Annotated in this window: 41 protein-coding genes and 1 other RNA gene (1 of these 42 cut by a window edge); 18 read left to right on the top strand and 24 right to left on the bottom strand. The window is 69.9% G+C overall.

The features are described from left to right. The 4 genes from GXW71_RS21380 to GXW71_RS21365 all read left to right on the top strand — a co-directional run. On the top strand, positions 1-193 hold a 193-nt coding region (locus tag GXW71_RS21380; protein ID WP_211854707.1), incomplete at its 5' end, for a hypothetical protein. A 6-nt stretch (positions 194-199) separates the two neighbouring features. After that, positions 200-1,306 (top strand): chorismate synthase, encoded by a 1,107-nt coding sequence (gene aroC / locus GXW71_RS21375; protein ID WP_211854706.1) that lies wholly within the window; start codon positions 200-202, stop codon positions 1,304-1,306. A 338-nt stretch (positions 1,307-1,644) separates the two neighbouring features. Continuing rightward, positions 1,645-2,847 carry a hypothetical protein gene (locus tag GXW71_RS21370; protein WP_211854705.1) on the top strand — a complete coding sequence of 401 codons (1,203 nt, stop codon included), beginning with the start codon at positions 1,645-1,647 and terminating at the stop codon, positions 2,845-2,847. Between the two features lie 109 nt (positions 2,848-2,956). After that, positions 2,957-3,115, top strand: coding sequence for a peptide chain release factor 1 (locus tag GXW71_RS21365; protein WP_246526754.1), 159 nt, complete (start codon positions 2,957-2,959; stop codon positions 3,113-3,115). Between the two features lie 217 nt (positions 3,116-3,332). On the opposite strand, the gene GXW71_RS21360 is transcribed toward GXW71_RS21365, so the two are convergent. Next, complete coding sequence (locus GXW71_RS21360; RefSeq protein ID WP_211854704.1) at positions 3,333-4,073, bottom strand: TlyA family RNA methyltransferase; 741 nt, start codon at positions 4,071-4,073, stop codon at positions 3,333-3,335. Positions 4,074-4,075: 2 nt separating this feature from the next. Beyond that, complete coding sequence (gene puuE, locus GXW71_RS21355) at positions 4,076-5,014, bottom strand: allantoinase PuuE (protein ID WP_211854703.1); 939 nt, start codon at positions 5,012-5,014, stop codon at positions 4,076-4,078. 98 nt (positions 5,015-5,112) lie between these two features. Between puuE and GXW71_RS21350 the strand changes: the two genes are divergently transcribed. Beyond that, entirely contained in the window at positions 5,113-5,649 is a 537-nt protein-coding gene (locus tag GXW71_RS21350; protein ID WP_211854702.1) for a hypothetical protein, read from the top strand. A 15-nt stretch (positions 5,650-5,664) separates the two neighbouring features. On the opposite strand, the gene GXW71_RS21345 is transcribed toward GXW71_RS21350, so the two are convergent. Continuing rightward, complete coding sequence (locus GXW71_RS21345; RefSeq protein ID WP_211854701.1) at positions 5,665-7,008, bottom strand: tetratricopeptide repeat protein; 1,344 nt, start codon at positions 7,006-7,008, stop codon at positions 5,665-5,667. Between the two features lie 199 nt (positions 7,009-7,207). On the opposite strand from GXW71_RS21345, the gene GXW71_RS21340 reads away from it, so the two are divergent. Continuing rightward, entirely contained in the window at positions 7,208-7,837 is a 630-nt protein-coding gene (locus GXW71_RS21340; RefSeq protein ID WP_211854700.1) for a TetR/AcrR family transcriptional regulator, read from the top strand. On the opposite strand, the gene GXW71_RS21335 is transcribed toward GXW71_RS21340, so the two are convergent. The 5 genes from GXW71_RS21335 to miaA form a co-directional block, all read right to left on the bottom strand. Beyond that, positions 7,809-8,420, bottom strand: a complete 612-nt coding sequence (locus tag GXW71_RS21335; protein WP_211854699.1) for a hypothetical protein — start codon at positions 8,418-8,420, stop codon at positions 7,809-7,811. The two genes, GXW71_RS21340 and GXW71_RS21335, sit on opposite strands and share 29 nt — an antisense overlap. 11 nt (positions 8,421-8,431) lie before the next feature. After that, positions 8,432-9,448, bottom strand: coding sequence for a ketol-acid reductoisomerase (gene ilvC, locus GXW71_RS21330; RefSeq protein WP_211854698.1), 1,017 nt, complete (start codon positions 9,446-9,448; stop codon positions 8,432-8,434). Positions 9,449-9,484: 36 nt separating this feature from the next. Continuing rightward, on the bottom strand, positions 9,485-10,000 hold the full coding sequence (gene ilvN, locus GXW71_RS21325; RefSeq protein WP_211854697.1) for an acetolactate synthase small subunit: 516 nt from the start codon (positions 9,998-10,000) through the stop codon (positions 9,485-9,487). A 16-nt stretch (positions 10,001-10,016) separates the two neighbouring features. After that, positions 10,017-11,813, bottom strand: a complete 1,797-nt coding sequence (locus GXW71_RS21320; RefSeq protein ID WP_211854696.1) for an acetolactate synthase 3 large subunit — start codon at positions 11,811-11,813, stop codon at positions 10,017-10,019. A gap of 67 nt (positions 11,814-11,880) precedes the next feature. After that, positions 11,881-12,846, bottom strand: a complete 966-nt coding sequence (gene miaA / locus GXW71_RS21315; RefSeq protein WP_211854695.1) for a tRNA (adenosine(37)-N6)-dimethylallyltransferase MiaA — start codon at positions 12,844-12,846, stop codon at positions 11,881-11,883. Between the two features lie 23 nt (positions 12,847-12,869). Here miaA and serB point away from each other — a divergent pair, with 23 nt between their 5' ends. The 4 genes from serB to GXW71_RS21295 all read left to right on the top strand — a co-directional run bounded on the left by serB (position 12,870) and on the right by GXW71_RS21295 (position 17,101). Further along, the gene (gene serB / locus GXW71_RS21310; protein ID WP_211854694.1) at positions 12,870-13,763 is read left to right on the top strand and encodes a phosphoserine phosphatase SerB; all 894 of its coding nucleotides are present in this window, start codon (positions 12,870-12,872) and stop codon (positions 13,761-13,763) included. A gap of 72 nt (positions 13,764-13,835) precedes the next feature. Then, a complete protein-coding gene (locus GXW71_RS21305) occupies positions 13,836-14,339 on the top strand; it encodes a hypothetical protein (protein WP_211854693.1) in 504 nt (167 codons plus the stop codon). A gap of 39 nt (positions 14,340-14,378) precedes the next feature. Then, positions 14,379-15,671, top strand: coding sequence for an imelysin family protein (locus GXW71_RS21300; RefSeq protein WP_211854692.1), 1,293 nt, complete (start codon positions 14,379-14,381; stop codon positions 15,669-15,671). Continuing rightward, positions 15,668-17,101 carry a di-heme oxidoreductase family protein gene (locus GXW71_RS21295; protein WP_211854691.1) on the top strand — a complete coding sequence of 478 codons (1,434 nt, stop codon included), beginning with the start codon at positions 15,668-15,670 and terminating at the stop codon, positions 17,099-17,101. The genes GXW71_RS21300 and GXW71_RS21295 overlap by 4 nt, the downstream gene beginning before the upstream one ends. Positions 17,102-17,337: 236 nt before the next feature. Here GXW71_RS21295 and GXW71_RS21290 read toward each other — a convergent pair whose 3' ends face one another. The 7 genes from GXW71_RS21290 to hflK form a co-directional block, all read right to left on the bottom strand. Continuing rightward, positions 17,338-18,663, bottom strand: coding sequence for an alpha,alpha-trehalose-phosphate synthase (UDP-forming) (locus GXW71_RS21290; protein WP_211854690.1), 1,326 nt, complete (start codon positions 18,661-18,663; stop codon positions 17,338-17,340). After that, entirely contained in the window at positions 18,648-20,441 is a 1,794-nt protein-coding gene (locus tag GXW71_RS21285; RefSeq protein WP_211854689.1) for a glycoside hydrolase family 15 protein, read from the bottom strand. The genes GXW71_RS21290 and GXW71_RS21285 overlap by 16 nt, the downstream gene beginning before the upstream one ends. A gap of 1 nt (position 20,442) precedes the next feature. Continuing rightward, positions 20,443-21,174: a trehalose-phosphatase gene (gene otsB, locus GXW71_RS21280; RefSeq protein ID WP_211854688.1), complete on the bottom strand. Its 732-nt coding sequence runs from the start codon at positions 21,172-21,174 to the stop codon at positions 20,443-20,445. A gap of 130 nt (positions 21,175-21,304) precedes the next feature. Further along, on the bottom strand, positions 21,305-22,807 hold the full coding sequence (locus GXW71_RS21275) for a DegQ family serine endoprotease (RefSeq protein ID WP_211854687.1): 1,503 nt from the start codon (positions 22,805-22,807) through the stop codon (positions 21,305-21,307). A gap of 127 nt (positions 22,808-22,934) precedes the next feature. Beyond that, the gene (locus GXW71_RS21270) at positions 22,935-23,129 is read right to left on the bottom strand and encodes a DUF2065 domain-containing protein (protein WP_211854686.1); all 195 of its coding nucleotides are present in this window, start codon (positions 23,127-23,129) and stop codon (positions 22,935-22,937) included. Next, positions 23,126-24,064, bottom strand: a complete 939-nt coding sequence (hflC, locus tag GXW71_RS21265; RefSeq protein WP_211854685.1) for a protease modulator HflC — start codon at positions 24,062-24,064, stop codon at positions 23,126-23,128. Before hflC ends, GXW71_RS21270 begins: the two co-directional genes overlap by 4 nt. Then, positions 24,061-25,269: an FtsH protease activity modulator HflK gene (gene hflK, locus GXW71_RS21260; protein WP_211854684.1), complete on the bottom strand. Its 1,209-nt coding sequence runs from the start codon at positions 25,267-25,269 to the stop codon at positions 24,061-24,063. The genes hflC and hflK overlap by 4 nt, the downstream gene beginning before the upstream one ends. A 246-nt stretch (positions 25,270-25,515) precedes the next feature. Between hflK and GXW71_RS21255 the strand changes: the two genes are divergently transcribed. Beyond that, positions 25,516-26,622 carry an Mrp/NBP35 family ATP-binding protein gene (locus tag GXW71_RS21255; RefSeq protein WP_211854683.1) on the top strand — a complete coding sequence of 369 codons (1,107 nt, stop codon included), beginning with the start codon at positions 25,516-25,518 and terminating at the stop codon, positions 26,620-26,622. A gap of 388 nt (positions 26,623-27,010) precedes the next feature. Here the strand turns inward: GXW71_RS21255 and thyX are convergent, their stop codons facing one another. Beyond that, positions 27,011-27,949, bottom strand: a complete 939-nt coding sequence (gene thyX / locus GXW71_RS21250) for an FAD-dependent thymidylate synthase (RefSeq protein WP_211854682.1) — start codon at positions 27,947-27,949, stop codon at positions 27,011-27,013. Between the two features lie 57 nt (positions 27,950-28,006). Here thyX and ssrA point away from each other — a divergent pair. Beyond that, positions 28,007-28,330: a transfer-messenger RNA gene (gene ssrA, locus GXW71_RS21245) on the top strand. 93 nt (positions 28,331-28,423) lie between these two features. Then, positions 28,424-28,921, top strand: a complete 498-nt coding sequence (locus GXW71_RS21240) for an SspB family protein (RefSeq protein ID WP_211854681.1) — start codon at positions 28,424-28,426, stop codon at positions 28,919-28,921. Positions 28,922-28,937: 16 nt separating this feature from the next. Here GXW71_RS21240 and GXW71_RS21235 read toward each other — a convergent pair whose 3' ends face one another. Further along, a complete protein-coding gene (locus tag GXW71_RS21235) occupies positions 28,938-29,690 on the bottom strand; it encodes a hypothetical protein (RefSeq protein WP_211854680.1) in 753 nt (250 codons plus the stop codon). A gap of 259 nt (positions 29,691-29,949) precedes the next feature. Here GXW71_RS21235 and GXW71_RS21230 point away from each other — a divergent pair, with 259 nt between their 5' ends. The 5 genes from GXW71_RS21230 (at position 29,950) to GXW71_RS21210 (ending at position 33,015) form a co-directional block, all read left to right on the top strand. After that, positions 29,950-31,617, top strand: a complete 1,668-nt coding sequence (locus GXW71_RS21230; RefSeq protein ID WP_281417390.1) for a fumarate hydratase — start codon at positions 29,950-29,952, stop codon at positions 31,615-31,617. A 28-nt stretch (positions 31,618-31,645) separates the two neighbouring features. Continuing rightward, positions 31,646-31,921, top strand: coding sequence for a hypothetical protein (locus GXW71_RS21225; RefSeq protein WP_211854679.1), 276 nt, complete (start codon positions 31,646-31,648; stop codon positions 31,919-31,921). 39 nt (positions 31,922-31,960) lie between these two features. Beyond that, the gene (locus tag GXW71_RS21220) at positions 31,961-32,212 is read left to right on the top strand and encodes a DUF1272 domain-containing protein (protein ID WP_211854678.1); all 252 of its coding nucleotides are present in this window, start codon (positions 31,961-31,963) and stop codon (positions 32,210-32,212) included. Beyond that, positions 32,209-32,592 (top strand): RidA family protein, encoded by a 384-nt coding sequence (locus tag GXW71_RS21215; RefSeq protein WP_211854677.1) that lies wholly within the window; start codon positions 32,209-32,211, stop codon positions 32,590-32,592. The genes GXW71_RS21220 and GXW71_RS21215 overlap by 4 nt, the downstream gene beginning before the upstream one ends. 108 nt (positions 32,593-32,700) lie before the next feature. Next, on the top strand, positions 32,701-33,015 hold the full coding sequence (locus GXW71_RS21210) for a YXWGXW repeat-containing protein (RefSeq protein WP_211854676.1): 315 nt from the start codon (positions 32,701-32,703) through the stop codon (positions 33,013-33,015). 74 nt (positions 33,016-33,089) lie between these two features. On the opposite strand, the gene GXW71_RS21205 is transcribed toward GXW71_RS21210, so the two are convergent. The 7 genes from GXW71_RS21205 to GXW71_RS21175 form a co-directional block, all read right to left on the bottom strand. Further along, entirely contained in the window at positions 33,090-33,881 is a 792-nt protein-coding gene (locus tag GXW71_RS21205; RefSeq protein WP_211854675.1) for an FAD binding domain-containing protein, read from the bottom strand. 71 nt (positions 33,882-33,952) lie between these two features. Next, positions 33,953-36,343, bottom strand: coding sequence for a xanthine dehydrogenase family protein molybdopterin-binding subunit (locus tag GXW71_RS21200; protein WP_211854674.1), 2,391 nt, complete (start codon positions 36,341-36,343; stop codon positions 33,953-33,955). A gap of 54 nt (positions 36,344-36,397) precedes the next feature. Then, positions 36,398-36,901, bottom strand: a complete 504-nt coding sequence (locus GXW71_RS21195; protein ID WP_211854673.1) for a (2Fe-2S)-binding protein — start codon at positions 36,899-36,901, stop codon at positions 36,398-36,400. Positions 36,902-37,155: 254 nt separating this feature from the next. Beyond that, positions 37,156-38,187 (bottom strand): ABC transporter ATP-binding protein, encoded by a 1,032-nt coding sequence (locus GXW71_RS21190; RefSeq protein WP_211854672.1) that lies wholly within the window; start codon positions 38,185-38,187, stop codon positions 37,156-37,158. Continuing rightward, complete coding sequence (locus GXW71_RS21185) at positions 38,184-39,179, bottom strand: ABC transporter ATP-binding protein (RefSeq protein ID WP_211854671.1); 996 nt, start codon at positions 39,177-39,179, stop codon at positions 38,184-38,186. Before GXW71_RS21185 ends, GXW71_RS21190 begins: the two co-directional genes overlap by 4 nt. 6 nt (positions 39,180-39,185) lie before the next feature. Next, positions 39,186-40,103 carry an ABC transporter permease gene (locus tag GXW71_RS21180; RefSeq protein ID WP_211854670.1) on the bottom strand — a complete coding sequence of 306 codons (918 nt, stop codon included), beginning with the start codon at positions 40,101-40,103 and terminating at the stop codon, positions 39,186-39,188. Then, positions 40,103-40,891: the 3' portion of an ABC transporter permease gene (locus GXW71_RS21175; RefSeq protein WP_211854669.1), read on the bottom strand. It continues 153 nt past the right edge of the window; only the last 789 of its 942 coding nucleotides appear in the window; the start codon falls outside the window, past its right edge; it ends in the stop codon at positions 40,103-40,105. Before GXW71_RS21175 ends, GXW71_RS21180 begins: the two co-directional genes overlap by 1 nt.

Below are 40,891 nucleotides of genomic sequence, written 5' to 3'. Positions count from 1 at the left end.
CCACGCCGTGCTCGCCGCCATCGCGGCGGCACCCGGCCGCCGGGCGCCCGATCTCGCCGCGCGGCTCGGCTGGCCGGCCGCCCCCTTCAAGATTGCGGTCCGGCACCTGAAGGCACTCGGGCTGACGGAGAGCCTCGATGTGGGGTATCGCTTGTCGGCGCGCGGCCGCGCATTCCTTTCGCACCCCGGTTAGGCTCCCGTGTCCCATAACAGCTTCGGCCATCTCTTCCGTGTCACCACCTGGGGCGAGAGCCATGGCCCGGCGATCGGCTGCGTCGTCGACGGCGTGCCGCCGCGGCTCGCGCTGACGGAAGCCGATATCCAGCCCTTCCTCGACCGCCGCCGTCCCGGGCAGTCGAAATTCGTCACCCAACGGCAAGAGCCCGATCAGGTCCGCATCCTCTCGGGCGTCTTCGAGGGGCTGACCACCGGCACCCCGATCGCGCTGGTGATCGAGAACCAGGACCAGAGGAGCAAGGATTACGGCGAGATCAAGGACCGCTTCCGCCCCGGCCATGCCGACCTGACCTATGAGCTGAAATACGGCATCCGCGACTACCGCGGCGGCGGCCGGTCGAGCGCGCGGGAGACCGCGATGCGGGTCGCGGCCGGCGCCATCGCCCGCCGGATGCTGGGCACCGAGGTCACGCTCCGCGGCGCGCTCGTGAACATCGGCGGCGATGCCGTGGACCGCGCCGCCTGGGACTGGGCGGAGGTCGAGCGCAACGAATTCTGGTGCCCTGATCCCGCCGCCGCCGCCCGCTGGGAAGCGAAGCTGCTGGAGGCGCGCAAGGCCGGCTCCTCGCTCGGCGCGGTCATCGAGATCGTCGCGGAAGGCGCGCCGCCCGGCCTCGGCGCGCCGGTCTACGGCAAGCTCGACGCCGAGCTCGCCGGCGCGCTGATGAGCATCAACGCGGTAAAGGGTGTCGAGATCGGCGAGGGCTTCTCGGCCGCCGCCCTCTCCGGCGAGGGCAATGCCGACGAGATGCGGATGGAGCCGGATGGTCGCGTCCGGTTCCTGTCGAACCATGCCGGCGGCATCCTCGGCGGCATCTCCACGGGACAGCCGATCGTCGCGCGATTCGCGGTGAAGCCCACCTCCTCCATTCTGGCGCCGCGGCGTGCGGTCGATAAGCACGGGCAGGAGGTGGAGGTGATGACCAAGGGCCGGCACGACCCCTGCGTCGGCATCCGCGCCGTGCCGGTGGGCGAGGCGATGGTCGCCTGCGTGCTGGCCGACCACCTGCTGCGCCACCGCGCCCAGAACCCGGATGCCCCCAGCCAGGCGCGCCTGCCCCGCAACTGAGGGGGCTGCGGGGCTTCTCCACCTCTGCCGCGCCAGCTTCCTCGCCGATGCCACCAGCATCGGCTGCGTCAGCCGACACGCCAGGGACGAAAATCCCTCGCCAGCCCTCCGACCGGCCATTCCGGCCCGGCACTGAGCAGGTGCAGCAGAGCGGCTTGACGCGATCCCGTTACGGCGGGAACATCCTTTCGCGACCCGGCGCCCCGCCCCGTCGCACCCGGCCCGATTCCTGGGCCCGGACAGTGCATCCACAGGTTGAACCGGCTTCGCCGCCGGAGTGGTCGGCCCCTGGCAGGGATCGGCACCCCGCCTGACGTGGCCTGACAGGATCGCGCGCCATGCCTTTCGACGATGCCACCTCCGACGTGGAGGGACTCGCCGGCTTTCTGGAGCTTTGCGAGCCCGGCGCCTTCACCGGTCGCATCGCGGAACTCACCCGCCGTGCCCAATCTGGCGCCCTGCAAGGGCGCGCGGCGCAGCAGCGGCATGCGCTGGAATTCGCGCTCGCCCGCCTGGCCGATCCCGCCGGCCAAGCCCGCGCGACCCCGCTCGAGCGCCGGATCGGCGGCCTGGCCCGCGACCTCGCGACGCTCGCCGAAAGCTTGCCGTCCCCGGTGCGGCAACGGCTGCGGGACCGGGTGGCCGCGGCGCTGGATGGGGAGGCGACGCTGGTGCCGGTCTTCCACCTGATGCGGACCGCTGCCCGGCACCGGGCCCGCGGCTTCGAGGTGCGCTTCGACGGGCTGGTGGACCGGACGCCGCATGACCTGACCATCAGCCGCGGCGATGTCGAGGCGGAAGTCGCCTGCGAGACCGCCTCCGCCGAGGATGGAAGGCCGCTGCACCGGGGCGACTGGTACGCGCTGGTCGACCGCATCAATCCGGAGTTGCAGACCTGGCTTGCCGCGCATCCGGGCCGCTATCTGCTGAAGATGACGCTGCCCGACGGCGTCGCCTCCCCGGACCAGCTCGCCGGGCTGCATCGGCGCATCAGTGCGCTGCTGAAGGATTCCCGGCGCCAGGACTCGAGCGCCGATGCGGTGTTGAAGCTCGATCCGCTGATCCTGGCGGGCGTCCAGGCGGCGGGCGCCGGGTTGCCGGCGCGGCTCCGCGCCCAGTTCGGGCCGGAGGCGCATCTGGCGGTGACGGCCGATGCCGGCGGTAAGGGCGTCTTCGTCATGGCGGCGCGCGCCGGCCAGGCCGACGAGGTCTCGGCGGCGCTCTGCCGGCGCATGGCTGCCGCGGTGCCCGAACGGCTCTCCGGCCGCAAGCCCGGCATCCTCGCGATGTTCCTCGACGACGTGGACCGCACGGAGTGGCGGACGTTGCGGGAGACGCTGGAGCTGGAAGGCGCGGCGCGGCGCTTCCTGACGGAGGCCGTCGCGAAGCCGGTCGTCGCCATCTCCTGCGCATCGCGCATGGAACTCTATGGTATGGCGGCGCCCGATGCCGCGCCGGAGGGCGAGCTGCGCTTCCGCAATCCGTTGCATCCGGCGGCAAAGAGCGCCGCGCTGGCGCCGGCAATCACGTCATCCGTGTGACCGGCCTCCCACAAAATCGTCAAGCAACCGGCACGCTCAAGCCATGTTCTCGGCGTGAACTCAGATCGTCGCCGAATCCCGGCACACCGCGTTGGAGGACTTCCCGGTCATGAGCCCGATGCTTTCGGAGCGCGAGCGTGAGTCGAAGCTCGCGGAGCTGGATCGCCTGCTGAACGACCCCGAAACCCATATGGACCCGCACCGCGTCTGGGCCCTGCTCGCCGAGGTCTCGACAACCAGACAGACCACCACGATCCGTCAGGCCTGAATGAAAATGAACACGGATCGGTCGTTTTGACCGATCCGAGGCCGTGAAGGCGGCCCGCCGCTGGAGCATGATCGCTCCAAGCCGGAGCGACCATGCTCCAGCCACTTTGTTCGACCGCGTGATTCACGCTTATCGGCGCTTCCACCTAAAGCGATCACGCTTTAGGGCGGCGAAGCCAAGGATGGCGGATGCCGTCCGCCCGGCGTCTGAGGGCCGGTCAAGTGCGTTCCGCGCCGATCAGGAATTCGCGATTGCCCTCGGGCCCGGTGATCGGGCTCTCGGTGATGCCGAGGACCCGCCATCCGGGAAGGCCAGACCACCAGTCGCGGATCATGGCGCAGACCGCGTCGTGCACGGCGGGATCGCGCACCACGCCGCCCTTGCCCACCTGACCCGGCCCCGCTTCGAATTGCGGCTTGATCAGCGCGCAGGCGAAGGCGCCGGGCGCCGCGAAGCCGAGCACCGCCGGCAGCACGGTGCGCAGCCCGATGAAGCTCGCGTCGCAGACCACGGCGCCGACCGGCTCCGGGACCTGCGTCGCGTCCAGGCGCCGCGCATTGACCCGTTCCAGCACCACCACGCGCGGATCGTTGCGCAGCTTCCAGGCGAGCTGCCCATGCCCGACATCGACCGCATAGACCCGCGCCGCGCCGTGGTGCAGCAACACATCGGTGAAGCCGCCGGTCGAGGCGCCGATGTCGAGCGCGACAACCCCCTCGGCCCGGAAGCCGAAATGCGCCAAGCCGTGGTCGAGCTTCAGCCCGCCGCGCGACACCCAGGGGTGCGGCTGTCCGCGCACCTCCAGCGCCAGGCCTTCGGGCAACGGCTGGCCCGGCTTGTCGATGCGCATCTCGCCGGAGAAGACCTTGCCGGCCAGGATCAGCGCCTGGGCGCGGGTGCGGCTCTCGGCGAGGCCACGCTCCACCAGCACCTGATCGGCGCGCTGCTTCGCGGCCATGCTCAAGCAATCGGCGGATGGGTCGCGAGCCAGTGCCGCGCGATATCGGCGCGGCGGCAGACCCAGACATCCGGATGCCGCGCGACATGGGCCAGGAAGCGCTTGAGCGCCGCGGCACGGCCGGGCCGCCCGACGATGCGGCAGTGCAGCCCGACCGACATCATCTTCGGCGCCCCGGCCCGCCCCTCGGCGAGCAGCGTGTCGAAGGCATCCGTCAGGTAGCGCTCGAACCCGTCGGGCGAGGAGAAGCCTGGCGGCACCGCATACTTCATGTCGTTGGCATCGAGCGTATAGGGGATGACGAGATGCGGCTTCCCCGCGGCGGTCACGTAGTGCGGCAGGTCGTCGTCATAGGCGTCGCTGTCGTAGAGGAAGCCGCCATGCTCGGCGACCAGGCGCCGGGTGCGCGGGCTGATGCGGCCGGTGTACCAGCCGACCGGGCGGCTGCCGGTCAGGCGCTCGATGGTCTCGACGCAGCGCGCGATCTCGGCGCGCTCCGTCGCTTCGTCGGTGTCGTGATAGTCGATCCAGCGCCAGGCATGGGAGGCGACCTCATGCCCGGCGGCCGCAAAGGCCCGTGCGACGGTCGGGTTCAGCTCCAGCGCGCGGCCGACGGCATAGATCGTCAGCGGAAAGCGGTGCTCCGCGAAGGTGCGCAGCACGCGCCAGACGCCGGCGCGGGCGCCATAGTCGAACTGGCTCTCGACCGTGCGGTTGCGCTCGCCGAGCACCGGGGCGCCGCCGGGGACCTCGTGCAGATAGAGCTCGCTGCCGGCATCGCCGTTCAGCACCGTATTCTCGCCGCCCTCCTCGTAATTCAGCACGCAGGAGAGGGCGAGCCTGGCGCCGTTCGGCCAGCGCGGGTCGGGCGGCGTCTCGCCATAGCCCAGGAAGTCGCGGGGGTAATCGGTGTCGCCGGCAAGGCGGTGGGGTTCGGTCATCCGAATCGGCGCCTCCTCAGCGCTCCGCATGGGCCGCGGCGGTTGCTGTCATCTGGCCGCGCTTTCCTTTCATCCCGGGGGTCGGGCAGGCTCAGCCCATGATGCGCGCGCTGGTCCCTTTCGGCCTAGCCCTCCTCGGCGCCTCTGCCGCGGCGCAGGAGCCGTGGAGCTTCCGCTGCCCGACCGCCGGCACCGTGGCGCGCTTCCAGCCCGGCCCCACGCTGCGCTACGAGGGCACCGGCGATGCCGCCGTGCTCTGCCGCATCGGCGGTCAGCGGACGCCCTGGGTGCTCGGCGTCGCAGGCAATGAGGACCCGGTCGGCCGGGCGATGCAGGAAACCCTGGCGGGTTTCTTTCCGGCGCGCCCTGGCGCCCGCGCCGGGCTGCCGCCCCGTGACCCCTCCGGCATCGGCGCCAGCGAGCTGACCCTTGCGGGCTTCGAAGCCGTCGAGGTCGCCGGCCAGTCCTACCAGGCGGCGTGGATCGACTTCTCCTATCGCCGGTCCGTCGACCGCACTCAGCGCTTCACGGCCTGGCTCGACCAAGCGACGGGGACCCTGCTGCGGATGATCTACGAGGATACCGAAGGCGCCAGGCGGGTCGATGCGCGCGCCGTCGCGATCGACCCGCCCTGAGGCGCGGCCCCGGGATCAAGCCGCGGCGGCCGCCTTCTCCGGCAGCCGTCGACGCCGCGCCGCCCAGGCCTGGTTGAGCGCGCTCTCCGGCTTCGCCACCAGCCGCTCGGCGATCAGCGCATCCGCCATGTGCGCGTCGCCCGCCCTGAGCGCCGCTTCGACCAGGGTCCAGGACAGGACGTCCCGCTGCGCATGGCTGCCGCCGAAGCGCTGGGCGACCGCGCGGAGCGGCAGCAGATGCGCGATGGCGGCGGCGCAGTCGCCACGCCCGAAGGCCTCGAAGCCGCGGCAGGCCGGCAGGCCGACATCGCGCGTCATCATGGCGTTGGTGCCGCCGCCGGCGGCCGCCCGCTCCAGCGTCCCGAGCAACGCGCGCTGGCTGTCGCGATCCCCGAGCCCGACGAAGGTCATCATCGCGTGCAGGTCGTTGAAGGCGTAGTGGCCATGCGCGATCCGGGCGCCCCAGCCTTTCGCCAGAAGCGACCAACGCGGGCCGACATCATGCCCGAGTGCCATCAGCCGCCAAAGCAGAGCGGAGCCATCCACCATCTCCAGCGCCTGGCCGAAGCCGCCGGCCGAGATCCGCTCGTCGAACAATGCGAGCGCGCCGGCGATGTCCCCCTGCTCGATCCGGAACAGCGCCAGGTGCCACCAATTGTGGAAGGCGAGCAGGTTGTCCGGCGCCCAGCCGGGCGAGGTCTGCTCCAGCCAGGCCGCCCCGTCGGCGGTGCGGCCGGTCATCTCCATGACATGGGCGACGGCGTGTACGGCCCAGCCGTCGCGCGGGTTGATCGCGACGCCTTCCCGCCCCGCGGCTTCCGCCTTGGCATATTCGCCGCATTCCTCGAGCCCGAAGGCATGCATGCCGAGCAGGAAGCCGTAGCCCGGCACCTGCCGGTCCCAGGCGGGCAGCACGCGCGTGATCCGGTCGCGCAGCATCAGGGACTGGCCGAGGTAGAAATCACCGAGCTGGGCGAGCTGGACCGCTAGCAGGTCGCGCGGGTGGTCGATGGCGATGCGGCCCCAGGCTTCCGTGGCGCCGGCGAAATCGCCTTCGGCCCAGAGCTGGGTGGCGGCGACATAGGCCCGTTCCCGCGCATTGCCGCGCGGCGCCAGCGCGCGGGCGGCGCCGAGCGATGCCTGAAGCTCCGCATCGAAGGCCTGGTCGGCGGCGGTCGCGATGATGCCGGCGCGGGCGGCATGGGCCATGACCATGTCCGGATGCTCGGCGATGACAGCGTCGAGCGCGGCGATCGGGTCGGCCTCATAGGCGTGGAATTTCAGGATGGCCCGCTCCAGCCCGCCGATCCCAGCGGCATCGGTCGCGGAAAGTGGGTTGCCCCATCGGTCGGTGGTCATGTCGTGATCTCCCGGCAGGCAGGCGGCAGAGGGGCCGCGATGGCGGGAGGCATGGCCGATCAGGGCACGGCCTCGCTAGCCGACGCGTGGTGTACTTCGCTCTGGAGTGAAGCTCCTCTGATATCAGTGCCTTGTCGGGCAGATTCCCGCTGTGTCCGAAAGCACTCGCCGGTCACTGTACCTCCGGTACAGTCGCCGCATGTCCAGCCTGCTCGCCACGCGCAAGGACAGCACCACCCGCGACCGCCTGCTGGATCTCGCCGAGACGGCGATCCTGCAGAAAAGCTTCGCCGCGACCTCGATCGAGGAACTGGTGGCTGGCGCGGAGATCTCGCGGAGCGGCTTCTTCTACCATTTCAAGGACAAGGGGCAGCTCGCGAAGGCCCTGCTGCTGCGCTACGTCGAGCGCGACCGAGCGATCCTGGACGACATCTTCGCGCGTGGCGATGCGCTGAACGACGATCCGCTGCACGGCTTCCTGGTGGGGTTGCGGCTCTTCGCGGAGATGACAGCGTCACTGCCGGAAGCCTATCCCGGCTGCTTGGTCGCCGCCATCTGCTACCAGGAGCAGCTCTTCGACCGGGAGATCCGTGCCATCAACCGCGATGCGGTGCTGGCCTGGCGGACCCGTTTCCGGGCGCGCTTCGACCGCATCGCCGCGCTCTATCCGCCACGCATCGAGGTCGATCTCGACGACCTCGCGGACATGGCCTCCGCCATCGTGGATGGCGGCATCACCTTGTCCAAGACGCTCCGCGAGCCGCTGCTGCTCTCCCGCCAGGTGACGCTCTATCGCGCCTTCATCCGCGCGGTGTTCCTGGGCGGCTGAGGAGCGCGGCAAGCGCGGCCGCGGGGCTGGTGAGCGGCAGGCCGCGCCGGCAGAGCGCCGCGGCGCCCGCCATCGACGCCTGGGCAAGCGCCACCGTCGCATAGCCTTCTGCAAAGCCGGCATCGGCCGCTTCGGCGACGCGCGCGTGGTAGCCGGGCAGGTCGCCGGCGCGGAAGGCGTCCCAGGCGTCCGGCACCAGCCGCATCTCGAAATCCGCGCCATGGACCGCGAAGAGCGCGCGGGTCGGCGCCTCCGTGGTGGCGACGGCGTAGAGCACCAGCCGCGGCCCGGGCGCCGTGGCAGTCGCTGCCGCCAGCGCGGCGTCGACCCGAAGCGCCAGGCCATCCGCCGAGGGGCCGAGGGTGGAGCAGGTCAGCAGCACCGCATCGGCTTCCGCGGCGAGCCCCGCCAGCAGGGCGCGGGTCTCGTCCCGGATCGCCGGCGTCAGGCCGCCGGCGCCTTCCGCCACCGACAGAAGATCGGCCCGCACCACATGGCGCAGGGATGCGCCAGGCGGGCGGGCCGCTTCGAAGACCGCCGCATTGCTGTCGACCGTGTGGAGACAGGCAATGCGGATAGTCATCGGTCTCTTGCTCAGTTCTTGGCTTTATCCACCAGCTGGTTCTTGCTGATCCAGGGCATCATGGCGCGGAGCTTCGCACCCACTTCCTCGATCGGATGCTCCGCGAGGCGGCGGCGGGTCGCCTTGAAGCTCGCCTGGTTCACCTTGTTCTCGAGCATCCAGTCGCGGGCGAACTTGCCGGACTGGATGTCGGTCAGCACGCGCTTCATCTCGGCCTTGGTCTCGGCGGTGATGATGCGCGGGCCGGTGACGTATTCGCCATATTCGGCCGTGTTGCTGATCGAGTAGTTCATGTTGGCGATGCCGCCCTCATAAATGAGGTCGACGATCAGCTTCACCTCGTGCAGGCACTCGAAATAGGCCATTTCCGGCGCGTAGCCGGCTTCGACCAGGGTCTCGAAGCCCGCCTTGATCAGCTCGACCAGGCCGCCGCAGAGCACGGTCTGCTCGCCGAACAGGTCGGTCTCGCACTCTTCCTTGAAGGTCGTCTCGATCACGCCGGAGCGGCCGCCGCCGATCGCCGACGCGTAGGAGAGCGCGATCTCCAGCGCATTGCCCGAGGGGTTCTGGTGCACGGCGACCAGGCAGGGCACGCCGCCGCCCTTCTGGTACTCGCCGCGGACGGTGTGGCCGGGTCCCTTCGGCGCGATCATGAAGACGTCGATGTCGCTGCGCGGGTCGAGCAGGTTGAAATGCACGTTGAGGCCATGCGCGAAGGCGAGTGCAGCACCTTCCTTCATGTTGGCGTGCAGGTGATCGCGATAGAGATCACCCTGGCCCTCGTCGGGCGTCAGCACCATGACGACATCGGCCCACTTCGCGGCCTCGGCCGGCGGCAGCACCTTGAAGCCGGCGGCTTCGGCCTTCTTCGCGGAAGCGCCCGGGCGCAGGCCGATGACGACATCCTTCACGCCGGAATCGCGCATGTTCATCGCATGCGCATGGCCTTGGCTGCCGAAGCCGATGACCGCGACCTTCTTGGCCTTGATCAGGTTCACATCCGCATCGCGGTCGTAGTAGACGCGCATCTCGCGCTCTCCTCTCTTGGTCTTATCGGAAGAAGGTCAGGCGTGCAGGCCGCGCGGCCCGCGGACGATCGCGACCGCGCCGGTGCGGCACACTTCCGCGAGGCCGAGCGGGCGCATCAGCGCGATGAAGGCATCGAGCTTGTCGGCATTGCCGGTCATCTCGAAGACGAAGCTCTCGGTCGTCGCGTCGACGACGCGGGCGCGGAAGGCTTCGGCGAGGCGCAGCGCCTCGATCCGCGCATCGCCCGCACCCACCACCTTGATCAGCGCCAGCTCCCGCGACAGATGCGGGCCTTCGCGCGTCAGGTCGCTCACCTTGTGCACCGGCACCAGGCGGTCGAGCTGCGCCTTGATCTGCTCGATCACCATCTCGGTCCCGCTGGTCACCACGGTGATGCGGGAGAGGCGCCGCTCCTCGTCGACGGGTGCCACCGTCAGGCTGTCGATGTTGTAGCCGCGGCCGGAGAACAGGCCGACGACGCGGGCCAGGATGCCGGCCTCGTTCTCGACCAGCACCGCGATGGTCGCGGTGCGCTGCATGGTGTCGCTCATGATCGTCGTGCCGGCCTCAGACCAGCACCTTCCCTTCGTCGGTGACGCCGGCGACGCCGCCCTCCTGCCCCGGCCCGAGGATCATCTCGTTATGCGCGGCGCCGGAGGGGATCATCGGGAAGCAATTCTCCTTCGGGTCGACCGCGATATCGGCGATGACCGGCTTGTCGATCGCGATCATCTCGCGGATCGCGCGGTCGAGGTCGGAGGCGTCGGTCACCCGCATGCCGACCGCGTGGAAGCTCTCGGCGAGCTTCACGAAATCGGGCAGCGCCGCGGAGTAGCTCTCCGAATAGCGGCCGCCATGCAGCAGCTCCTGCCACTGCCGCACCATGCCCATGTACTCGTTGTTCAGGATGAAGATCTTCACCGGCAGGCGATACTGCGCGAGGGTTCCCATCTCCTGGATGTTCATCAGGATCGAGGCCTCGCCGGCGATGTCGATCACCAGCGCATCGGGATGCGCGATCTGCACGCCGGTCGCGGCCGGCAGGCCGTAGCCCATGGTGCCGAGCCCGCCCGAGGTCATCCAGCGGTTCGGCTGCTGGAAACCGAAATACTGGGCGGCCCACATCTGGTGCTGGCCGACCTCCGTCGTGATGAAGGTCTCGCGCCCGGTCTCGCGGGTGATCTCATAGAGCCGCTTCACCGCGTGCTGCGGCTTGATGATCTTGCCTTCCTGGCGGTAGCGCAGGCAGTCCTTGGCGCGCCAGGCATCGATCTGCCGCCACCATTCGGTGATCGCCGGCTTGTCCTGCGGCGTCTCGTCGGCCTGCCAGCAGGCGAGCAGCGCCGCGAGCACGGCACCCGCGTCGCCCACGATCGGCACGTCGACCTTGACGTTCTTGTTGATCGAGGACGGGTCGATGTCGGCGTGGATCTTCTTCGAATGCGGCGCGAAGTGGCTGAGCTTGCCGGTCACCCGGTCATCGAAGCGCGCGCCCAGGTTCAGCATGACGTCGCAGCCATGCATCACGAGGTTCGCCTCGTAGGTCCCGTGCATGCCGAGCATGCCGAGGAACTGCGGATCGTCCGCCGGGAAGGCGCCGAGCCCCATCAGCGTGTTGGTCACGGGAAAGCCGGTCAGCTTGGCGAAGTCGCGCAGCAGGCGCGAGGCCTCCGGTCCCGCATTGATGACGCCGCCGCCGGCATAGATCACCGGACGCTTTGCGCCCTTCAGCAGCGCGACCGCACGGCGGATCGCGCCGGCATCGGGCTCCGTCACCGGGCGGTAGCTGCGATGCGCCTCGGTCGGCGCCTCGGTATAGGGCGCCTTGTTGATCAGGATGTCCTTCGGCAGGTCGATGACCACCGGGCCGGGACGGCCGGACTTCGCGACATAGAAGGCCTCATGCACCACGCGGGCGAGGTCCTCGCTGCGCTTGACCAGGTAGTTGTGCTTGGTCGCCGGGCGGGTGATGCCGGTGGTATCAGCCTCCTGGAAGGCATCGTTGCCGATCAGATGCGTCGGCACCTGCCCGGTCAGGCAGACGACGGGGATGCTGTCCATCAGCGCATCCACGAGGCCGGTCACCGCATTGGTCGCGCCGGGACCGGAGGTCACCAGCACGCAGCCGACGCGGCCGGTGGAGCGCGCATAGCCTTCCGCGGCATGCACCGCCGCCTGCTCGTGCCGCACCAGGATGTGGCGGATGGCGTTCTGCTGGAACAGCGCATCGTAGATGGGCAATACCGCGCCGCCGGGATAGCCGAAGATGACCTCGACACCCTGCTCCTTCAGCGCACGAAGGACGACCTCCGCACCCGTCAGGGTCGCGGCGTCGGCAGGCTTCGGATGCTGGGTGGCGGACATGGCGTGGTTTTCCTCGGTGCCTTCCGTTGGGGAAGGCGCGAAGCCTTAGACCTCACGCTGCGCCGCGTCAACGCAGGTTTTGCAGAAATGCCAAGAAACCAGCCCTGTCACTTTCCGAAAATTGCGCAAGACCCGCGAACCGCGCATTGATCCTATGCGTCGGGCCCGCAGCAGCCAGCCCTTGATGCCGGAACCAGGTCGCCTGCCGCTTCGTGTATTGCCCGGTGTTGAGGATCGCCCGCGCACTCGCGGCCTCGAGCGTCATGCGCCCGGCCAGATGCGCGACGAGTTCCGGCACCCCATGGGCACGCATCGCCGGCAAGGCGGGGTCGAGGCCGCGCGCCGCCAGTGCCGCCACTTCCCCGAGCGCCCCCTGGTCCAGCATCGCCCGCCAGCGCGCGGCGATCGCGGCGCGCAAGGCGTCGCGCGGCGGGTCGAGCAGCATCACGGCGAAGCGCCAGGGCGCGGGCGGCATGCTGGCCTCCGCCTGCCAGGCCACGATGCCGCGGCCGGTCGCGCGCCACACCTCGAAGGCGCGGGCCAGGCGCTGGCCGTCGGAGGGCCGGACCCGCGCGGCGCTCGCGGGGTCCAGGGCCGTGAGCCGCGCATGCAGTGCGGCCGGGCCCTCCGCCGCCAACAGGCCCCGCGCCTCGGCCCGCGCCACCGCGGGGATCGGCGGGATGGCGGCGATCCCCTCGGTCAGCGCCTTGAAGTAGAGCCCGGTCCCGCCGCAGAGGATCGGCAGCCGGCCGGCCGCCCGCGCCGCCGCCATCGCGACCAGCGCCTGCTCCCGCCACCAGGCGACGGAGGCCGCCTCGGCCGGGTCGCGCAGGCCATAGAGGCGGTGCGGCACCCGCGCCTCATCGGCCGGCGTCGGCTGCGCCGTGATGACGGCGAGCCCGGCATAGACCTGCATGCTGTCGGCATTGATCACTGTGCCGCCGAGCATCTCCGCCACTTCGAGCGCGAGCGCGGATTTGCCGGATGTCGTCGGCCCCGCCACGATCAGCGCCGGCGGTTGATCGGTCACCATCCCCCGTGCATACCGCGGATACCATGGACCATGTGTTGACCCTGATCGCGCCGCCCGGCGCGCTCACCCCTGCCCTCGTCACCCGCGGGCGCGACGCGCTGCGCGCGCTCGCGGCCGAGACCGGTGCTGCCGCCTGGCTCGGCGAGGCGGAGGCGGCGGACATCCCCTTCGCCGGCATCGCGCCCGACCAGGCCAGCGCCGCCGCGACAGCGGCCCTGTCCGATGCGCCGGTCGACGCCATCGCGCAAGGGGCGGAAGGCCGCCGCAAGCGTCTGCTGGTCGCCGACATGGACAGCACCATCGTCACCTCCGAGACGCTGGACGAGCTCGCGGCCTATGCCGGGCTCAAGGAGAAGATCGCCGAGATCACCCGCCGGTCGATGAACGGGGAGCTCGATTTCGCGGCCGCGCTCCGCGAGCGGGTCGGCATGCTGAGGGGCCTGTCCGTCGAGGCGCTGGAACGCACCTGGGAGGGGACGGTGCTGACGCCAGGCGCCGCCGTGCTGGTCGCCACCATGCGCGCCCATGGCGCCTTCTGCTGCCTCGCCTCCGGGGGCTTCACCTTCTTCACCGGCCGCGTCGCCGACCGGATCGGCTTCGACCTGCATGTCTCGAACACCCTGCTCGAGGAAGGCGGCAAGCTGACCGGCGCGGTGGTCGAGCCGATCTTCGACCGCGATTCCAAGCTCGCCACGCTGAAGCGCCTGGCCGCCGAGCGCGGCCTGCCGATGGCAGCGACGCTCGCGGTCGGCGACGGCGCCAACGACCTCGCGATGATCCAGGCGGCCGGCCTCGGCGTCGCCTATCACGCCAAGCCGATCGTCGCGGCCGCGGCGCGGGCGCGGGTGGACCGCAATGACCTGCACGCCCTGCTTTTCGCCCAGGGCTATGCGCGCGCCGACTTCGCGGCAGCCTGATCCAGCCTGACACTTTGCGGCCGGGCCACGGCCTGCTATTGCGAAGCACTCGCAATTAGGGATGCCGGCCCCATGCCTGCCGACGACTGCGGCCACCATCTGGAGCCCGCCCCCGGGGAGCGCAGCGCCCTCGACCTCGCTTCCGGGGAACTCTTCGTCCTCGCGGCGCTCCGCGCCTGGGTCGCGCCGCTCCGCGACCCCGAGGGCACCCACCCGGACTGGCGGGCGCTGTTCCGCATGGCCGGCGTCGCCGCCGACGCCGCCCAGGGCTTCGACCAGCTTATGGGCATCGTCGCCCGCAGCGCCATCCGACTACTCGACGTGCGCTGCTGCCGCTGCCCGGGGCTCGGCGCCGACGAGGAGGCGCTGCTGCGCATCACCGGCGCGCTGCAGGCCGGGGAGGCGTTGAGCGCCCTCGAGGAGCTCACCGACTGGCTGCCGCAGGCCGCGCTGGTGCCCGCCCTGCAGGGCGCCCAGCGCTTCGCCACGCTGACCGCGGCCGCGGGGCTGCGGCTTCCCTCCGGCCCGTCCCCGGCCCAACCTCCGCCCGCCGATGCCGGGCGAGTGCTTCACTGACATTTCCCGTCTGATCGCTACCGTCCAAGGAACCGCCCCATGCTGATCCGTCGCAGCCTTCTCGCCAGCGGCCTCGGCCTCTGCTCCGGCCTTGCCCCCATCGCCGGCGCCGAAGCCCAGGGTGCCGCGCCCACCAAGCGCGCCGTGCTCAACACCTATGCCGACATCGCCGAGGCCATGTATGCCGATGCCCGCGACGGCGCCCGCGCGCTCAGGGAGGCGGTGGCGCGCCTGGTCGCCGAGCCGTCCGAGGCGACGCTGACAGCCGCGCGCCAGGCCTGGATCGCCGCCCGCCCCGCCTATCAGCAGACCGAGGCCTATCGCTTCGGCAATCCGATCGTCGACGAATGGGAAGGGCGCGTGAATGGCTGGCCGCTGGACGAAGGCCTGATCGACTATGTCGACACCGGCTCCTACGGCGACACCCGTGACGAGAACCCGCTCTTCACCGCGAACCTCATCGCGTCGACCAGCATCACCCATGCCGGGGAGACGATCGACGTCTCCGCCATCACCCCCGAGGTGCTGACCAGGCTGCACGAGATCGGCGGCATCGAGGCGAACGTCACCCTCGGCTGGCACGCCATCGAGTTCCTGCTCTGGGGCCAGGATCTCAACGGCACCGGCCCCGGCGCCGGCAACCGCCCCTGGACCGACTATGCACGGAGCGAGAACGCTACCGGCGGCAACAACGCGCGCCGCGCGCAGTACCTGACCACCGTCACCGCCATGCTGGTCAGCGAGCTGGAAGCCATGGCCGCCAATTGGGGCCGCAACGGCGCCGCCCGCCGCGCGCTGACCGCACGCGGCCCCGATGCCGGCGTCGCCGCCATCTTCACCGGCCTCGGCAGCCTTTCCTATGGGGAGCTGGCGGGCGAGCGCATGCGCCTCGGCCTGCTGCTGAACGATCCGGAGGAGGAGCATGACTGCTTCTCCGACAACACGCACAATAGTCATTTCTACAACGTGGTCGGCATGCGCGCGATCTACCTCGGCGAATATCGCGGGACGGCCGGGCGGGTGGTGCGCGGCCCGGCGATCGGCGACTTCGTGCGCGCGGCGCTGCCGGCGCTCGACCGCGAGATGCGCCAGAAGCTCGACGCCACGCTCGCGGCCTTCCAGGCACTGAAGACCCGCGCCGAGACGGTCGAGGCTTATGACCAGATGCTGGGCGAAGGCAATGCCGCCGGCGCCGCCACCATTCAGGCCGGCATCGACGCGCTGCTGGCCCAGACGCGGGTGATCGAGCGCATCGTCGCCGGGCTCAGGCTGAACATCTCGATCGAGCGCTCGGACAGCCTCGACGCGCCGAATGCGGTGCGCCGACGTTGATCCGCCGCGCTGTCGCCGCAGCCGCGGCCCTGCTGATCGGCGGCGGCATGGTGGCGCGCGACACCGCGCCGGATCCGGCCGAACGGCTTCCGGGCGGTGCCGCGACCGTGCTCAACGCCGCCGGCGCCACCGCCTTCTCGCTGCCATCCGCGACCCTGCCCTTCGAACGGGGCTTCGACTTCAGGGTCGGCGACGGCGTGTTCCGCCGCCTCTGGGTCTCGGCGCCAGCTTCGGTGACGAGCTCGGACGGGCTCGGGCCGCTCTACAATGCGCGCGGCTGCCAGTCCTGCCATCTGCGCGACGGCCGCGGCCGCCCGCCCGAGGCCGGCGAGGCCGCCTCCTCCCTGCTGATCCGCCTGTCGATCCTGCCGCGTGGGCCAGCGGAGGAAGCGTTGCTCGCCGCGCAGCGGGTGCCGGCGATCGGCGATCCTACCTATGGCCTGCAGCTCCAGACCTTCGGCATCCAGGGCCATCCGGCCGAGGGCCAGGTCGTCATCGACTGGACGGAGGAGGCGGTGCACCTCGCCGGCGGCGAGGTCGCGCGGCTGCGGCGCCCGGCTTTCCGGATCGAGAACCCCGGCTACGGTCCCTTCGCGCCCGGGCTGATGATCTCGCCGCGCATCGCACCGCCGATGATCGGCCTCGGCCTGCTGGAGGCGATCCCCGAGGCGGAGATCCTGGCCGGTGCCGATCCCGACGACCGCGATGGCGACGGCATCTCCGGCCGCGCCGCGCGGGTCTGGAGCAATGCCGTGGGACGCATGATGCTCGGCCGCTTCGGCTGGAAGGCGCTAGCGCCGACCATGGCGGACCAGGTGGCCGATGCCTTCGCCGCCGATATGGGGTTGTCGACCCGGCTGCACCGCGGCGGCTTCGGCGAATGCACCGAGGCGCAGACGGCCTGCCGCGCCGCGATCGACGGTGCCGACCCGCGGGAGGGGGTGGAGGTCACGGACCGCCTCTTTGACCTCGTCGTCCATTATGCCCGCAACCTGGCGGTGCCTGCCCGCGGCGCGGATGCGGATGCCGCCCAGGCACGGCAGGGCCGGGCGCTGTTCCGGGACGCCGGCTGCAGCGCCTGCCACCGCCCGGGCTTCACCACCGGCGCCCTCCCCGACCGTCCCGAGCATTCGGGGCAGCGCATCTGGCCCTATTCGGACCTGCTGCTGCACGACATGGGCGAAGGCCTCGCCGATCGCCGCCCCGAAGGGGCCGCGAGCGGCACGGAATGGCGCACCCCGCCGCTCTGGGGCATCGGCCGCACCCGGGCGGTCAGTGGCCACACCCAGTTCCTGCATGACGGGCGGGCGCGCACCCTGCTGGAAGCGATCCTGTGGCATGGCGGCGAAGCGCAGCGGGCCCGCGACGCCGTCGCCGCCATGGCGCCCGCCGATCGCGCGGCGCTGATCGCCTTCCTGGAGAGCCTGTAGCAAGCCCGATACGACGGTCCATGGCCGCACCCTCCTTCGCCAAGGCTTCGGAGGGTGAAGGCTCAGCGGCCGTCAGGCCGCCACCCATCCCTGCGGAGCGAGGCGGAGCCGATGCTCCGGGGCCGCGAATGCGGCCCCGCGCGCGACCGACCGATGTCGCCAATGCCACCCTGACAGCGCGCAAGCCAAGCGGCCGGAGGCCGCGCCGGCGCCTGAGGCCAGCAAAGACTCTGGTCCTAATTCCTCATCAATCTTTCCAGGAAGGCCTGCGCCCAGTTGCCGCCCGGCGGGTTCGACAGCGCCTGCCAGTCGCCCTGCCAGCGCTCGCGCCGCTCCGCGAGCGGCATGGTCAGCGCCTGGTGCAGGGCTTCCGTGATGTCCTCGGGATCGTGCGGGTTGACCAGCAGCGCACCCGAGAGCTCCGCCGCCGCGCCGGCGAAGCGGGAGAGCACGAGGACGCCGGGATCCTCGGGGTCCTGGGACGCGACGAATTCCTTCGCGACCAGGTTCATGCCGTCGCGCAACGGTGTGACCAGCCCGACCCGCGCATGGCGCAGGAAGCCGGCGAGCAGGCTGCGCGCCAGCGGTCGGGTCAGCCAGCGCAGCGGCATCCAGTCGAATTCCGCATGCTCGCCATTGATGCGGCCGACGAGTTCGTCGAGTTCCCGGCGCAGCGCGCGATACTGCGCCACTTGCCCGCGCGAAACCGGCGCGGTCTGCAGGAAGGTGACGCGCTTGCGATGTTCCGGGAAGCGCCGCAGCAGTGCCCCGTAGCCGCGCAGCCGGTGCGGCAGGCCCTTGCTGTAGTCGAGGCGATCGACGCCGAGGATCAGCGACCGGCCCTCCAGGCTGGCGATCAGCCGCGTCGTCTCGCGCTTGGTCAGGGCGGCGGCGGCGGTGCGGGAGAAGCCCGCGGTATCGATTCCAACCGGATAGGCCCCGACCGGCGTCTCGATCCCGAATTCCGCGAGCGCCGCCGACAGGTGCATGGCGTCGCCTTGCGTCTGCATGCCGATCAGGTCCGCGGCGCCCAGGTCCCGCAGCAGCGCTTCCGAGCGCGGCAGCGCCGCGAACAGCGCCGGCGGCGGGAAGGGGACATGCAGGAAGAAGCCCAGGCGTTGCTGTGCGCCAAGGTCGCGCAGGCTGCGCAGCAGCGGGATCAGATGGAAGTCGTGCACCCAGATGATGTCGTCCGGCCGCAGCAGCGGCAGCAGGCGGCGCGCGAAGCGCTCATTGACCGCGCGCCACGCCTCCTCCTCCTCGCGCCGGAACTCGAGCAGGCCGACGCGGTAGTGCAGCATCGGCCAGAGCGTGCCGTTGCTGTAGCCCGTGTAGTAGAGCCGCTCCTCATCGGGCGTCAGGTCGAGGGTCACGTAGCGGTGGCGCCCGACGGTGACGCTGTGCGGCGCCCCCGGCGGATCGGCGAGTTCCCCTGACCAGCCGAACCACATCGCCTCCCGCCGACGCAGCGCATCCTTCAGCGCCACGGCGAGGCCGCCCGCCTGCGCGCCGCGCGTATGGGGCGGCGGCACGCGATTCGATACGATCACCAGGCGCGCCAAAAGCCTTCCTCCCAGGACCGAGAGAGCCGCATCGCCGACAGGATCAGCCCCACCTGCGAATAGGTCTGCGGGAAATTGCCCCAAAGCTGCCCTGTCCGCGGGTCGACATCCTCCGACAGCAGCCCGACATGGTTTCGAAGCGAGAGAATACGCGTGAACAGCGCCCGCGCTTCGCCGGCGCGGCCGATCGCGTGCAGCGCATCGACCAGCCAGAAGGAGCAGACGAGGAAAGCGGTGTCCGGCATGCCGAAATCATCGGGCATGCCGTAGCGCAGCAACAGCCCGCCGCGATCGAGGTCGCGGCGGACCGCCTCCACCGTCGCCACGAAGCGCGGATCGGACGGCGCCACGATGCCGATATCCGGCAACAGCAGCAGCGCGGCGTCCAGCCCCTCCCCGCCCAGGCTCTCGGTGAAGCTCTTGGCGCCCTCCGACCAGGCGCCATCGAGGATGAGGCCGCGCAACCGGTCCGCACGCGCCTTCCACCCGACCGCCTCATGCGTCAGGCCGAGGCCGGCGGCGATGCGGCCCAGTCGGTCGAGCGCCGCCCAGCACATCGCCGCCGAGAAGGTGTGCACGCGCGACCGGCCGCGATATTCCCAGATGCCGGCATCCGGCGTCAGCGCGGCAGCCTCGGCCGCGACGCCGAGCGGCTCCAGCCGGCGGAACAGGGCCTCGTCGCCGGGCTGCGGCAGCCGTCGGTCGAAGAACATCATCGCCGCGGCCATGACCACCGATCCCCAGGCGTCGTTCTGCACCTGGTCGGCGGCGGCATTGCCGACCCTGACCGGCGCATGGCCCAGGAAGCCCGCCAGCGCCGCCGCCTCCCGCTCGTCGGTCGGTGCGTTCGGCACCAGCGGATAGACCGGGCGCGGCGGCTCATCGCCTTCCGGCAGCGCCGCGGTCAGGTAGCGAATGAAGTTCTCCATGGTGCGCGTGGCGCCGAGGCGGTTCAGCGCCTGTACCGTGAAGAAGGAATCGCGCAGCCAGCAAAGACGGTAGTCCCAGTTGCGGGCGGTTCCCTCCGCCTCCGGGATCGAGGTGGTCAGCGCCGCGACGATGCCGCCGGTGTCGTCATCCGCGCAGAGCTTCAGCGTGATCGCGGCGCGGATCACCGCGTCCTGCCACTCGAACGGCACCGCGAGCAGGCGGACCCAATCGTGCCAGTAGCCTGTCGTCTCGTCCTCGAATTCGCGGGCGATGCGCGCCGGCGATTCCGGCACCGTCTCATCGGCGCCGAGCACCAACGAGATCGGACGGTCGAGTGGAAACTCCGTCTCCTCTGCGATGAAGCCGAGCGGCGCGTCGGTGGTCAGCCGGATCGCGTCGCTCTCGCCGACGAAACGCAGATGGTTGCTGCCGGCGCGGCGCTTCGGCACCTCGGCACCCCAGGCGAAGCTCGGCCGCAGGCGGATGCGGATGCGCGGCCGGCCCTGGATCGGTTCCAGCCGGCGCACCAGCGTCGGCGGGCGGAAGGTGCGCCCGAAGCGATGCATGCGCGGCACCGTGTCGACGATGCGCAGCGCATTGCCATGTGCATCGGTGAGCTCCGTCTCCACGACCGCGGTATTGTGGCGATAGGTCTGCCGCGACGAGGCAAAGCGCGCCATCGTGACGTCGAAGAAGCCGCGTTCCGGCTCGGTGCCGTCGAGCAGCGCCGAGAAGACCGGATCGCCATCGAGGCGCGGCCAGCACATCCAGACCACGCGCCCTGTCGGGTTGATCAGGGCGGCGATGGTGCCGTTGCCCGCGACGGCAAGATCCAGCGGCTGCGCCATGCTACTTTCCTTCCGCGGCGGCGAGAGAGGCCAGCCAGGCGCGCACGCCGGCCGCATCGCCAAAGACATCCTGCACGCGCAGCCCGATGCCGCCCATCGCCCGGGCCGCTGCCATCCCGTCTTCGTCCGTGACGTCGTCGCCCACGAAGATCGGCCAGCGTCCCGTGAAATCCGGCTCAGCCATCACTGCGCGCACTGCCTGCCCCTTGTCGATGCCGCTTGGCCGCAATTCCCAGGCCGCGGAGGCTTCCATGATCTCGAAACTGCGGGAGTCCCCGATCAGCCCCGCCAGCGCCGCCCTGAGCGGCTCCGCCGCGGCCGGTGCGCGGCGGTAATGCAGCACGAGACCCGAGTGTTTCTCCTCGACGAGCACGCCCGGCGTCGCGCTGGCCCAGGATTCGGCGGCGCGGCGCCAGGCGTCGGGCAGCATCGGCAGCACCGGACGGCGAATCGTGCGATCGGGAGGGAAGCGGATCGCGGCGCCATGTTCGCCGGCCACCGGCAGGACCAGCGGCGCGAGGAAGCCGTCGATCTCCGCGACCGAGCGTCCGCTGACCAGCGCCATCGCGCCGGCAAGCCGCCGCGACAGGGTCGCGAGCGAGGTCTGGAGGCCCGTCGGCACGGTGATCAGCGACGGCGCCGCGGCGATATCCACCAGGGTGCCGTCGAAATCGAGCAACAAAGCGCCGCGCGACAGGACGTCGCGCGGCGTCGGGAGATTTCTCGCATCCATTGTCTGCAAGAGATGCCGTAGCTTTCCGGCGGGGGTAACCCCGCCTCACGCCATCGTGTGCGCCCGGATGCAATTGCGGCCTGCACACCCTGGGGCGTGCAGGCCGCGTGCAGGCTGGAAGCGACGGGGTTTACGGACCCTGGCGCGGCCGGCCCAGGCGGAGCGGCACGAAACGCTGCCCCTGGGCGTTCTCGATCAGCAGCAGGGCGGAGGGGCGATTCTGCCGGCGCAGGCGCTCGATCCGTTCCTGCAGCTCCTGCACCGTGGTCACCCGCTCCTGCTGCACCTCGACGATGACGTCGCCGGCCCGCAGGTCGCGTTCGGCGGCCGGGCTGTCGGCGGCGACGTCGACGATGACGACGCCGCGCTGCTCGGCGCGCAGGCTGAAGCGCTCCCGCAGTTCGTTCGAGATCGGCGCGACGCGCAACCCGAGACCCGCGACCTCGGCCGGCCGCGCCTGGTCGCGTGGGGCACTTGGGGTCTGCGCCTGGGCCTGCTCGGCGGGCAATTCAGCGACAGTGACCGTCACCGTCTCCTCACGGCCGTCGCGCCACAGCACCACCGGCGCCTCGGTGCCGACGCGGGTGTCGGCCACGATGCGCGGCAGGGCGCGCATCTCCCGCACCTCCTGCCCGTTGAAGCGCAGCACCACGTCGCCGCTGCGGATGCCGGCCTTGGCGGCCGGGCCATCCTCCTGCGCGCGGGCGATCAGCGCGCCGCGCGCGCCGCCGGGCAGACGCAGGCTCTCCGCGATCTCGTCGGTGACCTGCTGGATGTTCACGCCGAGCCAGCCACGGCGCACCCTGCCGCCATCCTGGAGCTGGGCCGCGATATTGCGCGCCAGGTTGGACGGGATCGAGAAGCCGATGCCGATCGAGCCGCCGGAGGGCGAGTAGATGGCGGTGTTGATGCCCACCACCTCGCCCCGCATGTTGAACAGCGGGCCGCCGGAATTGCCGCGGTTGATCGCGGCATCGGTCTGGATGAAGTCGTCATACATGCCCTGGCGGATGTCGCGGCCGCGCGCCGAGACGATGCCCGCAGTGACCGAGCCGCCGAGGCCGAAGGGATTGCCGATCGCCATCACCCAGTCGCCGACCGCCGCCTCGTCCGAATTGCCCCATTGCACGGCCGTCAGCGGATGGTCGGTGCGGATGCGCAGCACCGCGATGTCGGTGCGCGGATCGGTGCCGACCAGCTCGGCGCGGATGGAGGTGTTGTCGTGCAGGATGACGTTGATCTCATCGGCGCCATCGATGACGTGGTTGTTCGTCACCACGATGCCGGCGGTGTCGACGATGAAGCCCGATCCCAGCGATTGCGTACGGCGCGGCCGCTGCGGCTCCTGCGGCGCACCAGGGGCGCCGGGGGGGCGGTTGCGGTTGAAGAAGTCGCGGAAGAACTCCTCGAAGGGGCTGCCGGGCGGCGCCTGCGGCACCTCCGGCGCGTCCGGCCGGCCGGCCCGCGCCTGCACGTTCTGGGAGGTGGAGATGTTCACCACGGCCGGCAGGAGCTGGCGCGCCAGCGGTGCGAAGCTCTGCGGCGCATTGGGCAGCGGCGCCTGCGCATGGCCCGGTGCCGGCAGCGCGGCAACGGCGAGCGTGGCGGCAAAAAAGACTGTGGCGATGCGCAATGGATGGCACCTCGATGTTGAAAGCCCGGGATATTGGCAGCCCGGAAGGGTGTTCAGGTTGGCAGCGAACCCCGTTTACGGAAGGCCTCGCCATGCAACGAAGGGTGACATGGCGCGGCGTCGGTCGTCATCCCCCGCGTATCGCCCAGGCCAGCGCCACCCCTGACACTGCCGCGATCAGCCCGCCGACCCTGAGCTGCGCCTCCGGCGTGGCGGCGAGCCGGGCCAGCACGCCCCGCATGAAGCCCGGCGCCGCAGCATAGACCAGACCCTCCAGGGCGAACACCACTGCTGCGCCCTGGAGCAGCTCGGCGACCGTCACTGCACCGGTGCGACCGGTGCGGCCGGCGTCGCATTGGCGGGAGGCGCCGCCGGGGTGGGCGGCACCGCCGAGCCCAGCGGGCTTTCCCGCAGGAAGCGGAAGAATTCGCTGTCCGGCGACAGCACCAGCCGGGTCTCGCCGGCCGAGAAGGCCTCCCGGTAGGCCTGCATGGTCCGGTAGAACTGGTAGAAGCCCGGATCACGCTGGAAGGCCTCGGCGAAGATGCGGATCGCCTCGCGCTCGCCCTCGCCGCGCAGGATCTCCGACTGGGACTGTGCCTCGGCGATCATCACGGTGCGCTCGCGGTCCGCCGCGCCGCGCACCCGCTGCGCGGCCTCCGCACCCTCGGCGCGCAGCTCGCGCGCCACGCGCTCGCGCTCGGATTGCATGCGCGACAGGATCGCCTGGGTGTTCCCCTCCGGCAGGTCGGCGCGGCGGATGCGGACATCCACCACCTCCAGCCCGAAGCCCAGCGCCTGCTCGTTCACGATGCGCAGGATCTCGCCCATCACCCGCGCGCGCTCGTTCGACAGCACCGCGACCAGCGTCTCGTTGCCAAGCACGTTGCGGAGCGCCGAGGCGACGATCGGCTGCAGCCGCAGCCGGATGCCGGCATCGGTGCCGCCGGTCGCCTGGTAGTAGCGGAGCGGGTCGGTGATGCGGTAGCGGGTGAAGCTGTCGACTTCCAGGCGCCGTTGGTCGCCGAGGATCACCTCCTGCCCGGACTGGTCATAATCGAGCAGGCGGCGGTCGAAGGTGATCACGGAATCGACGAGCGGCACCTTCATCTGCAGGCCGGGCTCGCTGATCACCCGGATCGGCTGGCCAAGGCGGGTCACCAGCATGATCTGGGTCTGGTGGACGGTGAAGAAGGTGGAGGCGGCCAGCACGAGCAGGACGCCAAGCGCCACCAGGAGCGCGATCGAGCGGTTCATCGCGCTGCCCCCGTCGGGCGCGAGGGCGGGGTGGAATAGCCTGATGGGGCGGCCGGCAATGGCGGCGGCCGGGTGCCGGGCTCGCCCGGTCGCGGGCTCGGGGTCCGTGCGGCATCGCTGCCCCCCAGTTGCAGGAAGGGCACCAGCCCCTGCAGCCTGTCATCGATGATGATCGTCGGATTGCGGCGGAGGATCTCCTCCATCGTCTCGATGTACATGCGCCGCACCGTCACGTCCCGCGCCATATGGTAGGCGGCGAGAATGGCGGCGAAGCGCCCCGCCTCACCGCGGGCGCGGGCGGTCTGGCTGTCGCGGAAACCGGTCGCTTCCTGGATCATGCGCTCCGCCTCGCCGCGGGCGCGGGGAATGATGTCGTTGCGGTAGCCCTCGGCCTCGTTCCGTTGCCGGTCGCGGTCGGCGCTGGCGCGCTGCACGTCGCGGAAGGCATCGATGACGGCATTGGGCGGGTCGACCTTCTGCAGCTCGATCGAGGTGACGATCACGCCGGCGCGGTACTGATCGAGAATCGCCTGCGTGCCGGTGCGCACGGCTTCCGCGATCTGGCCGCGCGCCTCGGTCAGCGCCGGCTGGATGGGGGTGCGGCCGATCACTTCCCGCATCACGCTCTCGGCCGCCGATTTGATGGTCGATTCCGGGCTGCGGGTGTTGAACAGGAACTCGCCGGCGTCACGGATGCGCCAGCGCACCACGAAATCGATGTCGATGATGTTCTCATCGCCGGTCAGCATCAGCGATTCCTCGAGCACGTCGCGCGCCACGGCGGCACGGCCGGCGGCGACGGGGTCACCGCTGCGGAAGCCGATGAAGATCTGGTTTTCGGTCGTGACCCTGGGCGTCGCCGCGGATTCGATCGGCCAGGGCAGGTGGTAGTTCAGGCCGGACGGCGCGAGCTGCCCCGTATAGGCGCCGAAGCGCGTCACCACGCCGACCTCGTCCGGTTCCACCCGATAGAAGCCGGTCAGCCCCCAGGCGCCGAGCAGCAGGACCGCCAGCAGTCCCAGGCCCTTGCCGCCGCCGCGCCGCGGCAGGAAACGGCGCACCGCGTCCTGCGCCTGCCGGATGACATCATCGATGTCCGGGCCACGGCCACCCTGGTTGCCACCGCCAGGCGGCGGGGGCGCCCCCCAAGGTCCCTGCGGGCGATTGCCCCAGGGGCTCTGTCCGCCACCACTATTCCAGGGCATCGGGTGTTCTCTCTCCGCTCGTCATCGCGGCAGCCCCCTTCCGGAGGCCCCGCCGCATGGTCCACCACACCGGTGGTTTTCCAGCCGGTCGCCCGCGCGTCAACAGCGCAAGCCGCGCACGCCATCGGGTGGCCCGCGCGGCGGGAGGGTGATTGCGTCCCCGCGCCCCACCATGTAGGGCGCGAGCCACGATCGATACTGCCCGGCGGGCTGCGATATTGGCCGGGAACGGGGACATTTCAAGCGATGGCCGAAACATTCGAGGCGCGGATCCGCGCCGCGCTCGCCACGGTGAGCGATCCGGCGACCGGACGCGACATCATCGCCGCCGGCATGGTGCAGGGCCTTTCGGTGCGCGACGGCATGGTGCAATTCGCGCTCGAGGTGCCCCGCGCCCGGGCCGCGGAGATGGAGCCGCTGCGCGCCGCCGCCGAGCGGGCGGCCGCCGCGGTACCCGGCGTGCTGTCGGCGACCGCGGTGCTGACCGCGCACCGGGAGGCCGCCGCCGAAGCCCCGAAGCGCGCCCCGGCCACACCCCCCGGCCAGGGCCAGATGCTCCTCCCCGAGGTACGCTTCATCGTCGCCGTCGCGTCCGGCAAGGGCGGGGTCGGCAAGTCGACCACCGCGGTGAACCTCGCCGTCGCGCTGGCCGCGCAGGGGCTGCGCACCGGGCTGCTGGATGCCGATATCTACGGCCCTTCCCTGCCAATGATGCTCGGCGCCCATGAGAAGCCGCGCACCGAGGCCAGCCGCATCATCCCGCTCTCCCGCTGGGGGCTGAAGGCGATGTCGATCGGCTTCCTGGTCGATGCCGAGACGCCGATGATCTGGCGCGGCCCCATGGTGATGGGGGCGCTCGAGCAGATGATGGGCCAGGTGGCCTGGGGCGCGCTCGATATCCTGGTCGTCGACATGCCGCCCGGCACCGGCGATGCCCAGCTCACCATGAGCCAGCGGGTGCCGCTGGCCGGCGCCGTCATCGTCTCGACGCCGCAGGACGTGGCGCTGCTCGATGCCCGGCGCGGCATCCGCATGTTCGAGAAGGTCAAGGTGCCGGTGCTCGGGCTGATCGAGAACATGAGCTATTTCTGCTGCCCGAACTGCAACCACCGCACCGAGATCTTCGGCCATGGCGGGGCCCGGGCCGAGGCCGCGCGGATGGGCACGGAATTCCTGGGCGAGCTGCCGCTGAAGCTCGAGATCCGCGAACTCGCCGACGCCGGCACGCCGATCGTGGCGGCACGCCCGGATAGCCCGGAAGCCGCCTCCTACCGCACGATCGCCGCCCGTCTTTGGGCCAAGCTGACCGAGGCTGCCGCCGCGCCAGTTGGACCGCGTATCGTTATCGAGTGACAAGCGGCCGCAGGCCGCCACTGGTCCCTGCGGGGCGAGCGCAGCGAAGCCCCGGGGCCGCGAATGCGGCCCCGCGCGCGACCGGCGGTTGCCGCCCGCCCTGACAGCGCGGAAGCCAAGGCCGCGAATGCGGCCGCCGGCGCCTGAGGTCACTATTTAGCCGTACCGCGCCCGAGGGCGAAGCCGCCCAGAAAGGTGCCGAGCAGCACGGCCCCGAGCTCGCCCAGGAAAGCATGGGCGAGCGGCAGGCCGATCAGCACGGCGGCGACCACGGCGCCCACCGCCCACCAGCGCACGCCGCGCGGGGCGGCTTGCGGCTTGCGCCCGCCCCCCGACCGCCGCGCCGGCGCGGTCTTGGCCCGCGGCCCGGCCTTGGTGCCCGCCCCGCTCAGGCGGGGCGTCCCAGCATGGCCATCAGCTCCCGCCATTCGCGCTTGGAGAGGCCGCTGCCGGCCTGCTCCACCGCCTCGCCCTCCAGCATCCGCTTCACGATCGCCAGCATCTGCGCCGAGAGCGTCACCGCGCCGACGCGGTAGTCCGAGAAGGCTTCGAAGCAATGCGGGACCCAGGCGCGCACGGTTTCCAGCATCGCTTCCGCATAGACGCGGATCTCGTGCTGGGCATGGGCGTCGGCGCGCAGGCTGAGGAAGTGCAGCAGGTTGTAGAGATCCGTCTTCCAGTACCACTGCGTGTAGGTGTTGAGCGTCAGGTTCATCCGCGCCAACTCCCGCGCCAGGCCCTGCCGCTCGGGGTCCAGCACGCGCCCGGCCTCGTCGGCGTTCAGCATCCAGGCGTAGTGGTCGTAGTTGCGCTGCGCGTCCTCCCGCAGGAGCTCCAGCACCCGCGCCGCCTCGGCGCCTTCCAGCACGCCGCCGCGGCCCTGGCGGTTGACGTCGGACTGTGCTGCGAGCGCATCGGCCGCGGGGATGTAGAACTCCCGGTCGAGGATCGAATAGCGCGCGGAATATTCGTTCACATTGGCGGTGCGGTGCCGGATCCACTGCCGCGCCACGAAGATCGGCAGCTTCACGTGGTACTTGATCTCGCACATCTCGAAAGGGGTCGAGTGGCGGTGCCGCATCAGGTAGCGGATCAGCCCGCGGTCCTCATTGGCCGCCTTGGTGCCGCGGCCATAGGAGACGCGTGCCGCCTGCACCACCGCCGCATCGTCGCCCATGTAGTCGACGACCCGGACGAAGCCGTGATCGAGCACCGGCATCGCCTGGAACAGCATGGCCTCCAGCGCCGGCACGGTCGGGCGCAGGGTGCGGCCGGCCTCGCCGCGGGCGGCGTCGATCTCAGCCTGTTGCTCGTCGGTCAGAGCCATGCGCGCGAATCCTGTCCAAAAGGCCCGGGGGGCCGTTCCGCATAGCCGGCCGCCGTGCCCCTCGCAAAGCCCCGCGTGATCGCCTATGTTCGGGATGCCGCTTGCGGCTATGGCGATAAACGTTGCGTGGAATAAGCGTTGCGGACCCGGGGGCAGTGCCCGGCGCCTCCACCAGTTCACCCGTCCCTTTGTCGGGGGACGGCGGATGGGGGCGAAACAGTCTCGACGTGCGCGGTAAAGACGCTGCTTTTGCCCGGCATGGTACCGCCGTCATCGGACCAAATCACAAGTGCCAACGATAACAGCCGCGAGGCTGTGGCGCTCGCTGCCTAAATAGGTAAGCGCGGTTCGGGGGGCACCGGGCAACAGAAGCCCCCCACTCGCCCTCGGCCTTTTCCAAGGGGTCGGGACGCCGTATGGTCTGAAACGTGGCGAGCATCGCCGCCGGACCGGTGCCGGGAATCAGGGGTTCGCATGAACGACGACGCGCAGCCGCCCGAGAGCCTACTGCCCTATGACCGCTGGACGGAGGAGGCCCTCCGCGAGGTCGTCGCCAGGGCGCTTGAGCACGTGGTCGCGAACGGGCTGCCCGGCGAGCACCATTTCTACGTCACCTTCCGCACCGACCACCCGGATGTCGAGATGCCGGGTCATCTCCGTGCCCGCTATCCGCAGGAGATGACGATCGTCCTGCAGCACCGGTTCTGGGATCTGGCCGTGGACCGGGCGCAGCAGCGCTTCCAGGTCGGCCTGTCCTTCGGGGGCGTACCCTCGCTGCTGGTCATTCCCTTCGCGGCGCTGACCGCCTTCGCCGACCCGCATATTCGCTATGGCCTGCGCTTCCAGCAGGCGGCGGAGGAAGCGCCGGTGGAGCCGCCGGCGCCGGAATTCCCCGACGTGCCGGAAGAGGCGACGCCGGCCCAGGTGGTCAGCCTGGAAGCCTTCCGCCGGCGTCCCGCCAAGGAAGGCTGAGCGGCCGCGGCGCCACTCACGCCGCGATCATCACCCCGAGCCGCAGCAGCAGGGCGGCGACGGCCAGCAGGGCGATTGTCGTCCTGGGCGCGATCCAGCGCTGGCCCGCGTCCGCCGCCCAGGCCAGCACGGCCCCGAGGGATAGCGCGGCGAGCATGCCGATCGCGATACCGGCAAGGGCGATCGGCGCGAACACAATGCCCTGGACCGTATCCGTGACGAGGTTGGTCACGACCGCCTGGATCACCAGGGCCGGATAAGCGACGAGGCGCGAGGTCAGGACCACCAAGGCCAGCAAGGGCCCAAGCACCCGTTCCGGCAAATGGAACCGCCAGGCCGCGAGGGCGATCAGCGCCAGCCAGGCCAGGTTGGCAGCCAGTGCGAGCGGGGCAAGCCGGTCCATGCCCTGGGTGACCGGCCCATCCGTGGCGGTGAAGGGAAGCAGCAGGATCGCGGCGGCCACGGCAGCCGCGCCGCCCCAGCCGAGCGCCGCCCAGAAGCGTGCGGCGATGCCGCCGGCGCCCGACATCAGAAACAGGGCAACCGCCAGCAGGACCGCCGACAACTCCGCCAGTTCGGACCAGAGGAACCAGCCGACGATCCCGGCCACCAGCAGGCCCAGGCTGCCGAAGGGGAGCAGAAGCAGCAGAATAAGGCCGAGCGCAGCCAGCACCTTCATCAACGGGCTTGGGGCCGGGGCCACCGGCGGGCTCTCCGGCTCCACGGGATTGGCAGGCGCCACGCGGTATCGCTCCTCGCCGGGCATCATGGCCGGCACCCTCCCTGGTAGGGGAGGCCAGGTCGGATCGTAAACGGCACAAAACCGTGGGCAGGCATCGGCGGGACGTGGTTGGCGCGCCCGAATGCCTGCGCTAGAGCATGATGCGTTCGCGTTCGCTCGCGATCATGCTCTAGCCGCTTTGTTTGGGCGCATGATTCAGACTTTTCGGCCGAGAAAGCCTCAAGTCATCATGCTCCAGTCCACGTCGAGGCGGCGCCCTCCCCGCGCCGCGGAGGATCCTTGCACCATGACACCGCCTCTCGATGCAGCCAGCGACCAGCCAGCACGCCCCGAGGGTTTTCTCTACAGCCCGATGTTCCCGACGGGCGAGGACAAGACCACCTGGCGGAAGCTCGAGATCGGCGGCGTCTCCACCATCGAGGTCGAGGGCAAGCGCGTCCTCAAGGTGAAGCCGGAGGTGCTGGAGCAGCTCGCCTTCGCCGCCTGCAAGGACGTCTCCCACCTGCTGCGCCCCGCCCATCTGCGCCAGCTCGCGACCATCCTGAAGGACCCGGAGGCCTCGGCGAACGACCGCTTCGTGGCGCTCGACCTCCTGAAGAACGCCAATATCGCGGCCGGCGGCGTGCTGCCGATGTGCCAGGACACCGGCACCGCCATCGTCCACGGTAAGAAGGGCCAGCGCGTCTGGATCGAAGGCGACGAGGAGGAGGCGCTGAGCTACGGCGTCCACCGCACCTATACCGAGACCAACCTGCGCTATTCGCAGATGGCGCCGATCTCCATGTTCGAGGAGGTCAACACCGGCAACAACCTGCCGGTCCAGTTCGACATCTATGCGAGCCCGGGCGAGCACCACGCCGACGAGTTCCATCTGATGTTCGTGCTCAAGGGCGGCGGTTCCGCCAACAAGACCTTCCTCTACCAGCAGACCCGCGCGGTGCTGAACAAGCCGAAGCTGCTCGCCTTCATCGAGGAGAAGGTGAAGACGCTCGGCACCTCCGCCTGCCCGCCCTACCACCTGGCGATCGTCATCGGCGGCACCAGCGCCGAGACGACGCTGAAGACGGTGAAGCTCGCCAGCACCAAGTACCTCGATGGCCTGCCGACCGCCGGCGACAAGTCCGGCCACGCAATCCGCGATCCGGAGCTGGAGGCGGAGGTGCACAAGCTGACCCAGAACCTCGGCATCGGTGCGCAGTTCGGCGGCAAGTATTTCTGCCACGACGTGCGCGTGGTGCGGCTGCCGCGCCACGGGGCCAGCCTGCCGATCGGCATCGGCGTCTCCTGCTCCGCCGACCGGCAGATCAAGGCGAAGATCACCGCCGATGGTGTCTTCATCGAACAGCTCGAGCATGATCCGGCGCAGTACCTGCCGGAGCACACGGACGAAATCCTGGGCGGCGAGGTGGTACAGATCGACCTGAACCGCCCGATGGACGAGATCCGCGCGACGCTGTCGCAGCACCCGGTGAAAACCCGCGTTTCGCTGACCGGCACCATCGTGGTCGCGCGCGACATCGCGCATGCGAAGCTGCAGGAGCGGCTGGACCGCGGCGAGGGGCTGCCCGACTACATCAAGAACCATCCGGTCTATTACGCCGGCCCGGCCAAGACCCCGACCGGCTTCGCGACCGGCAGCTTCGGCCCGACGACGGCAGGACGCATGGACAGCTATGTCGCGGGCTTCCAGGCCGCCGGCGGCAGCCTGGTGATGCTGGCCAAGGGCAACCGCAGCAAGGCGGTGCTCAACGCCTGCAAGACCTATGGCGGCTTCTACCTCGGCAGCGTCGGCGGCCCCGCGGCCCGCCTCGCGCAGGACTGCATCACCAAGGTCGAGGTGCTGGAATATCCGGAGCTCGGCATGGAAGCGGTGTGGCGCGTCGAGGTGAAGGACTTCCCCGCCTTCATCGTCGTCGACGACAAGGGCAATGATTTCTATGAGGGGCTGGAGTAAAAAGCCGGGAGAGGCTCAGGGGCGTGGCATGTCCACAGTCATCGCATGGCTGTCGATCCCGTGCCTCTTGGGCCTCGTCGGGTCCATCCTCGTCCTCGTTTATCTCACGGTGAAGATGTCGCTGCGCGGTGACACGCATTGGAGTCCTATCGAGAATTTCGGCTCGATTCATCGCCGGGAAGTCCGGCAGGCGATCTGGAGGGATCGGGACAGCCGCCGCTACGTCAAAGCGCTTTGCGTCCTGACCGTGTCCTATTTGCTTACTGAGATGTTCAACAACCTGAGCGAGATGTTCAAGTCTTAGGCCGGTCGACTGCCCGTTCAGTCGTGGAGGAACCGCACAATGCTCGCCCTTCGTCCGAACTGCGAATGCTGCGATCGCGACCTGCCACCCGACAGCCCTGCCGCGCTGATCTGCTCCTTCGAATGCACCTGGTGCCGCGACTGCGCGGAGACGCGGCTCGGCGGTATCTGCCCGAATTGCGGCGGCGAGCTGGTCCGCCGACCGGTGCGGCCGGCGGCGAAGCTCGCCGCCTTCCCCGCCAGCGCGGAACGCAAGCATCGCCCCGAACGCTGCACAGGAGTGGCCGCATGACCCGGATCCGCATCTCGTCGGGGTCCCGCTTCGAGGAAGAGATCGGCTATTCCCGCGCCGTCATCGATGGCGACCATGTCTGGGTCTCCGGCACCACCGGCTACGACTATGCCGCGATGACCATCGCCGAGGACGTCGTCGCCCAGGCGCGCCAGACCTTCGAGAACATCGCCGCCGCCCTCGCCCAGGCCGGCTGCAGCCTGGACGATGTGGTGCGCGTGCTGTTCATCGTGCCACGGCGGGAAGATTGGGAGCCGTGCTGGCCGGTGGTGAAGCAGTATCTCGGCAATGCTCGACCTGCCTCCACCTTGATCCATGCCGGGCTGCAAACCGATGCCATGCGCATCGAGATCGAGGTGACGGCACGCCGGCCCGCCTGACACGGCGTTCATCCACCGCCGCACATCGTTACTGTTTGTGCGGCAGGCCGCCACGCGGCCGCCATACCCCGGCGTTTAGATTGGTTCCGCTCAGAAAGGAGCCTAGCCATGCTTGAACGTCGATCGCTGCTGCTGCTCGCAGGCGGCCTGGTCGCCGGCGGCGGCGCCAGCCTCGCCGCACCCGCCGAGGCGCAACCGGTCTTCATCGAACGCGCCCCGCCGCCGCCGCGGGTGGTGCGGGAGCCGCCGCCACGCCGCGGCTGGGTCTGGGCCCCGGGCTACTGGCGCTGGAACGGCCGCCGCCATGTCTGGGTCGATGGCCAGTGGATGCGCGAGCGCCGCGGCTACGCCTATAACGGGTCGCGCTGGGAGCAGGATGGCCCGCGCTGGCGCTACGTGCCCGGCGGCTGGGTGCGCAACTGACCCGCCATCCGATGACATGAGAAAGGGGCGGCCCGGCATGCGCCGGGCCGCCCCTTCGCCTTCCGGCGTCGCGATCAGCCCGCGTTGGCGACCGCCCGCTTCGCCATGACGGTGACGAGATGCGCGCGGTACTCGGCGCTGCCGTGGATGTCGCTGTTCAGGTCATCCGGCGCCTGCTTGATCCCGGCCACCGCATCCGCCGACCAATTGGCGGCGAGCGCTGCTTCCATATCGGCCTGGCGGAACACGCAGGGCCCGGCACCGGTGATCGCGACCCTGACGCCCTGCGGCCCCTTCGAGACGAAGGCGCCGGCCATCACATAGCGGCTGGCAGGGTTGCGCATCTTGGCGTAACCGGCCTTCTCCGGGATCGGGAAGCTGATCGCGGTCAGGATCTCGTCCGGCTCCAGCGCCGTCGTGAACATGCCGAGGAAGAAGTCATCGGCCGCGATCTCCCGCTTGCTGGTACGGATCGTGGCACCGAGCCCGAGCACCGCCGCCGGGTAATCCGCCGCCGGGTCGTTGTTGGAGACCGAGCCGCCGATGGTGCCGCGGTTGCGGACCTGCACGTCGCCGATATGGTCCGCCATGAAGGCCAGCGCCGGGATCGCCGCCGCGACCTCGGCGCTCGCCGCCACCTCCGCATGCTTGGCCAGGGCGCCGATGACGACCGCATTGCCTTCCCGCCGGATGCCGCGCAGCTCGGCGATGCCGGACAAGTCGACCAGCGCGGTGGGCTTGTTCAGGCGGTGCTTCAGCGCCGGCAGCAGCGTATGGCCGCCGGAGATCGCCTTGGCGTCCGGATCGGCCAGCAGCTTCACCGCATCGGCGACGGTGGAGGGCTTGTGGTACGCGAAATCATACATGGTGCTCTCCTTGTAGGTACGCGCGGCCGATTCAGATCTCCGGGCCTTGCGCCCCTTCGCTCATTGGACGCTCAGGCCGCCGCCTTGCCGTGGCTCCCGTTGATGATCTGCCAGATCTTCGCCGCTGTCGCCGGCATTTCAATGTGGCGCACGTCGAAATCACGCAGCGCATCCACCACCGCGTTGATGACCGCCGGCGGCGAGCCGATGGCCCCCACTTCCCCGCAGCCCTTCACGCCGAGCGGATTGTGGGTGCAGAGCGTGGTGTGCGTCGCGACGCCGACCGGCGGCAGGTCGTCCGCGCGCGGCATGGTGTAGTCCATCATCGAGCCGGAGACGAGCTGCCCGTCCGCGTCGTAGATGCAGCTTTCCAGCAGCGCCTGGCCGACGCCCTGGGCGACGCCGCCCTGCACCTGGCCTTCGACGATCATCGGGTTGATGACCCGGCCGACATCGTCGACCGCGGTGAAGTTCACCAGGTCGACCTTGCCGGTCTCACGGTCGATCTCGACCTCCGCGATGTGGCAACCGCCGGGATAGGTGAAGTTCTTCGGGTCGTAGAAGGCGGTCTCCTCCAGCCCCGGCTCCAGCTCCTCGATCGGGTAGTTGTGCGGCACATAGGCGGCGACCGAGATATCCACCAGCGCCTTGGTCCGGTCGGTGCCGGCGACGCGGAAGGTGCCGCGGTCGAACTCGATATCCTCGACGCTCGCTTCCATCAGATGGGCGGCGATGCGCTTGCCCTTGGCGATGATCTTGTCCATCGCCTTCATCATCGCCGAGCCGCCGACCGCGAGGCTGCGGCTGCCATAGGTGCCCATGCCGAAGGGCACCTTGGCAGTGTCGCCATGGACGATGTCGACCTGCGCCACTGGCACGCCGAGCTTGTCGGAGACGAGCTGCGCGAAGGTGGTCTCATGCCCCTGCCCATGGCTGTGCGAGCCGGTGAGCACGGTGATGCTGCCGGTCGGATGCACGCGGATGGTGCCGACCTCGTAGAGGCCGGCGCGGGCACCGAGGCTGCCCACCACCGCGGAAGGCGCGATGCCGCAGGCTTCGAGATAGGTCGAGATGCCGATGCCGCGCAGCTTGCCGCGCGCCGCGGCTTCCGCCCGCCGCGCCTCGAAGCCGGCCCAGTCGGCGACGCGGAGGCATTCGTTCAGGGTCGACTGGTAGTCGCCGCTGTCATATTGCAGGGCGACCGGCGTCTGGTAGGGAAAGGCGTCGGCGGGGATGAAGTTCCGGCGCCGGAGCTCCACCCGGTCGATGCCGAGCTCCCGTGCCGCCACATCCATCAGCCGTTCCAGCAGATAGGTCGCCTCCGGCCGTCCGGCGCCGCGATAGGCATCGACCGGCACGGTATTGGTGAAGACCGCCTTGACCTCGGCATAGATCACCGGCGTCGTGTACACGCCGGCGAGCAGGGTGGCGTAGAGATAGGTCGGCACGCAGGGCGCGAAGGTCGAGAGATAAGCGCCCATATTGGCCTGGGTCGCCACCCGCAGCGCCAGGATCCTGCCGTCCTTGTCGAAGGCGAATTCGGCGCGGCTGATGTGGTCGCGGCCATGCGCGTCCGACATGAATGCCTCGGTGCGATCCGCCGTCCACTTCACTGGCCGCCCCACCTGTGCCGAAGCCCAGGTGACCAGCGCTTCCTCGGCGTAGTGGTAGATCTTGGAACCGAAACCGCCGCCCACATCGGGTGCGACCACGCGGACCTTCGATTCCGGCAGCTTCAGCACGTTCGCCGCCATCAGCAGCCGGATCACATGCGGGTTCTGGCTGGTGGTGTAGAGCGTGTAGTCGCCGGTGAAGCGGTCGAACTCACCGACGGCGGCGCGCGGCTCCATCGCGTTCGGCACCAGGCGGTTGTTCACGAGGTCCAGCGCCACGGTTCTGTGCGCCGCGGCGAAGGCGGCGTCGACCACCGCCTTGTCGCCGATATGCCAGTCGTAGCAGATGTTGCCGGCAACACCTTCGTGGATCGGCGTGGCGCCGGCAGCCTGCGCCTGCTCCAGGCTCGGCGCGGCAGGCAGCGGCTCGTAGTCCACGATGATCGCCTCGGCCGCATCGCGCGCCTGGGACCGGGTCTCGGCCACCACGATCGCCACGGGGTCGCCGACATGGCGCACCCGCTCGAAGGCGAGCACCGGATGCGGCGGCTCCGCCATCGGCGTGCCGTCCTTGCTGTGGATCTGCCAGCCGCAGGGCAGGCCACCGAGCCCTGCCGCCTCCGTGTCCGCACCCGTGAAGATGCCGTGCACCCCCGGCATCGCCTTCGCCGCCGCGATGTCGACGCCCCGGATCTTCGCATGCGCATGCGGGCTGCGCAGGATCCAGGCATGCGTCTGGCCAGGGCGGTTGAGGTCGTCGGTGTAGTTGCCCTTGCCCTGGAGGAAACGGAAATCCTCCTTGCGGCGGACACTCGCGCCTATGCCTTCGAACGGTGTCACCACGTTCATGTCACGTCGCCTCCCCAGGCGTTTCCGAAGCCGGCCCGCTTTACGCGGTGCCGGTTACTCCGCGGCGCGCGCGATCTCGCTGCGCTTGCCGTGCATCACATCCTGTGCGGCCGCAATGGCCTTGACGATGTTGTGGTAGCCGGTGCAGCGGCAGAGATTGCCCTCGAGCCCTTCGCGGATCTCCTGCTCGGAAAGGCCCTGCGGGTTCTTCTGCACCAGGTCGATCGCGCTCATGACCATGCCCGGCGTGCAGAAGCCGCATTGCAGGGCGTGGTACTCGCGGAACGCCTCCTGCATCGGGTGCAGCGTGCCGTCGGCCGCGGCGAGCCCTTCGATCGTCGTCACCGAAGCGCCATCGGCCGCCAGCGCCAAGGTGGTGCAGGACTTCACGCTGTCGCCGTTCACATGCACCACGCAGGCGCCGCATTGGCTCGTGTCGCAGCCGATATGAGTGCCGGTCAGCCGCAGCGTCTCGCGCAGCAGCTCCACGAGCAAGGTGCGGCCTTCGACCTCCGCGGTGTGCGATTTCCCGTTCACCGTCAACGTGACGTGCGGCATCCGCCGTCTCCCCCGGAAAGCTGTCGCGGCGCCGCCTGGCGCCGCATTCGGGACGGAGGGTCGCGCCGCGCGAGGGGGTGCGTCAAGCACCCGCTGCGCGGCCGCGGTTCCTACGGGTCATCTAAACGGACCGGTTGCTTGACCGGTCCGAGGCCGCGAATGCGGCCCGCCGCAAGTGCGGCGTCACGCCGGAGGCGTGTCTTCGGCACGACGTGTTTGAGGGGTGGTGAGCGGTCTCCGCTCACCACCGTTGATCAGTGCGCGGCGATCAGATCCGCGCCCTTGGCACCGGCGAGCGGGTTCTCCGCATCCGGCCGGTCATGGAGGTGACAGGCGGACCAGTGCCCGGCCTCGGTCTGCCGCAGCGCCGGCTCGTCCTTCCGGCAGCGGTCGAAGGCATAGGGGCAGCGCGTATGGAAACGGCAGCCCTGGGGCGGGTTGATCGGGCTCGGCACATCGCCCTTGAGGATGATGCGTTCCCGCTGCGCGCCCGGCATCGGCACCGGCACCGCCGACAGCAACGCCTCGGTATACGGGTGCTTCGGCGCCGAGAAGAGGTCGCGCTTGGTTGCCACCTCCACGATCTTGCCGAGATACATCACCGCCACGCGATGCGTCATATGCTCCACGATCGCGAGGTCGTGGCTGATGAACAGCATCGCGAGGCCGAGCTCCTTCTGCAGGTCCTGCAGCAGGTTCACGATCTGCGCCTTGACCGAGACGTCGAGCGCAGACACCGCCTCGTCGCAGATGATGATATCCGGCTCGGCCGCCAGCGCGCGGGCGATGCAGATGCGCTGCCGCTGCCCGCCGGAGAATTCGTGCGGCCAGCGGTTCACCGCGTCGCGCGGCAGCCGCACCTTGTCCATGAGCAGCGCCACCCGCTCCTCCAGGTCCGCCCGGTTCTTGGCCATGCCGAAATTGCGGATCGGCTCGGCCAGGATGTCCCGCACCCGCATGCGCGGGTTCAAGGAGCTGAAGGGATCCTGGAACACCACCTGGATGCGCCGGCGGATGGGCCGCAGCGTCGAGGCCGTCATGGTATCGATGCGGGTGCCGTCCAGCACCACCTGTCCGGCGGTGATGTCGAAGAGCCGCAGGATGGCCTTGCCGACCGTCGACTTGCCGCAGCCGGATTCGCCGACCAGCGACAGCGTCTCCCCCTTCGCGATGGAGAAGGACACCCCATCCACGGCATAGACATGCGCCGTGGTGCCGCCGAAGAAGCCACCATGGATTGGAAAATGCTTCTTGAGGTCAGAGACCTCGAGGATCGCCCCGCTCATGCCGCGACCGCCTCCCGGATTGCATAGTGACAGGCGGCGACGTGGTGCGGCGCCTTCTCCTCCAGCGCCGGCGCCACCTTGCGGCAGAGATCGGTCGCATAGGTGCAGCGACTGGCGAAGACGCAGCCCGGGATCTTGGACTTGAGGCTCGGCACCAGGCCGGGGATCTCGGCCAGCCGGGTCTCGGTCCCGGTCAGCGAGGAGCCGAGCTTCGGCACGGAGCCGAGCAGCCCCTGGGTATAGGGATGGCGCGGGTTGCGGAAGAGCTGCCCGACCGGCGCCTCCTCCACCTTCTTGCCGGCGTACATGACGATGACCCGCTCCGCGACCTCCGCCACCACGCCGAGGTCATGGGTGATGAGCACGATCGCCGCCCCCACCCGGTGCTTCAGGTCCCGCATCAGGTCGAGGATCTGCGCCTGGATGGTCACGTCGAGCGCGGTGGTCGGCTCGTCCGCGATCAGCAGCTTCGGATTGCAGGCGAGCGCGATCGCGATCATCACGCGTTGCCGCATGCCGCCCGAGAGCTGGTGCGGGTATTCCCGCACCCGCCGCCCCGGTGCGGGGATGCCGACCAGGGTCAGCATCTCGACCGCCTTCGCCTCGGCATCCCGGGCGGACAGCCCCTGGTGCAGCCGGAGCGTCTCGCCGATCTGGCGGCCGACATTCAGCACCGGATTCAGCGAGGTCATCGGCTCCTGGAAGATCATGCTGATGTCGTTGCCGCGGATAGCGCGCATCTCGCGATCGGTCATCGTCAGGAGGTCGCGCCCCTGGAAGCGGATGCTGCCGGCGATCTTGCCGGGCGGTTCCGGGATCAGGCGCAGCATCGACATGGCGGTCACGGATTTCCCGCAGCCGGATTCACCGACCACAGCGATCGTCTCGCCGGCGTCCACGTGGAAGGAAATGCCATCCACCGCCCGGTTCACACCGTCCGGCGTCCGGAAATGCGTCTGCAGATTCTCAACGACAAGAAGTGGTTCGGGCATCGCGGGTCAGACCCTCTTCGCCATGCGCGGGTCAAGCGCGTCGCGCAGCCCATCGCCCAGGAGGTTGACGGCCAGCACCGTGATCGAGAGGAAGATGGCCGGGAAGAAGACGATATACGGCTTCACCTGCCAGAGGGCGCGGCCCTCCGCCATGATGTTGCCCCAGGACGGGATGATCGGTGGCGTGCCGGCGCCGATGAAGGAGAGGATCGCTTCGGCGATCATCGCGCTGGCGCAGATATAGGTCGCCTGCACGGTCAGCGGCGCCAGGGTGTTCGGCAGGATGTGGCGCAGGATGATCACCGGCGTCCGGGTGCCGGCGGCAACGGCAGCATCGACATAAGGCTGCTCGCGGAGCGAGAGCACGACGCCGCGCACCAGCCGCGCCACCCGCGGGAAGTCGGCGATGGTGATCGCGAGGATCACGTTGCCGACCGATCCACGCGTCAGCGCCATCAGCGCGATCGCCAGCAGGATGGAGGGGATCGACATCATCCCGTCCATGATGCGCATGATCACGGCATCGGCCGCCCGGATGAAGCCCGAGATCAGTCCGATCGTGAGGCCGATCAGCGAGGCGCAGATCGCCACCGAGAAGCCGACGGTCAGCGACACCCGGGTGCCGTAGAGCACGCGCGAATAGACGTCGCGCCCCAGCATGTCGGAGCCGAACCAGAACTGCGCCGAGGGTTCCCGGGTGCGCAGCGCCGGCGCGAGTGCCGTCGGGTCACGGGTGAAGAGGAAGGGCGCGAAGAGCGCGATCGCGACCATCAGCAGCACCAGCGACGCCCCGATGGTGATCGTCGGGTTGCGGCGCAGGAAGCCGAAGAAGCCGCGCCGCTGCTTCACCGGCGGCAGGATGTCCGGCATGGGTACCGCGACAGCGACGTTCGCTTCCGTCGGCAAGATCGTGGAGGAGGCCATCAGTAACGGATCCTCGGGTCGAAGAGGGTGTAGGCGAGGTCGATCACGAGATTGACCAGCACGTAGACGAAGCTGAACAGCAGCACGACGCCCTGGATCACCGGATAGTCGCGCCGCAGGATGGCATCGACGGTCAGGCGCCCGAGCCCCGGGATGGCGAAGACGCTCTCCGTCACCACGGCGCCGCCGATCAGCAGCGCGATGCCGATGCCGATCACGGTCACGATCGGCACCGCCGCGTTCTTCAGCGCATGCAGGAACAGGACGCCCTTCTGCCCGACGCCCTTGGCGCGTGCGGTGCGGATGTAGTCCTGCTGCAGGACCTCCAGCATCGTCGCACGGGTGATGCGCGCGATCAGCGCGATATAGACGCCGCCGAGCGCGATCGCGGGCAGGATCAGGTTCTCGAGCCACGGCCAGAAGCCGCGCGCGAAGGGCGTATAGCCCTGCACCGGCAGCCAATCGAGCTCGAGCGCGAAGACATAGGCCAGCACGTAGCCGACCACGAAGACCGGCACGGAGAAGCCGAGCACCGCGAAGCCCATCACCGCGCGATCGATGATGGTGCCCTGCTTCCACGCCGCGATGACGCCCATCGGGATGGCGATGCAGACGGCGAGGCAGAGGGTGATGACCATCAGCGACAAGGTCGGCTCGATGCGCTGCGCGATCATGGTGGTGACCGGCAGGTTGGTGAAGATCGAGACGCCGAGGTCACCCTGGATGATGCGGAAGGCCCATTCCCCGAAGCGGACGAGATAGGGCCGGTCGAGGCCGAGGCTCGCGCG

The organism is Plastoroseomonas hellenica, from assembly GCF_018129085.1.
GTDB classification, from domain to species: domain Bacteria; phylum Pseudomonadota; class Alphaproteobacteria; order Acetobacterales; family Acetobacteraceae; genus Plastoroseomonas; species Plastoroseomonas hellenica.
This window is presented reverse-complemented; position numbering and strand designations above follow the sequence as displayed.

Coding starts and splice junctions, on each gene's coding strand:
- GXW71_RS21320 (WP_211854696.1), bottom strand. CDS start 11,813: ATGTCCGCCACCCAGCATCCGAAGCCTGCCGACGCCGCGACCCTGACG.
- GXW71_RS21255 (WP_211854683.1), top strand. CDS start 25,516: ATGGCCGAAACATTCGAGGCGCGGATCCGCGCCGCGCTCGCCACGGTG.
- GXW71_RS21335 (WP_211854699.1), bottom strand. CDS start 8,420: ATGACTATCCGCATTGCCTGTCTCCACACGGTCGACAGCAATGCGGCG.
- GXW71_RS21180 (WP_211854670.1), bottom strand. CDS start 40,103: ATGGCCTCCTCCACGATCTTGCCGACGGAAGCGAACGTCGCTGTCGCG.
- serB (WP_211854694.1), top strand. CDS start 12,870: ATGGACCATGTGTTGACCCTGATCGCGCCGCCCGGCGCGCTCACCCCT.
- puuE (WP_211854703.1), bottom strand. CDS start 5,014: ATGACCGAACCCCACCGCCTTGCCGGCGACACCGATTACCCCCGCGAC.
- miaA (WP_211854695.1), bottom strand. CDS start 12,846: ATGGTGACCGATCAACCGCCGGCGCTGATCGTGGCGGGGCCGACGACA.
- GXW71_RS21300 (WP_211854692.1), top strand. CDS start 14,379: ATGCTGATCCGTCGCAGCCTTCTCGCCAGCGGCCTCGGCCTCTGCTCC.
- GXW71_RS21200 (WP_211854674.1), bottom strand. CDS start 36,343: ATGAACGTGGTGACACCGTTCGAAGGCATAGGCGCGAGTGTCCGCCGC.
- GXW71_RS21360 (WP_211854704.1), bottom strand. CDS start 4,073: ATGGCCGCGAAGCAGCGCGCCGATCAGGTGCTGGTGGAGCGTGGCCTC.
- GXW71_RS21215 (WP_211854677.1), top strand. CDS start 32,209: ATGACCCGGATCCGCATCTCGTCGGGGTCCCGCTTCGAGGAAGAGATC.
- GXW71_RS21350 (WP_211854702.1), top strand. CDS start 5,113: ATGATGCGCGCGCTGGTCCCTTTCGGCCTAGCCCTCCTCGGCGCCTCT.
- ilvN (WP_211854697.1), bottom strand. CDS start 10,000: ATGAGCGACACCATGCAGCGCACCGCGACCATCGCGGTGCTGGTCGAG.
- GXW71_RS21205 (WP_211854675.1), bottom strand. CDS start 33,881: ATGTATGATTTCGCGTACCACAAGCCCTCCACCGTCGCCGATGCGGTG.
- hflC (WP_211854685.1), bottom strand. CDS start 24,064: ATGAACCGCTCGATCGCGCTCCTGGTGGCGCTTGGCGTCCTGCTCGTG.
- ilvC (WP_211854698.1), bottom strand. CDS start 9,448: ATGCGCGTCTACTACGACCGCGATGCGGATGTGAACCTGATCAAGGCC.
- GXW71_RS21370 (WP_211854705.1), top strand. CDS start 1,645: ATGCCTTTCGACGATGCCACCTCCGACGTGGAGGGACTCGCCGGCTTT.
- GXW71_RS21345 (WP_211854701.1), bottom strand. CDS start 7,008: ATGACCACCGACCGATGGGGCAACCCACTTTCCGCGACCGATGCCGCT.
- GXW71_RS21195 (WP_211854673.1), bottom strand. CDS start 36,901: ATGCCGCACGTCACGTTGACGGTGAACGGGAAATCGCACACCGCGGAG.
- GXW71_RS21225 (WP_211854679.1), top strand. CDS start 31,646: ATGTCCACAGTCATCGCATGGCTGTCGATCCCGTGCCTCTTGGGCCTC.
- GXW71_RS21190 (WP_211854672.1), bottom strand. CDS start 38,187: ATGAGCGGGGCGATCCTCGAGGTCTCTGACCTCAAGAAGCATTTTCCA.
- GXW71_RS21220 (WP_211854678.1), top strand. CDS start 31,961: ATGCTCGCCCTTCGTCCGAACTGCGAATGCTGCGATCGCGACCTGCCA.
- thyX (WP_211854682.1), bottom strand. CDS start 27,949: ATGGCTCTGACCGACGAGCAACAGGCTGAGATCGACGCCGCCCGCGGC.
- GXW71_RS21210 (WP_211854676.1), top strand. CDS start 32,701: ATGCTTGAACGTCGATCGCTGCTGCTGCTCGCAGGCGGCCTGGTCGCC.
- GXW71_RS21235 (WP_211854680.1), bottom strand. CDS start 29,690: ATGATGCCCGGCGAGGAGCGATACCGCGTGGCGCCTGCCAATCCCGTG.
- GXW71_RS21365 (WP_246526754.1), top strand. CDS start 2,957: ATGAGCCCGATGCTTTCGGAGCGCGAGCGTGAGTCGAAGCTCGCGGAG.
- GXW71_RS21305 (WP_211854693.1), top strand. CDS start 13,836: ATGCCTGCCGACGACTGCGGCCACCATCTGGAGCCCGCCCCCGGGGAG.
- GXW71_RS21185 (WP_211854671.1), bottom strand. CDS start 39,179: ATGCCCGAACCACTTCTTGTCGTTGAGAATCTGCAGACGCATTTCCGG.
- GXW71_RS21285 (WP_211854689.1), bottom strand. CDS start 20,441: ATGGCGCAGCCGCTGGATCTTGCCGTCGCGGGCAACGGCACCATCGCC.
- GXW71_RS21230 (WP_281417390.1), top strand. CDS start 29,950: ATGACACCGCCTCTCGATGCAGCCAGCGACCAGCCAGCACGCCCCGAG.
- GXW71_RS21240 (WP_211854681.1), top strand. CDS start 28,424: ATGAACGACGACGCGCAGCCGCCCGAGAGCCTACTGCCCTATGACCGC.
- GXW71_RS21340 (WP_211854700.1), top strand. CDS start 7,208: ATGTCCAGCCTGCTCGCCACGCGCAAGGACAGCACCACCCGCGACCGC.
- otsB (WP_211854688.1), bottom strand. CDS start 21,174: ATGGATGCGAGAAATCTCCCGACGCCGCGCGACGTCCTGTCGCGCGGC.
- hflK (WP_211854684.1), bottom strand. CDS start 25,269: ATGCCCTGGAATAGTGGTGGCGGACAGAGCCCCTGGGGCAATCGCCCG.